The following is a 57,671-nucleotide window of genomic DNA, read 5'->3' on the forward strand; positions in this document are numbered from 1 at the left end:
TTCCCCCATTGTATTTTTTATATTTTTAATGTATCATTTAAGATAATATCTATTTTATCGAATCATTTATAGTGGAGGTGGGTTATGACTAAAAAGAGAAATCATCTTGCTGTTCCGCGCGACGTTTTCAGCACTACCGAGCTTTACAGGATGTATGTGCTTAAAGAGCTCACTTTAGGCAAATCCATATATGGAAAGCAGATATACGACACTGTCACAAGCCATTTTGAGGGCTACCCTTTTCCGGTTTCATACAGCACCATATACAACACGCTTCACAAGCTTGAAGAGGAAGGGCTTATTGAAAGCAGTTGGAAAGGCGGCACAGCATCTAAAAACAGGTCTACACGGCATTATAAGATAACAGATGAGGGAATAAGGTACTTCAAGCTTAAAATCGCAGATACACTTGATACTCTAAAGAAAAACAAGGGCCTTATAGACAGGTTCATGCAGCTTCTTTCATAGCAATTCATATTTCACTACCACGACTTTACTGTGAAGCTGTACGCTAGCATAGTATCTTATTAGATTTGAAATTAATATTTTTTCATTAAATATGGCACGAGGACAGGCACTATATAGTGCCTGTCCTCGTGCCATGAACAATTTTGCTCTGTAATAACATCAATACACTTGAAATTGGAGCTGGACTAAATATTTTGCTATTCCTCATCCCCCGTAAAATCAATACCTTTTTCCTGCATTTCTTCAAACTCCCATATAATGTCTACTGCTCTTTTTTTGTGTTCACTTTCAGCTGGGATTTCTCTTAGCATATGTATTATCTCAACAATCATATCGTCCCTTATTTCCAATCTTGTCCACCCTCTTCTTTGTAATGGGATATGTCGGCCTTTTCAACAACATTAAATCCATGATTCTCATCATACTCGACTATGCTCAGGCTTGCCGGATGTATGTAAGGCGGATCCCACAGCTGTTCTAGCTTAGTACCTTCAATGTGTGAAAGCAGAAGTTTTAGCACAACTCCATGGACAACTATTAGTATGTTCTCATCCTTTCCATAGTGCCTTTTTATTATGTTTTCAAGTTCCTCCGCTACCCTTTCTTTTACCTGGTCATAAGTCTCGCCACCAAACGGAGTGTATTTATGAGGGCTATTCCAGAAATTATGGAATTGAATAGGGTATTCCCTTTTAAGCTGCTCTTCATTCATACCCTCCCATAAACCAAAGTTCATCTCCTTAAGCCCATCTATATTTTCTATCTCTATGCCTCTATCCCCTATCAGTATTCCCGCTGTCCTATTTGCCCTTTTAATGGGGCTTGAATAGACCTTTTGTATTTTTAAATCTTTAAGCCTTTCTGAAAGCCAAAACGCCTGCCTCTTTCCCAGCGGTGTAAGTTCGGAGTCCTTGTGCCCTTGGAATCTTTTTTGGGTGTTCCACTCTGTCTGTCCATGCCTTGTTATATAAAGTCTTATCATTAGAAATATTTCCTTTCAGCATTTTATTTTTCTTATACTATAGATATTATCAAAACAACATATATTTTTAAACAGTATAATCTCCTATTAGATATTATGCACTATAAAAGATATTTCTGTAACCTTTTTCAATCCATTATTAAATTTAAATTTTATTTTTTGTTTGCTTCAAATTTAAACCCTTATATTCATTCACTTTTAGTATGATTTATTTTAAAATAAAAAACCAGTCCTTATTTTGTGAAAAATTTGTGTAAGAATATGCATAATTTGTATTTTTAAAATAATATATTTCATATTTCAAAACTATTTAGACTGTATAGATGATTTTGGCATTACTAAATATTCAGCATTTTCCGTTTTTTTATTCCACCTTATATAAATCCGTTTGTTAGTTAAAAAAATATCTATTTCGCATTCCTTTAATACTTTTTTATATAATATTAAATTTATTTTATTTTTAAATCCACTATGAACAAACCAATATTTCACATTTTATAAAGCCTGCATTCCGTGAACCATTATATTTCAACGGGGAAAACGTTTGTTAAAATATTAATTATGTGATTTTTCAGATAATTTTATGTTATTATATTAGTGAACTACGGAATACATAATCCATAATTTTTAAAATTTCCTAATATGCATTAAATTTATAAAGGGGGACTTTGTAATGAACAAACCTGTTTTATCTGCTCACTTTGAGTCAAGGAAAGCATCTGCAGTTCGTCTTGCTCAAATGAAATATGAAGAAAGAAAAGTAAAGCCGGAGGCTGTAATCAATGTCGGCATTGGAAACGTTTCTCTTCCTACAAATAAGGCAATGCAAAAGAGAATGTTTGCCTTAGATGCACCGGATAGTCCGTTTGCTAACGGAGTTATCAGATACACTACAACTGCCGGAACTGAGGAATGCCAAAATGCATTCAGAAACATCCTGGATAGCGAAGGCTTTGATACAAGCAAGCTTAAAATTCAGGTTACAGATGGTGGATCATCAGCAATGGAACTAATACTAATTGGCGTATGCGGTCCGGCTGGAGCAGATGAGAGCCCGCTGCTTATGATTGATCCTGCATATACAAATTATATTTCATTTGCTGAAAGAACTGGAAGGAAAACAGTTACTGTAAAGCGTAAACTTGAGGAAGATGGAAACTTCTCTCTTCCAGAGCTTGACAAAATTGAAGAAGTTATTAAAGCGAACAAGCCAGGAGCATTGCTAGTAATACCTTATGACAATCCAACTGGCCAGCTATATGACTATGACACTATGAAGGCGTTGGCTGAAATTTGTGTGAAGTACAACATGTGGATGATAAGTGACGAAGCATACCGTGAACTTTACTATAAAGAAGACCAGCCGCTTGTAAGTATCTGGGGAATAACTGATGAAGATGTTCCTGGAATTGAAGGCAGAAGAATTAGTATTGAGACTGCCTCAAAAGTATGGAATGCATGCGGTTTGAGAATTGGTGCGTTAATCACAGACAGCGATGAATTTAACAACCGTTCAATAGCTGAATATACAGCTAATCTTTGCGCAAACGCTATTGGCCAGTATATATTTGGTGCATTGGCTCATGAAAGCAAGGAAGATATCCTTGGATGGTGCAAAGATATCAAAGAATATTACAAGGATCAAATAGTAAAGGTTTACAATGGATTAAAAGAGCAGGAGCCTAAACTTATTGTTTCAAATCCAGCTGCATCTCTTTATACAGTTATAGATGTTAGAAATGTTGTAAAACCTGGTTTTAGCGCAATGGACTTTGTACTGTACTGTGCCGGTGAAGGTTCAGCTGATATTGATGGCGTTGAAACAACTCTACTAGTAGCGCCTATGACAGGATTCTACGATATTAAGGAAGGCGAAGAAAACCCAGGCCAAACACAATTCAGAATTTCTTTTGTTGAAACACCTGAAAAGATGGCGCAGATTCCTGAGCTGTTCGTAAAACTGCTTAGAAAATATGAAGAACAAAGATAATAGACAGTATTCTTAGAATGCAGTCTGGTCGAAATAAAACTTAATTATAAAATTTGGTAACAAATTATGTTGCAGCACCTGCCTTGCTTTGTAAATTAAAGCGAAACAGGTGCTGTAATCGTTTCTAGGCCTTGCAGTGCTTGCGGTGCTAGAATAAGTTTTCTTGCTATCAATAATAAGAACTTCATTGCACATATGCCAATGAAGACTTTGCGTTCCTACTCTAGCGCAGGTTATAGTCTGCTAAGCTTTACAAGGCTCCTGCTTCTTGTCTTTCATTTACATTTGAATCATTTCGAATATGTCTGCCTTAAATAGTAAAATATTATCTATAGGGTGATTCATTAATGTATTAGTGCTCCTAATCCATTCACAGCCTCTATAATGACTATTGTATCGATGTAGGCAGGAACTATATTCCCAATACGTAAAATTGCTTTAAAATGGATTTTAATGCGGTTTGAAGCCAATAGAAGCGTACTGTTTGAGCGCAGCGAGTTTCAAATGGTTCTTGGCGATATGTGGAATGAGATTCATGCAGCCTCAAAGCGCAAGACGCGCAGAAGGTTCTTACCTCACATGCTCGTTATATAATAATGCCCTATGTTAATTTCGCACAAAATAAAAAAGACCCTTTCGGGTCTTCTTTATTTTGCATATTCTATAGCTCTGCTTTCTCTTATTACGTTCACCTTTATCTGACCTGGATACTCCAGTTCGTTTTCTATTCTAGAAGTTACTTCTTTAGCCATCAAGTATATCTCTTCATCTGCAACAAATTCCGGCTTAACTATTATTCTTACTTCTCTTCCAGCCTGTATAGCAAATGACTTTTCAACTCCGTCAAATGAATTGCATATCTCTTCAAGCTTTTCAAGCCTCTTTATATAAGATTCAAGAGTCTCTCTTCTTGCTCCCGGTCTTGCCGCTGAAACCGCGTCTGCAGCTGTGACAAGTATAGCTTCAAGGGTCTCAGGTTCATAGTCCCCGTGGTGAGTACTCATGTTGTGTATAACTTCTTTTGATTCCTTGTACTTTCTCAAAAGTTCCATTCCTATTTCAACATGGGTTCCCTCAACTTCATGGTCTACAGCCTTTCCTATGTCATGAAGAAGTCCTGCTCTTTTGGCCATTTTAACGTCTGCTCCTATTTCAGAAGCCATTATTCCTGCCAAATGAGATACCTCTATGGCATGTTTTAATACATTCTGGCCGTAGCTTGTTCTGTACTTAAGCCTTCCTAGAAGTTTTACAAGTTCTGGATGCAGGCCGTGGACTCCTGTTTCAAATGTCGCCCTCTCGCCCTCTTCCTTTATGGTCTCTTCAACTTCCTTCTTAGCCTTTTCAATCATCTCTTCAATTCTTGCAGGGTGTATCCTTCCATCCGCTATAAGCTTTTCAAGGGCTATTCTTGCGACTTCTCTTCTTATAGGGTCAAATCCTGAAAGTATTACCGCCTCTGGAGTATCATCTATGATAAGATCTATACCTGTAAGAGTCTCGAGGGTTCTTATATTTCTTCCCTCTCTTCCTATTATTCTTCCCTTCATTTCATCGTTAGGCAGATTTACGACTGTTACAGTTGTCTCAGCAACATGATCTGCAGCACATCTTTGTATTGCCTGTGTTATTATTTCTTTAGACTTTTTGTCAGCCTCATCCTTTGCCTTGTTTTCTATGTCCTTTATCATTATGGACATTTCATGCCTTGTCTTCTTCTCCGCGTCTGAAAGTATTATCTCCTTTGCCTGCTCAGATGTAAGGCTTGATATGCTTTCAAGCTTTTCAATCTGCTGAGCCTTTATACCTTCAATTTCCGCATCTTTATTTTGGATCTCCTTGAGTTTAAGCTTTAGGTTTTCCTCTCTCTTTTCAAGGTTGTCCATTTTCTTATCAAGAGTCTCTTCCTTTTGTATTACCCTTCTTTCAAATCTTTGAAGCTCATTTCTTCTTTCTTTTACTTCTCTCTCATTTTCAGCTCTTGTCCTGTGTATTTCCTCTTTTGCCTCTAAAAGCTTTTCCTTTTTAATTGTAACCGCTTCCTGCTCTGAATCCTTAATCATCTTCTTTGCCAATTCTTCAGCAGAACCGATTTTCTTTTCAGCAATACTTTTTCTTATTATATATCCTGCAAATCCACCTACTCCACTGCCAGCTAAAACTATTGCTACTACATTTAAAAAGTTAATGGTGTTCACCTCCCGTATTGATTCGTTTTCTCCAATTTTCAATATCAAATATACTATTTTCACATGAAGCACATGCTACAGATATTGTATAATTTTTTTATTAAAGTGTCAAGTTATACAAAAAATGGAAATCGGCAGTACCGATAGTATACCAGTTCTGCCTCCACTAATTCCAATATTATTTTTCTTCAGGTTTTACACTTTTTTCATTTTTTTCAATTCCAGCCGCATTTTCCTCTGCATACTCGCCAAGACCAAAATGCTCCCTGATTTTTTCTTCTATCTCATCCGATATTTTACTGTTCTCCGCCAGAAAACCCTTTGCGTTTTCTCTTCCCTGTCCAAGCCTTACATCATTGTAGCTGTACCATGCTCCCGACTTTTTCACTATGTTAAGGTCGGCACCTATGTCTAGTATTTCTCCGAGCTTGGATATACCTTCTCCGTACATTATGTCAAATTCGCACATTCTGAAAGGAGGTGCCACTTTGTTCTTCGCAACCTTGACTCTTGTTCTGCTTCCAAGTATAGCGTCAGACTGTTTTATTATGTCCACTTTTCTAACGTCAAGTCTTAAAGACGAGTAGAATTTAAGAGCCCTTCCTCCAGTTGTAGTCTCAGGGTTTCCAAACATTATTCCAACCTTTTCTCTAAGCTGGTTTATGAATATAGTTGCACAGTTGGATTTTTTTATAGCTCCTGTAAGCTTTCTAAGAGCCTGAGACATAAGTCTGGCCTGAAGTCCAACATGAGAATCTCCCATGTCCCCTTCTATTTCCGCCCTGGGAACAAGTGCTGCAACAGAGTCTACAACAATTACATCTACAGCTCCACTTCTAACAAGCGCCTCTGTTATTTCAAGAGCCTGCTCACCAGTGTCCGGCTGTGATATCACAAGGTTTTCAATGTTGACTCCAAGCTTTTTAGCATAAATAGGGTCAAGCGCGTGCTCTGCATCTATGAAAGCTGCTATTCCACCTTTTTTTTGGGCTTCTGCTATTACGTGAAGAGCCACTGTAGTCTTACCTGAAGATTCCGGTCCATATATCTCAATTATTCTTCCCTTTGGCACTCCTCCTATTCCCACTGCAATATCAAGTCCTAATGAACCCGTGGAAATAGCCTCCACGTTCATTTTCATATCTTCTCCGAGTTTCATTATAGAACCTTTTCCAAACTCTTTTTCTATCTGAGAAAGAGCGACGTCTAGTGCCTTTCTTTTTTCATCCATCAGGGTCACCTCTTTTTAAATTATGTGAGAACAAGTGTTCTAAATACATTATATATTATATGTCTCACTTAGTCAACGCTATAATATCGACAAAAAAATACCTTCGCCAGGAAGGTATTTTTATCAGTTCTGTGAAAACATCTCCTTGTTGAGTTTCACATAGTCGTATCCAGAGTATATTGTAAGCGCTACGGCAACCCAAAGCATTAGCTGGGCTCCAGGCACTCCAAGCAGAAGCATCATTATTGCTACTATCTGCGAGACGGTCTTTGACTTACCCCACTTGCTTGCAGCGATAACTATTCCAGATGAGCCCGCTATAGCCCTTAGTATGCTTATTGAAAACTCCCTCGCTATTATTATTACAACAGCCCATGAAGATATCACTTGAATCTCCACAAGCGTTATAAGGGCTGCAGACACCAAAAGCTTGTCTGCAAGAGGGTCCATGAACTTGCCAAAATTGCTTACAAGATTATATTTTCTTGCTATATGCCCATCCAAAAAGTCTGTAACTGATGCTAAAGTAAATATAGCAGCTGCTATATACATTGAATTCTTGATTCCCGATAGCATTACAGCCATGAACAGTGGAACCAGTATTATCCTGAATATCGTGAGCTTGTTTGGCAGATTCATCTTCATGCCAACTCACCAACCAAATCGTATTCGGCCGCTCCAGTTATATGAACAGATGTAAAGCTGCCAATATCCAGCTTTGAATTGGAGTTTACATATACCGCCCCGTCTATTTCAGGCGCATCCGCACATGTTCTACCCAGATATACCCCCTCTTCAACCTCTTCTTCAATAAGCACACTTACAGTCTCACCTATTTTGGCCATGTTCTTGTCCATTGATATTCCCTGCTGAAGTATCATTATCTCATCTCTTCTGGCTTCCTTTATTTCGTCTTCAATGTGTCCTTCAAGATTTGCAGCGGCAGTGCCTTCCTCTTTCGAGTATGAGAAAGCCCCAAGCCTGTCAAATTGGGCCATGTCTACAAATTTCTTAAGCTCATTGAAATCCTCCTGCGTTTCTCCAGGAAAGCCTACTATCAGCGTAGTCCTTATAGTGGCATCGGGCATGTAGGCCCTTATCATTTGGATCTTTTCAAGTATGTTCTGCTGCGTGGTCTTCCTGTTCATAAGCTTTAGCACCCTGTCGCTCGCATGCTGAATAGGCATGTCGAAATAGCTGCATATGTTTTCTCTAGATGCCATGACCTTGACAAGATTTTCATCTATCTCCTCAGGATATGTGTACATTATTCTTATCCATTCAAAATCCATGTCCGAAAGCTTTTCCAAAAGATAAGGCAGCTTCTTCTCTTCATACAGGTCAATCCCATATCTTGATGTGTCCTGGGCTATTAGTATTAGCTCCTTTACTCCCTCTTTCAGCAGCTCTTTCGCTTCATTGAGTATGTCCTCGACTTTTCTGCTCCTGTATCTTCCCCTGAGCTTTGGAATTATGCAATATGTGCATTTGTTGTCGCACCCCTCGGCTATCTTCAAATAGGCCATGTGCTTTGGAGTCATCTTTTTCTTTGGAAGATTCTCATCTATGTCCTTGTCTATGTGCTCAATCAAGGTAAGCCTTTCTTCTATCTCAAGACCCTTTATTATATTCACTATCATAGGAAAACTCGTAGTCCCCACTATAGCATCTATCTCAGGTATTTCCTTTTCGAGCTCACCGCTGTATCTTTGGGCTAGGCATCCTGCAACCACAAGATATTTAAGCCTTCCAGCCTCTTTAAATGAAGCCATTTCCAGTATAGTGTTTATTGACTCTTCCTTTGCAGAATCTATAAATCCGCAAGTATTTACTATTATAATGTCGGCTTCTTCAAAATTTTCAGTAAGTACGTATCCACTGCTTTCAAGTATGCCAGCCATGATCTCCGAGTCGTTAAGATTTTTAGAACATCCAAGCGACTCTATAGCAACCTTATTCATTACATGCTCCTTTCAAATGTTCAACATATTCCCCAATACATTCCATAAGTTCTTCCATGTCGTCGGAATCGACTTTACAGTCGTATTTATATTTTTCTATGGAATATTTGTAAAGCGGGTCATAGTACTCAATTATAAGTTCTTTTGCAACGGCATCATAGTCCTTCTCTTCTACGCATTGAGATAAAAGAGCTATTTTTTCCTTACTCAGCCTCTTTTTAAGATAACTTATGCACTCAAGAAGTTTTGTATCGTCTTTAAGGCTAAGGCTCACATACTGGTTAACCAGCCTCTCTATTCTCGTCTGCTCACTTGCCTCTACCAGAATGTGGGCAGAATCGTCGCTCACTATCATCTCGTATATGGACTGTGGAACTATTACGCTTCCAACCCTCTTGCTCTCACTCTCTACAAATATATGCTTGTCATTTGAATTGTACAGCTTGTCGAATATAAGGCTTTCAAACAGTTTTTGGCTTGGAGGGTCTTCCTCATAGCATATGTGCCCAAATACAGAGCCGCAGTTTTTCGCAAGCCCTTCGAGATCTAGCACTGAAAATCCCTTGTCCGAAAGCTCGTCCAGTATTTCAGTCTTGCCAACCCCGGTAAGTCCGTGAAGCACTATGAATCTGGAATCGCTTTTCAAATCAGCAAAATAGTCCATTACATAGTTTCTATACGCCTTGTATCCACCTTTAAGCTGCTTTGCCTTTATTCCCACAGAATTCATAAGATCCACAACTGAGCGGCTTCTCATGCCGCCTCTTGCGCAGTATACTACGATGTTTTCGTGCTGCATCGCTACATCGCAAAACTCCTTGTAAAAGTCTTTGAGTTTTGCCGATACAAACTCAAGACCTCTTTCTATGGCGTTTTCTTTCCCCTCATTTTTGTATAGAGTCCCCACTATTTTTCTTTCATAATCATCAAACAGCGGAATGCTGACTGCACCTATTATTCTATTGTCGATGTATTCCTCTGGAGACCTCACATCTATGAACACCGTATTTTTCAGTTTAAAAGCTTCCTCTATTTCCACAATATTGTTTTTCAAATCAATCACCTTCTGAATATATATTATCTACTTACTGAGCATGAATTCATCATGCAGAGAATTAACAGCCTTTTTGAGGTCGTCTTTTTTGACAAGACATGATATTGTCATATGGGAGTCTGACGTCTGGAGTATTTCCACATTGGCCTTGTTGAGCGCTGCGACAACTTTTGACATTACACCAGGTATTCCCGTCATCCTCTCTCCTATCACTGTGACCTTGCAGCACTCTTCCACTATTTCATATTTCATTTCGTGCTGTCCAAACACAGACCTTGTCTTTTGAACGTTTTCAGAATCTATCGTAAACACCTTCTGGCTTACAAAAAAATTTATCATGTCTATGCTCACGCCGCTTTCCCTCAGCTGGTCAAGCACTTTTGAAAACTGGAGCATATCGCTGTTTTGTGCTACAACCTGCGTTATTCCTTCCTTATATGCAACTGCCGTTATAAGGCTCTTTTTCTGGGAATTGTATGTGTCCTTCCCTCTGCTGTAGCATATGCTCGTACCCTCGCTTTCTTTCAGGGTGTTTTTTATCTTAAGCAATATATTGCTGCTTTTAGCTATTTCAACGGCCCTTGGATGTATGACCTTAGCGCCTTTTTCAGCCATTTGAAAAACCTCGTCGTAATTGATGTTTTGTATGGTCTTTGCATTTGGCTGGATTTTCGGGTCTGCAGTCATTATTCCGTCAACGTCGGTATATATTTCAACCGTGTCAACGCAAAGCGCGTCTCCCACTATTACGGCAGATGTATCGCTTCCGCCTCTTCCCAGCGTCGTTATCTCTCCCTCTCTCGATATTCCCTGAAAGCCTGTTATTATTACAACCCTGCCATTTTCCAGTTCGGTCAGTATCCTTTTGGGATTGACCTCTACCACATTTGCGCTTCCGTAGTTGTCATCTGTAATTATGCCCGCCTGACCTCCTGTGAGAAGTGTAGCTTCTATATCCATTTCCTTTAATACGTGTACAAGCACTGATCCCGATACTATCTCTCCACATGACATTAAAATGTCCATTTCCCTGGGGCTTACACCCGCCTTGCAGGCCTGCTTGCACATATCTATAAGAGAATCGGTCGCATAGGGATTTCCCCTTCTGCCCATTGCAGAGACTACTGTGACTACTGATTTCCCATTGTCCAAGTCTCTTTTTATTAGGTCTGCCACCTTTTTCATTTTTTCTATGTCTGCAAGAGAAGTTCCTCCGAATTTTTTAACCAATATGTCCATAGCAAGCTATTCCTCCACATTGTTTGTATTTGTAAAGTAAAACTCTATATCCTATTATAATTTACATGTTTTTTATTATCAACTCAAATAAAAAATAAGCACTGAAGTGCTTATTTTTTTATAAGAGCCTTTATTGATAGGTTTATTCTTCCCTGCTCGTCTATTTCCATAAGTTTAACATCTACAGCATCTCCGACCTTTAATACGTCTTCGACCTTTTCTATTCTCTCATGCGCTATGTTTGATATGTGCACAAGACCTTCTTTTCCCGGAAGTATTTCTATAAAGGCTCCAAATTTCATTAGCCTTGTAACCTTACCCTTGTATACTTCTCCGACTTCAGGCTCTTTTACTATGTTCTCGACCATGGCCTTTGCCTTGTTCCCCGATTCAAGGTCTTCAGCCGTTATGAATACCCTTCCGTCGTTTTCTATATCCATTTTAACCCCGGTCTCTTCTATTATCTTAGTTATTACCTTTCCTCCAGGTCCTATTACATCTCTTATCTTGTCTGTGTCTATTATCATTTGTATTATTCTAGGAGCATATGGCGAAAGGTCTTCTTTCGGAGCAGTTATTGTCTCCTGCATTTTTCCCATTATGAACATTCTTCCGTCTTTTGCCTGGTTCAATGCTTTTTTGATTATATCCCTGTCTATTCCGTGTATTTTCATGTCCATTTGTATTGCAGTTATACCGTCTTTAGTTCCTGCAACCTTAAAGTCCATATCTCCAAGGAAGTCTTCCATTCCCTGTATGTCTGAAAGAACTGCAACGCTGTCGTCTTCCTTTATAAGACCCATTGCTATTCCTGATACCATTTTCTTTAGAGGAACTCCGGCATCCATAAGTGAAAGCGTACTTCCGCAGACACTTGCCATCGATGAAGATCCGTTTGAGCTTAGTATTTCAGAAACAAGTCTTATTGCATAAGGGAATTCTTCTTTTGAAGGTATCATAGGTTCAAGCGCTTTTTCTGCAAGTGCTCCGTGTCCAATTTCTCTTCTTCCCGGTCCTCTTAGGAATCTCGCCTCTCCTGTAGAGAATGGTGGGAAGTTGTAGTGGTGCATGTATCTTTTTTCTTCTTTTTCATCAAGTCCGTCAAGTATTTGAACGTCCCCAAGAGCTCCAAGAGTAGCTATTGTAAGAGCCTGAGTCTGCCCTCTGGTAAACAGCGCCGAGCCGTGAGTTCTTGGAAGAACAGCAATCTCGCTCCATATAGGTCTTATCTCTTCAAGCCCTCTGTTGTCAGGTCTTATGCCTTCCTTTGTGATCATCATTCTTACTTGCTTCTTTATTATCATGCCTACTGATTCTGAAACACCCTTTTTGATGCCTTCAAATTCTTCGCCATATTTTTCTTCGAAATGAGCAAGAACCTCTGCTTTTACCTTGTCAATGTTTTCTTGTCTTTCAAGCTTTTCAGGTGTCTTTATAGCCTGAAGCATTTTCTCTTCTGCAAACTCCCAAACCTGCTTTTCTATTTCTTCATCAACCTTGAAAAGAGTGTATTCCTGCTTTTCTTTTCCTTCTTTTTTTGCTATATCCTCTATGAAAGATACAATATTCTTTATCTCTTCATGAGCATACATTATAGCTTCAGTCATCACTTCTTCGCTTACTTCTTCTGCTGCAGCTTCAACCATCATTATGGCATCTTTAGTTCCCGATACAACAAGGTACATCTTGCTGTTTTCCCTCTGCTCACGATTTGGGTTAAGCACAAGCTCTCCATCGACAACTCCAACTGAAACAGAACCCGTAGGTCCCTGGAATGGTACAGAAGATATTGAAAGGGCTATTGAAGAACCTATCATTGCAACAATATCAGGATTGCAGTCCTGGTCCACAGATAGCACTTTTGTTATAACCTGTACATCATTTCTATATCCCTTTGGAAACAGCGGTCTTATAGGTCTGTCTATAAGTCTCGAAGTTAAAACAGCTCTTTCTGAAGGTCTTCCCTCTCTCTTTATGAATCCTCCAGGTATTTTACCCACTGCATAAGACTTCTCTTCATAGTCTACACTTAAAGGAAAAAAGTCTATTCCCTGTTTTGGCTCTTTTGAAGCACATACAGTTGCAAGAATGACTGTATCCCCATATCTTAGAATACAGCTTCCGTCAGCCAGCTCAGCCACCTTGCCGATTTCTACCGTAAGTGTTCTTCCTGCAAGATTCATTTCATAATTACTGTACATAAACTACCTCCTCTCGAAATAAAACAACATGCATTTGATATAATTAATATATCGATTTTATAGAAAAAGAGCAGGATTTACCCGCTCTCATAATTATTTTCTCAAGCCTAGTTTTTTGATTAGCTCCTGGTATCTTGTAAGATCTTTTTCTTTAAGGTATCTTAGTAGGTTTCTTCTCTTACCAACCATTTTTAGAAGACCTCTCTTTGAGTGGTGGTCTTTCTTGTGCTGCTTAAGGTGGTCGTTAAGTAGGTTTATTCTTGCTGTAAGTATAGCAACCTGTACCTCTGGTGAACCAGTGTCCTTTTCGTTAGTCTTGAAATTTTCAATTATTTGCTTTTTTTCCATGTTTTACTGCACCTCCATATTTTTTATCGCCTGCCCCCAAGTGCACGTCGGTGATTCGAACACTTAGCAACGGCTAATCACCAATTTTTATTGTATCATATTGCATATTGCAAGTAAACAAGTTTTTTATTTTTTCGACATCCTGCTTGAGCTGATTCTTAAGTCCCTCTATGGAACTGAATTTAACCTCGTCCCTGAGCCTGCTCAAAAAAATTATCTTGACGCTCTTACCGTATACGTCATTGCTATAGTCTATTACATGCGACTCAAGCGAAAGCCTGTCTCCGTTGACTGTTGGATTGAACCCTATATTCGTTGCCGCCTTGTATGTCTTGCCTTCTATTTCAACATTTGTATAGTAAACACCTGGTTTTGGAAGCAATATGTTTTCGTCTATCTCAAGGTTTAGTGTAGGAAAACCTATTGTCCTTCCAAACCTCTTGCCGTGAACTACCTTTCCACTGACATAATAAGGCCTTCCCAAAAGCTCGCTGGCGCCTTTCACATCACCTGTGCTTATTTTCTTTCTTATAAGCGAGCTGCTTATCTTCTCATTTTCCATTTCAACCGGATCAATTATATTTAGATTGAATCCATATTTTTCTGCCATATGTGAAAACTGATTTATATCGCCTTTTCTGTCTTTGCCGAATCTGAAATCATAGCCTACTACTACTTCCTTTGCATGAAGCTTTTTAATTAAGATTTCGCTTACAAATTCTTCAGGTTCAAGACTTGATATATATTCGTCAAAGGTAAGAGAGACAAACACCTTTATTCCCATGTCAGATACGACCTGGTGCTTATCTTTTCTCGTCATTATAAGCCTTATATTGTGTTTATTCAAAAATCCACAAGGATGGTTTTCAAAAGTCAAAAGAAGACTTTTATACCCCTTCTCTTTTTCTATATCTATTGCCTTTTCTATAAGCCTTTGATGTCCAAGATGAACACCGTCAAAATTTCCTATTGTCACGACGCTGTCTTCATTTAAGTTTATATCTTGAATATCATTGTAAATTTCCATCTAAACCATCTCCAGATTATGCAAGTAGTTTACAACATTTTAATGTGGTTCCATTTTCAATGCTTACTGCAGCAAGCCCGTAAAACTTTGAATCGCAATATACTCTTACAATCTCGCCTTCTGTCTGCAGCGCTTTCTTACTTATTATGCCTTTTGAATATATGATTGCTCCATTTACAAAAGACTTTAAGGCTCCCCTGTTTATTTCTACAGGTTGATATTCCATAAGAACGCTGTCCACTTCCATGACCATGGACTCTGAATTACCTTCCTCCACGGCTTTTTGAAGCTCCTCCAATGTAACGGTATTTTCAATATTAAAAGGCCCCGAAAACACTCTCAGCAGAAATGACATATACGCACCGCATCCAAGTTTTTCACCTATGTCACTGCATATGCTCCTTACATAGGTTCCCTTTGAACACTCCACGTCAAACATTACCCTGCTGCCTTCAATGCTTACTATATATATATCGTATATATGTATTTTCCTAGCCTTTATCTCGACATCCGAAACGCCTTTTCTGGCAAGCTCGTAAAGCTTTTTGCCGTTCACCTTGAGCGCCGAGTAGATCGGCGGAACCTGCATCTGCTCTCCTTCAAATGATTCGACTGCAGCTATTATATCCTCTTTTTTTATGCCTGACGGGTCGCCTTTCCCGGTTATCTGCCCAAACGAATCATACGTGTCCGTTTGGGTTCCGAGAGTAAGCTCCACCCTGTATTTTTTCCTGCTGCCAAGCAGAAATTCGGAAACCTTTGTTCCCTTGCCAAGGCATATTGGAAGCACTCCTGCGGCATTTGGATCAAGTGTTCCCGTATGCCCCACTTTCTTTTGGCCGAATATTCTTCTGACTCTGCTCACCACATCATGTGATGTCATGCCCGTAGGCTTTAATATATTAACTATTCCGTCCAAGATATCACCACTTTACTGGTAAAATGATTTTACAACTTCTTCTATAACTTTATTTTTTGCATTTTCAAGAGAATCGTGTATAGTACACCCAGCAGCCCTTATATGGCCTCCTCCTCCGAATTTGCGCGCAATTTCGTTAACATCTATTATTTCCTTCGACCGGAAGCTCACCTTTATCTCCCCGGGTGATTTTTCCTTGAACATTATGCCAACTTCTATGTTTTCAATATCCCTGGCATAGTTTATAAGTCCTTCAGTGTTGTTATTGTCTATGTTATTCCTTATGAGCATATTCTGAGTCACTTCTATATATGCTATTTTGCCCTCCACAATTTCAAGAGTCGCCAAAACATCGGCCAAAAGCTTTATCCTGTCAAGCGAATCGCTCTGGAACAGGCGTTTCACTATATACTGCTTATCTATGCCCTTTTGAAGAAGCTCATATGCCATTTTAAAACTTTCCGGATACACATTTGAATACATGAAATTGCCGGTGTCGGTTATAAGGCCTGTGTAAAGAGCCGTTCCTATATCCTTGCCTATTATGTCAATCTTTTGCTCATATTCCATTGTCTTTAGTATATAATATACTATCTCGCTTGTAGATGATGCTTTCTTGTCGACATAGTTTACATCTCCAAAGCAGTCATTGCTTATATGGTGGTCTATGTTTACAAACATGGACGCCCCTTTTTTTACGGTTTCACTACAGCACGGCCTGCTATAGTCTCCGCAGTCAAGTGCCACAAGCACATAAGGCCTTTCAGTGTCCACTTCATTTGATGACTTTATGTCTATACCTTCAACCACAAATTCGAGGTTTGAGGGTATTTTGTCATCAAGCACAAAATAAACTTCTTTGCCAAGCTTTTTAAGCGCTTTGCAAAGTCCCGCTGAAGATCCCAAGCTATCTCCGTCTGGTGAGCAATGGGAAGTGACATGAAAATTGTCACTTCCCAGCATTTTATCTATAAGATTATTCATCCGAGTCATCACTCTTCATTTTATCTATAAGCTTTGACATGTATATTCCTCTTTCTATGGAATCGTCAAGCTTGAATATTATCTCGGGAGTATATCTTAGCTTTATCTCTTTTCCGACTTCTTTTCTTATAAAGCCTCTTGCACTTTTAAGACCATCGAGTATATCATGTTTGTCACCTGCAAGCACGCTTACGTATGCATATGCATATTTGAGATCTTGAGTCACTTCAACCTCTGTGATGCTGACAAGAGAAGTTATCCTAGGGTCCTTTATGGCTCCCGATGCAATCATTGAGCTTATGACCTTCTTCATTTCCTCTCCTATCCTCTTGGTTCTCTTATAGCTCATACTCTCATGTCCCTTCTGTTATTTTCTTTTTCTTTCTACTTCTTTCATTGTGTACGCCTCTATGAAGTCTCCCTCTTTTATGTCATTGAAGTTTTCAATGCTCATACCGCATTCATAGCCTTTTGCAACTTCTTTCGCGTCGTCCTTGAATCTCTTAAGTGATGCAAGCTTTCCATCGTGTATAATTATGTTGTCTCTTACAAGTCTTATCTGGGCACTTCTCACCATCTTGCCTTCAGTGACATAACATCCTGCAATTGTTCCAACTCCTGAAACCTTGAAAGTGTTTCTAACCTCGGCTTTTCCAAGTTCTTCTTCCACAAATTCAGGCTCTAGCATTCCTGTCATTGCGTCTTTTACGTCTTCAATTGCATCGTATATTATTCTGTAAGTCCTAACGTCAACACTTTCTCTTTCAGCAAGAGATTTAGCTCCTGAAACCGGTCTTACGTTGAATCCTATTATTATGGCGTTTGAAGCTGATGCCAGCATTACATCCGATTCAGTTATAGCTCCAACTCCACCGTGTATTACCTTAACTGCAACTTCTTCATCGCTTAGTTTTTCAAAAGCCTGCTTTACAGCCTGAGCGGATCCTTGAACGTCCGCCTTTATTATGACGTTAAGCTCCTTAACCGCACCTTCTTGCATTTGCTGGAACAAATCATCAAGAGAAACCTTCTGGCTTGCCTTCATCTGAGCTGCTCTTATCTTGTCTTTTCTCTTTTCAGATACGCTTCTTGCTATCTTGTCGCTTCCAACTACTATGAACTGGTCTCCAGCCTGTGGAACATCTGAAAGCCCAAGTATCTCAACCGGAGTTGCAGGACCCGCCTTTTTAACATTTTTGCCCTTGTCGTCCAGCATAGCTCTGACCTTGCCGTATGTCGAACCTACAACTACAGGATCTCCAACCTTTAAAGTTCCGTTTTGAACTACAACTGTAGCAACAGGACCTCTTCCCTTGTCAAGCTCGCCTTCTATGACAATACCTGTAGCCTTTCTGTTAGGATTTGCCTTTAGCTCTTCCATTTCAGCGACAAGAAGTATCATTTCAAGAAGAGTGTCTATGTTCTCATTTTGCTTAGCCGAAACCGGAACGGATATTATGTCTCCTCCCCAGTCTTCAACTAAAAGCCCGTGCTCTGAAAGTTCCTGCTTGACTCTGTCAGGATTTGCAGCCGGCTTGTCTATCTTGTTTATCGCAACTATTATTGGCACCTGAGCAGCCTTGGCGTGGTTTATTGCCTCTACCGTCTGAGGCATTATTCCATCATCCGCCGCAACTATTAGTATTGCTATATCAGTAACCTGCGCTCCTCTTGCTCTCATTGACGTAAACGCCTCGTGTCCCGGAGTGTCAAGGAATGTGATTTTCTTTCCAGATATGTTGACTACAGATGCACCTATGTGCTGAGTTATTCCGCCTGCTTCTTTTTCTGTGACATTAGTGTTTCTTATAGAATCTAGAAGAGTCGTCTTTCCGTGGTCAACGTGTCCCATTACTGTTACTATAGGTGATCTATATACAAGGTCTTCTTCCTTGTCCTCTTCTATTTCCAAGCCTTCTATTTCTTCTTCTTCTTCAGCTTCAACCTCTATTTCACATCCACATTCAAATGCAATTTCATTTGCAGTGTCTATGTCCACTTCCTGGTTTATAGTCGCCATTATGCCCTTCTTTATAAGGCTTGTTATTATTTCCGCTGGCGTTTTTCCTAGAAGTTTTGCAAGCTCTGACACTGTAAGTATTCCAGCGAATTTTATAACTTCAAGGTCTGATTCATTTTCTTTACCAGCATTATTTTCACTGCTGCCTGATTTGCCTTCTCCGCCTAGAATTTCCATTATAAGCTCCGCCTCATCTGCTTCTATAGTGCTCATGTGGTTTGTAACATTAATGTCTAGCTCTTCCAGTTTTTCTATTAGTTCCTTGCTTGAAAGCCCTAGTTCCTGAGCTACTTTATATACTCTCGTCCTCGACAAAAGGAACACCCCCTAATAATTCTTTAATCTTTTTGGCAAAATCAACTTCCCTTATTGCTATTACCGTTCTGTTTTGTTTCCCTATTGCTCTGCTTAGTTCCTGTGAATTTGAAAATATTACAGACTCTATTCCATAACTGCTTGACTTGTCTGTGAATTTCTTTTTAGTGTTTTCCGATGCATCTCCCGCTATTATTACAAGATATACGTTGCCTTTTCTTATCTCATTCAGTACTGTGCTGTCTCCTGAAACCATGTTGCCACTCTTAGAAGCAAATCCTAACAGTGTAGCTAATTTATTTTCCATGCTTTTTTAAGTCCTCTCTGAGCTTTTCATATGTTTCATCTGAAATTTCAATACCAAACGCTCTTGAAAGAGCTTTTTTCTTTATCGCATCTTCAAGGCATTCAAGGCTGCATATGTACGCGCCTCTTCCATTAGCCTTGCCCGATGGGTCTAGAAATACTTCGCCCTCTTTTGTCTTTACAATTCTTACTAGAGTCTTTTTATCGCTTCTTTCCTGACAACTTACACATTTTCTCAAAGGTGTCTTTCTTTTTTTCAAAGCTACCACCCCCAAACAATCTATATTTCCTGTTCGCTGACAGTTTCGTCTATCTGCTCACTCACTGTCTCAACAGTTTCAACTGCCTCTTGCAGTTTTTCGCGCTCTTGGTCATCTACATTTTCAATTTGGCTTTCGCTTTTTATATCTATCTTCCAGTTTGTAAGCTTGGCGGCAAGCCTTGCATTTTGACCTTCTTTTCCTATCGCAAGTGAAAGCTGGTAATCTGGAACAACCACCTTCGCACTTTTTTCATTTTCATCGACATCAACCGATACAACTTTTGAAGGACTTAGTGAATTTGATATATACTCTCCCATGTCCTCATTGTATTTTATTATGTCAATCTTTTCGCCATCTAGTTCATCTACAATGTTTTTAACCCTTATTCCCTTTGGCCCAACACATGAGCCCACTGGATCGACGTTTTCGTCAAGCGATTCAACCGCTATTTTAGTTCTCGAACCTGCTTCCCTTGCCACAGAATTTATTCTGACTACGCCATCATATATTTCTGGTACTTCAAGTTCAAAGAGCCTTTTTACAAGTCCCGGATGGCTTCTGGAAAGGAATATCTGAGGTCCCTTTGTAGTCTTTTTAACTTCAAGTATATAAGCTTTTATCCTTTGCCCTATCTGATAGTCTTCCCCAGGTATTTGTTCTGCGATATTAAGCACGCCCTCCGTTTTTCCAAGAGCAACATATACAACTCCCTTAGTGACCCTTGCAACAACGCCTGTTATTATTTCACTTTCCCTGCTTGTGAACTCATTGAATATAACATCTCTTTCAGCTTCCTTTATTCTTTGAACTACAACCTGCTTTGCATTTTGAGCCGCTATCCTTCCAAAATCCTTTGGAGTAACCTCTTCCTCAACAATGTCGTCAACCTGCACATTAACTCCGTATTTATTCTGAGCTTCCTCTAAAGATACCTCAAGCACTCTGTCTTCAACCTGCTCAACTACCAATTTTTCAGCAAAAACTCTGACATCACCTGTCTCACGGTCTATCTTTATCTTTACATTCTGAGACGATCCAAAATTCTTCTTGTACGCAGATACAAGCGCCGCCTCTATAGTTTCTATAAGTATTTCCTTCGATACGCCTTTTTCCTTCTCTATCTGGTCCAGCGCATATATAAACTCCGCATTCATTTTTTATCCTCCTCGTTATCTAAAACTTTACAGCAAGTTTTATAAGAGCTATATTTTTTCTTTCTAGTTCAAGCTCCATTTCACCTTTTTTCACCTTGACTATGTCTCCGTCAAAAAGTCCTAAAAGTTCGCCTTCAAAATTCTTTTCTCCGTCCACAGCCTTGTACAGCCTGACTTCGACATCGCTTCCCTTAAATCTTTTAAAATCCTTGTCTTTCTTGAGTTTTCTGTCTATCCCCGGGGAAGATACTTCCAGAAAATAGTTTTCCTGTATCGGGTCAAGCTCGTCAAGCTTTTCACCTATGTATCCACTTACAAATTTGCAATCGTCAAGTGAAACTCCTTCAGGCTTGTCTATATATATTCTCAAGAATCGATTTTTGCCTTCTTTTACATATTCAACATCAACAAGTTCATATCCTTCTTTTTCTAAAAATGGTTCAATAAGTTCCTCAACTGTAGATTTTACATCCTTTGCCATATTATTACCTCCAAAGAATTTATAAAAGCAAAGAGTGGGTAATTTTTCCCCACTCTTCTCAAAAACATCTCTCGCTCTATTTTACACCAAAACTAGTATATCACATAATAAATCTATTTGCAAACCATTACAAAAGCGACAATTGATTCGTTTCAGGCATATCATAAAGGCATCCATTTTCCTTCAGCATCTCAAGCACGGTTTTTGAAAGCTTGGTCCTGCTCCTAAGATCCTCTATTGATAGGAATTCTCCCTTTTCCCTTTCGCTCACGACATTAAACGCGGCGTTCTCTCCAAGTCCCGGGAATGAGACAAGCGGAGGAAGAAGCTTTCCTGCAACTATTTTGAATTTCTTGGCATCCGAATTGTAAAGATCCACATTCATAACCTCTATTCCTCTTGAAAACATTTCATTTACAACCTCTATAAGGGTGTATATGTTCTTGTCCTTTGCCGTTGCGGTATTTCCCAGTGCGTCTATCTCTTTCATTTTTTCCAAAACGGCCCCTCTTCCCTTGGATATGAGGGTTATGTCAAAATCTTCCGCCTTTATTGTGAAGTACGTCGCATAAAACGCCCTCGGATAGTGCACCTTGAAATATGCTATCCTGAATGACATCATAACGTATGCAACCGCATGGGCCTTCGGGAACATGTACTTTATTTTGTTGCAAGAGTCTATGTACCACTGTGGCACATTATTTTCTTCCATTTCATCCTTGTCTTCTTCCCTTAGCCCTTTTCCCTTTCTTACGTTTTCCATTATCTTGAATGAATGCTTTGGCTGGACTCCCTTTTGTATTAGGTAGTTCATTATGTCGTCCCTTGTGCAGATTACTTCCTTAAGCTCCGCCGTTCCCGCCCTTACAAGCTCCTGAGCATTGTTGAGCCAGACGTCCGTTCCGTGTGAAAGTCCCGATATCCTGACAAGTTCTGCAAATGTATTAGGCTTTGTATCGACGAGCATCTGCCTTACGAATTTTGTTCCAAACTCAGGAACTGCAAATGTGGCCACCGGAGAATCAACATCTTCCTTTTCAACCCCTATCTCATGGGTGCTGCTGAATATTCCCATTGTCTCCGCATCGTCAAGAGCTATATGCGTGGCGTCTATTCCCGTAAACTCCTCAAGCATCTTTATTATTGTTGGGGTATCGTGGCCAAGTATGTCGAGTTTTAGGAGCCTTCCGCTTATGGAGTGGTAGTCAAAATGCGTCGTTATTACTCCGGAAGATGAATCGTTTGCCGGATACTGTATAGGGCAAAAATCAAAAATTTCCTTGTAATCAGGAACGACCATTATTCCTCCGGGGTGCTGCCCTGAAGTCCTCTTTATACCCGTGCATCCGCCTGAAAGCCTTTCTATTTCAACTGAAGGGCATATAATGCCCTTTTCCTCGATATATTTTTTGACAAACCCATACGCGGTCTTGTCAGCTATGGTGCCTATTGTGCCCGCCTTGTATACGTAGCCCTTTCCAAACAGCACCTCAGTATACTTGTGGGCCGTGGCCTGGTATTCCCCCGCAAAGTTAAGGTCTATGTCCGGCTCCTTGTCCCCTTCAAACCCCAGGAATACCTCAAATGGGATATCGTGGCCGTCCTTTATATATTCCACACCGCATTTTGGACATATCTTATCCGGAAGGTCCGCTCCCGATCCTATGCTTCCGTCCGTGGAAAACTCCGACGTCTTGCAGTTAGCGCATATATAATGTGGCGGCAGAGGGTTTACTTCAGTTATTGAGCTCATTGTTGCCGCAAACGACGAACCAACAGATCCCCTTGATCCAACAAGATAGCCATCGTCTACGGACTTTTTAACAAGTCTTTGGGCGATTATATACATTACCGCATATCCGTTACTTATAATCGAGTTGAGTTCCCTATCAAGCCTTTTTTGGACTATTTCCGGCATGGGATCCCCATATATTGAATTTGCCTTTTCATAGCACATCCTTCTGAGCTCCTCGTCTGAGCCTTCTATTATGGGGGGGAATGTCTCCTTTGGAACAGGCCTTATGTCTTCAATCATTTCTGCTATCTTGTTTGGGTTTTCTATTACAACCTCATTGGCAGTCTCGCTACCTAGATACGAAAAGTCCTCAAGCATCTCATCTGTGGTCTTGAAGTAAAGAGGTATGTCTTCGTCCGCATCCGAAAATCCCTGGCTGCATTTCAATATCTTCCTGTACACCCCGTCATGAGGATCTACAAAATGCACGTCTCCAGTTGCCACAACAGGCCTTTTGAGCTTTCTTCCTAGCTCTATTATCCTCTTGTTTATATCCTTCAGCTCATCATATCCGCTCACTATCCCCTTGTCTATCATGAACTTGTTGTTGCCAAGAGGCATCACTTCAAAATAGTCATAATAAAGTGCTATTTTTTCAAGCTCATCCTCATTGACATTCTTAATCACAGCCTGGTAAAGCTCTCCAGCTTCACACGCGCTTCCTATTACAAGCCCCTCCCTATATTCCGTAAGCAGGCTCTTTGGTATTCTCGGCCTCTTGTAGAAATAGTCTATATGAGCTTTTGATACAATCTTATACAGGTTCTTAAGGCCCGTATAGTTTTTTGCCAGTATCATTATGTGGAATGTATTCAGCTTAGTGTGGTCATTTTGCTTGAAATGGGTATTTATGTCACTCAGTTTCTCTATGCCTTCATTTTTGAATCTTTCAAGAAAGTTGATAAATATGTCAGCAGTGGCCTGCGCATCGTCCACAGCCCTGTGGTGGTTTTTAAGAGATACTCCAAGCGCCTTTGCCACAACATTGAGCTTATATCTTTTAAGCTCAGGCAGAAGCACCTTTGCCACGGCTATTGTGTCTATAGAGCTGTTTTCAAATTTAATGCCAAGCCTTTTGCAGCTCTCCCTTACAAAGCCCATGTCAAATTCGGCATTGTGCGCCACGAGCACGCTATCTTTTATAAATTCCATGAACTGCGGCATTATATCCTTTATTTCAGGTTCATTATCGATCATAGCATTGTTTATGCCCGTAAGCTCCTGTATTTTAAGAGGTATGCTCATTTTAGGATTGACTAAGCAGCTGAACCTGTCCACTATTTCAAAATCTCTGATCTTCACGGCGCCTATTTCTATTATTGTGTTATTTGCACTTGAAAGTCCCGTGGTCTCAAGGTCAAATACTACAAATTCCTGAGAAAGCGGCAGGTCATTTGGCCTGTCTATTATTGGTATATTGTCGTTTACAAGATATCCTTCCATTCCATATATGACTTTTATGCCATATTTTTCGGCGGCACTCATTGCATCAGGGTATGCCTGGACTATTCCATGATCTGTTATGGCTACAGCGCTATGGCCCCAACTTGCAGCCCTTTGCACTATATCCTTTGCAGATGCAACCGCGTCCATGGCCGACATATTGGTATGTGCATGAAGTTCCACCCTCTTTTGCTGAGCCTCGTCCATTCTCAAAACGGGTTTTGATTTTTTTATGTCGAAGACATTTATTACGACTTCCCTGCTGTAGCTGTCATACATGGATTCTCCCTGCACCTTTAAAAAAGCGCCCTTGCTTAGGACCTCATTTACTTCCTCTTGCTTTTTTTCATTTGCAAATATTTTGCAGCAAATAGAGCTTGTGTAATCGGTAATGGAAAATATGTAAAGAACTTTTCCATTTCTAAGCTCTCTGCTGTCCATATCAAAGACCTTGCCCTCTATTGATATCTTGCCGCTTTCCACTCCAACATCCACCATTTTAACAGATTCATACTTTACAGTCTTCCTGTAAGAGCTTCCCTGTTTGAAAGGCTCTGATTTTGGCGATTTTGAAGGCTTTGCCTCCTTGGGCTCGCTTGGCTTTGCCCTTTCCTCGGACAAAGCCGCTTCGATAGCCCTGCTTTTTACCATGTTTGCAGCTTCTATTTCCTTTTCCTTGAGATAACTTTTATAATTTCCAGAAAAAGTATCGCCCATCGATATGAAGTCAACTTCCACAAGAACTCCAAGTTCCTGCGCTATAGTGCTCTTAATTCCGTATTCAAGTTTTTTGTTTTTTATCATATTTATCAAAAAATCGCACGGCATTTCTATTGTCAGATTGTCATCTTCTAATCTCCAACTCATGTCTTTGACAAAATTCTTAATCGAAGGCATTGACAGTTCAATATATTTTATTATGTGTTTCCAGTAGCTCTTTATAAGCCCATTTTTGTCATCCACATCCAGATCCGTATATTTCATTTTGATTTTTACGTCTTTAAAATGGCAAAGGGCAATTTTAATTGCCCTTTCAAGTTTTAATATGAAATCAACATCCATTATACGCTTTGAATCCAAATGGATATTAACCACTTTATTTTCCCTGTAGTAAACTATCTTTTTGACATATAGATTTTCCATATGCTCTTTTTTGAATCCATCCGCTATTTTAATTTTGTTTAGATAAGCAGCTAAACTCTGCATGGCTCCACTCCCCACTAAGCTTTATACTCCTCAAGTTCTTTCATTAGTTCGTCAACAAGATGCTCATCCTTGACCTTCCTGACTATTTCTCCTTTTTTGAATATGAGCCCCTCGCCGCAGCCTCCTGCAATTCCAAGATCGGCCTCCCTGGCTTCCCCTGGACCGTTTACGGCACATCCCATTATTGCGATGGTTATATCCTTTTTTATGTTTTGCACCCTTTTTTCAACCTGGTCCACTATTTTTTCAATTCCTATTTTGGTTCTTGCACATGTAGGGCAGGATATGACCTTTACCTCTTCTTTTAAAAGCCCTATGGAACTGAGTATTTTTCTTGCCACAAATATCTCCTTGCACGGATCTCCTGTAAGAGAGACCCTTATTGTGTCGCCTATGCCTCTGAGAAGCAAATATCCTATTCCTATTGAAGATTTTATTGTTCCGCTTTTTATGCTTCCTGCCTCTGTTATTCCCACATGAAGAGGGTATTTCGTCATTTGGGATATCTTCTCGTATGCCTCTATACATGTGTTTATGTCGCTCGACTTAAGCGAGAGGACTATGTTTGAAAACCCCCTTTTTTCAAAATGGTCCACATGTCGCATGCAGCTTTCAACAAGCGCATCAGCAGTAGGCTTTTTGTATTTCATCAGTATGTCTTTTTCGAGTGATCCTCCGTTTACACCTATTCTTATCTTTACGTTCTTCTTTTTTGCAGCTTCTATTATCTCGTCAACCTTTTCCATGCTTCCTATATTGCCTGGATTTATCCTAACTCCGTCCGCGCCATTTTCTATGGCCATTACGGCAAGTTTATGGTCAAAATGTATGTCTGCTATAAGAGGAATTTCTATTGAATCCTTTATTTGCGGTATCGCTAGAGCGCTTTCTGCATCGGGAACCGCAACCCTAACTATTTCACATCCCGCATACTGAAGCCTTTTTATCTGCTCCACGGTATCCTTTATGTTCTTGGTGTCTGTATTCGTCATAGACTGCACTACCACTGGGTTTTGACCGCCTATGTTCACGTCCCCGCAGCTCACTACACTTGTATTTTCAATCAACTATATCACCTCTATTTGTCTTTTAAAAGCTGTATTACATCCTTGTATGTTATGAATATCATAAATGCAATTAATATTGCAAAGCCTATGAAATGTATGAACCCTTCCTTTTCTTGATCCAGCTTTTTGCCCCTTATAAGCTCAACTATTAAAAACAGTATCCTACTTCCATCCAGTGCTGGTATTGGCAGAAGGTTTAAAAGGCCTAGATTTATGCTTATTACGGCTGCAAGTGAAAGCACGTTGAGCAAACCTATCTTGGCAGCTTCTCCAACTACATTTATTATTCCAACCGGCCCAACAACTTCAGAAGATGCTGCTTTTCCTCCAATAAGGCTTACCAAAAAACCTATCATCTGCGAAAGTATCCACAGCGTCCTTTGTACACTATATTTAAGAGAATAAAAAATATTTTTTTCATTGCCCGGAACTATTCCTATCATTCCCCTGCCGTCTTCCTCTTCAGGGACAACCACCTTTTGAAGCAGATTTCCATCTCTTTCAATTGATATTTCAAGCTCCTCGCCTGCAGAAGGCCCTATGCGCGACGTGATGTCGCTCCACTCGCTGATTTTTTCCCCCTCTATTTCTACTATCTTGTCACCTTGCATTATGCCTGCCTGCTGCGCCGGATACCCTTCCATAGCCTCCTTCACTGTAGTTGAAGGCGTACCTGTACTCATGAAAATTACTGCAAAAATTATTACCGCAAGAATAAAATTCATGATAGGTCCTGCAGCGATTATAGAGATTCTTTTGAATATACTCTTGTTTCCAAAACTTCTTTCATCGTCGGACTCTTCATTTTCGCCAAGCATTTTTACATATCCCCCGATTGGAAGAATCCTTATGGAATAAAGCGTCTCTTTTCCCTGTATGGATGCAATCTTTGGCCCCATACCTATGGCAAATTCATGAACCTTCACTCCAGATGCCTTTGCTATTATGAAGTGACCAAATTCGTGAAACAGCACTATGACACCAAATACCAAAAGAGCTACAATTATAGTCATATATACACCTTCCTAAATATTAATTTTTATAATGGAATTCCTGCCAGTTCATTATGGATATAGTCCCTAACCCACCTGTCAGCCTCAAGTATGTCCTCCACGCCTGGATTAGACACCGGATTATGGCAGTCCATGGCCATTTGCACATATTTGGGTATGTCATAAAAACCGATCCTTCCATTTAAATACTCCTCCACCAAGACCTCGTTTGCACCATTTAATACAGCGGGATGCGTACCTCCAGACCTTAGGCTGTCATACGCAAGCTCAAGGCATGGGAATGTGTCCTTATCAGGCTTTTCAAATGTAAGCGAAGATATCTTGGTAAAATCAAGGCTCTCAAAATTACTTTTAAGCCGTTGCGGGTATGAAAACGCATACTGTATTGGAATCCTCATGTCCGGATTTCCCATTTGGGCTATTATGCTGCTGTCTTCAAATTCAACCATTGAGTGTATTATGCTCTGTGGATGAACAACCACGTCGATTTTTTCCATATCAACATCAAATAGCCATTTTGCCTCTATGACTTCAAGCCCCTTGTTCATTAGCGTGGCAGAGTCTATTGATATCTTTTGCCCCATGCTCCAGTTTGGATGCTTAAGCGCTGCTTCCTTTTTGACATGGACTAAATCTTCCCTATTTCTTCCTCTGAACGGCCCGCCCGAAGCTGTGAGTATAAGCCTTTTTATACTTTTCATATCCTCTCCATTAAGGCATTGGAATATAGCCGAATGCTCGCTGTCCACGGGTATTATGCTGCTGCCCTTTTCTTTTGCAAGCTTGTTTATTACATTTCCGGCTGTAACCATGGTTTCCTTGTTTGAAAGCGCGATGTCCTTTCCTTTGTTGATGGCTTCTATTGTTGGTATAAGTCCCGCTATTCCTACTACTGCTGTAAGTACGACCTGTGCAGATTCTATTGCCGCAACAGCATTTAGCCCTTTTTGCCCTGAGGCTATGTCTACTCCCTTTATGCCTCTTTGATTCACTATCTTTTGGAGTTGCGATGCACTTTTTTCATCCCCAATTGAAACCAGTTCCGGTCTAAACTCCTCAATTTGGTCTGCCAGCATGTCAATGCTTTTGTTTGCCGAAAGAGCCACGACTTTAAACTTTTCTCTGTTATATCTGACTACGTCTAGTGCCTGTTTTCCTATTGAACCCGTTGATCCCAATATTGAAATGTTTTTCATATGATATGATCCTTTCTGTATAAATTAATCCATATATTTATAATATCACAAGCGGATTATTTGTCATATAACCTAATTATACCTACAGCCTTGTTCACAAAATTACATTTTTTGAATTGTGGCCCAATTTTGGTTTCAATATATTATAAAACATAAAAAATGACTCCACAACAATATATGGAATCATTTTTTATGTATCCAAAACAGCTTCTTATAAATTATAGATCTACCATGTAAAGCTCTATGTCTATCTCATAAATATACTTATGTAGTAGTATACAAGAGGCGCTGAAAAAATTATGCTGTCAAAGCGATCCAACATTCCTCCATGGCCTGGAATCACGTTCCCATAATCCTTTATTCCTATATATCTTTTTATGGACGATGCAAAGAGGTCTCCCATTTGAGATACTATACTTCCCGTAAATCCAATCACTGCCATATGAATCAACGACATTTCAAATATAAATCCAAATACCATGCAAGACAGCACACTTCCGGCTATCCCCCCAACACTTCCCTCTATGGTTTTTTTAGGGCTCACACTTGGTATTAGCTTATGTTTCCCAAAAAAGCATCCCGCAAAATAGGCACATGTGTCTGTCGCCCATGCGGTTATGAATATTATCCATACCATATGGCTCGCAAATTCACTTCTTGCCATTCCAATGTGAAGCAGCGCATATGATATATATATTATTCCAAATATGGTCACAAGCATATCCATAAACTGTCTTTTCCCAAGCACAACCATACTCGCAAATATAAAAAAGAGCATGAAGGCAATCATTCCAACATAGCTCCACGAGGTACCAAACTGAACCGCCATGTAAAAAACCAATGTTGCAATATATCCAACGGATTTAATGGGTCTTAGCTTTGCATGCTTGAATGCCTCATATAATTCATATATTGCAAGTAGTGATATTATAAGTATGCTTGTGTTTAAAAAAAATCCCCCTTTTATAACTATAAAAAATAAAAGAGGCAAAAGCAGTATAGAAGACACTATTCTTTTTAACATAAAATCTCTCCTATTTTAGACCCCCGAATCTTCTTTCTCTGTTTTGATAATCCAATACAGCTTCATAGAGGCTCTCCTCTTTGAAGTCCGGCCAGAAAACATCAGTAAAATAAAATTCGGTATAGGCACTTTCCCAAAGTAGAAAGTTACTAAGTCTTTTTTCTCCGCCAGTTCTTATAAGGAGATCTGGATCTGGAATTTCATTTGTTGTAAGATATCGACCCAGAAAAAATTCGTCTATATCTGACTTTTTTATTTTCCCACTCTCATAGTCTCCTAAAATCCGAACTAATGCATCCTTAATATCATTCCTGCTTCCATAGCTGAGTGCAAGTGAAAGAACAAGCTCCTCATTGTCTTTTGTCTGTTCCATCGACTTGACAAGCTCCTTTCTTGCAAACTCTGGAAGTTTTGTAATATCCCCTAGTGCATTAAGCCTTATACCTTTTGAGTGAAGCCTTGAAGTCTCTTTTTTAAGATACTCCACAAGCAGTTTCATAAGTATTGTTACTTCTGTCTTCGGCCTTTTCCAGTTTTCAGTGGAAAAAGCATATACAGTCAAGTATTTTGTACCTATGTTTTTACATGCATTTATGGCGTTTTCTATCGCCTCGACTCCAGCTCTGTGCCCAAAGCTTCTCTCTTTCATCTGCTTTTTTGCCCATCTTCCATTGCCGTCCATTATTATTGCAATGTGCTCTGGAATTCGCGCCTTTGATATTTCTGATAAAGAGCTGCTCATATTTATCTATCCTTCTCTAAATATATTTTACAGCCGCCACTTAATCGCTTAGCAGCTACCGTATCTGCATATAGATAAAACTTATAAAAGCCACTGTATATCAATGGCTTTTTATAAGTTTTATACAATATACCAAATCCTCGTTAAATAGGACTTGCAAAGAAAGTCACTATCAAATCTATTTTGAGTGTATCTTTTGGGGATATTTTGATCACTCTAGGAACACTCAATATTTCCTTATCCTTATTTCCTTGAATAAATATTACATTTATATCGACATTTGAGTTTTCAGCCAAAATAGCTTTTTTAGCGGCATTAAGCTCCATTCCCAGTATCTGATCGCCTAAGCTCACCAGATTAAACCTCCATTATTTCCTTTTCTTTTTTAGACACAAGTTGATCAACTGTCTTTACATTTTCATCTGTGATCTTTTGAACTTCATCTTGTGCTTTTTTAGCTTCATCTTCAGCTATCTCACCGTTTTTTTCTAATTTCTTTATTGCCTCGTTTGCATTTCTTCTTTCATTTCTAAGCGCAACCTTAGCATTTTCTCCAGTCTTGCCCACAAGCTTAACTAGCTCTTTTCTTCTTTCTTCTGTAAGCTGTGGTATAACTATCCTTATTATTTTGCCGTCGTTCGACGGATTAAGTCCAAGGTCAGAAGTTGCTATGGCCTTTTCTATATCTCTAAGTGCACTTAAATCCCATGGCTGAACTACTATAGCTCTTGGCTCCGGACTTGAAACTCCAGCCATCTGCTTTAGAGGAGTGGGTGTTCCATAGTAATCAACAACCACTTTATCCAGCATTTTAGGGTTTGCTCTTCCAGCTCTTATTACTCCAAGTTCTTCTTTTAAAACTGAAAGAGTCTTTTCCATTTTTTCCTTTAACTGCTTGTGTACATCTAAGCTCATACTATTCCTCCTCTACATATGTTCCTATATCTTTTCCAAGCACCACATCAATTATATTGTCCGCATTGTCAAGGCCAAACACCCTTATAGGAATCTTGTTGTCCATACAAAGTGAAGTAGCCGTCGAATCCATAACCTTAAGTCCTTTTTGAAGAACATCGATATATGAAAGTTTCTTGAACATCTTGGCATCCTTGTTTACCATAGGATCGCTGTCATAAACCCCGTCAACCTTCTTTGCAAGCAATATCACATCAGCCTCTATCTCAGCAGATCTAAGTGCTGCAGTAGTGTCAGTTGAGAAATAAGGGTTGCCAGTGCCAGCTGCAAATATTACGGTTCTTCCCTTTTCAAGATGTCTCATTGCTCTTCTTCTTATATAAGGCTCTGCAATTTGTCTCATTTCAATAGCCGTTTGAACTCTTGTAGAAACTTCAATGTTTTCAAGCGCATCTTGGAGTGCCAATGAGTTTATAACAGTTGCAAGCATTCCCATATAATCTGCTGTAGTCCTGTCCATTCCTTCACTGGTTCTTCCTCTCCAGAAATTTCCACCGCCTACAACTACTGCAACTTCAACATCCATTTCGTGAAGCTTTTTTACGGCCTGTGCTATATTTGAAACAGTATCGTTGTCTATTCCAAATCCATTACTTCCGGCTAAAGCCTCTCCACTTAACTTTAACAATACCCTTTTATATATTGGTTTAACCAATTAAAGTCCTCCTAACTACGCTGTGTACATATTTATATTGTCTTTTAAAAAGGAGAACACATATGTGTTCTCCTTTTTAAATTATTCGTTTAATTGCTTATCTACCTATTTGCTTTGCAACTTCTTCAGCAAAGTTTTCTTCTTTCTTTTCTATTCCTTCTCCAACTGAGAATCTAACCTTGTCTGTAACCTTTATAGCTTTGCCTATCTTCTTAGCTTCAGCATCTATATATTTTGCAACTGTAAGGTCTCCGTCTTTAACAAATGCCTGGTCTAGAAGACAAACTTCCTTAAGCTGCTTTTGTAGTCTTCCTACAACCATTTTTTCAACTATTGCAGCTGGCTTTCCTTCATTAAGCGCCTGCTGCATAAGTATTTGCTTTTCATGCTCAACGTATTCTGGATCAACGTCGTCGCTTGATATATATTTTGGATTCATTGCCGCTATTTGCATAGCAACGTCTCTACCCATATCCATAACTTCATCTGCAGAAGCTTCAGTTTCAAGCTTAACTAGAACACCTATTTTTCCAGCTCCGTGTATGTATCCTACAGCTTTGCATCCTTCTTCTTCGAATCTTTCAAATCTTCTTATGTTCATGTTCTCGCCTATAGTAGCTATCTTAGCGTTTAAAACTTCTTGAACTGTCTCTTCTTGTCCAAGGTATTTTTCAGCTAGAAGCTCTTCTACAGTTGAAACGTTCGAGTTAAGAACTATGTCTGCAATGTCCTTTACAAATCCTTTGAACTCGTCGTTTTTAGCAACAAAGTCAGTCTCCGAGTTAACCTCTACCACTGCTGCCTTGCTTCCATCTTCCGATATGCTTATTTCTACTAGTCCTTCAGCAGCAACTCTTCCTGATTTCTTAGCCGCTTTTGCAAGTCCCTTTTCTCTTAAAAGGTCTACTGCTTTTTCCATATCTCCATCTACTTCAGTAAGCGCTTTTTTGCAGTCCATCATTCCTGCGCCTGTTTTTTCTCTAATTTCTTTTACCATTGACGCTGTAATTGCCATAGTATCGCCTCCATATATAGTATTAAAGGTAAGGGAAGAATATCCCTTACCCTATTTTATCGGTTACTGATTATTTTTCTTCTTCAGCAGCAACTTCTTCTGGAACTTCCTGCTTAGCTTCTATTATTGCATTTGCCATTGTAGATGTTATAAGCTTTACAGCTCTTATAGCATCGTCGTTTCCTGGTATAGGATAATCCATTTCGTCTGGATCGCAGTTTGTATCAACTATTCCTACAACTGGAATTCCAAGTTTTTGAGCTTCTTTTATAGCTATTTTCTCTTTTCTTGGATCTATTACAAATATAGCTCCTGGAAGTTCAGGCATATCTTTTATACCGTTAAGGTATTTTTCTAGCTTTTCTTTTTCGTGTCTAAGCTTTATTACTTCTTTCTTTGGTAGAAGCGCGAATGTTCCATCTTCTTCCATTTTTTCAAGAGTTCTAAGTCTTGCTATTCTGTTCTTGATAGTCTTGTAGTTTGTAAGCATTCCACCTAGCCATCTTTCGTTTACATAGTACATTTCAGCTCTTTCAGCTTCTTGCTTTATAGCTTCTTGAGCCTGCTTCTTAGTTCCTACGAAAAGTACTGGCTTTCCTTCTTCAGCAACTGACTTTACAAACTTGTAAGCCTCTTCAACCTTTTTAACTGTTTTTTGAAGATCTATTATGTAGATCCCATTTCTTTCTGTGAAGATGAACTTTGACATTTTAGGATTCCATCTTCTTGTTTGGTGTCCAAAGTGTACACCTGCTTCAAGTAATTGTTTCATGTTAATAACTGCCATTTCATTACCTCCTATGGTTTTTTCCTCCGCTTTGCTCATTTCCTTGAAAGGCCTTATGCGGCACCTTCTCAAGAATTACAAAACGTGTGTATTATTTTCACCTTTGTTAGTATAGCATATCAAAAGTCTTTTTACAATATTTTTGCAAAAACAAAAACCATGTTATGCGGTACATGGTTTTTATGATACACAACTATATATTTTTCAAAGCTACTTCATTGTTTTCCAAAACAATTCTACAAGGCTCAGTTTCATTTCTAATATATTTTACGCTATTTCCCATTGTGATTTTAACACCGGGATAAACCGTATTCCTAACATTAATGAACCCATTGCTTAAATGTGCAATTTGATTTTGAAGATTTTTTATCTCTAAATCAAGTATCTTAAGCTTTTCGACAAGCCCGTTGTATGTGTTTACACTTTTTTGTATAAGCTTTTTCTTTTCCGGATCCATATTAGATGAGTTTGCCGCCTTTTTAAACGCCTGAATACTGTCTCCAAGGCTTTTGATGTTCTTAATTACGAACTCCCTTTCGTCGTAATATGCCTGCAGTTTTATTCGCATGTTGTCATCTATGCCTACATTGATATCTGTCTTGGTCCCCATTACAGATCCCAAAAATCCCGTGTCTATATTTTTTCTGACAAATGTGGTTCCGCCCACTATCATGCTCTTTTTGCCCATTAGATTCAGACTTCCCTGACAGTGGATATTGCTGTGTATTATGAAATCAGTAGTGATGTCGCCTTCCGACTTTATGTCCTTGGAATTTTCGATATATCTGCAGACAATGCCCTTTTCGGCAAATATGTCAGCTTTGTCGTTTCCCTGTATTCCACCCTCTACCACTATAGTTCCCTTTGCCTTGACCGTAGCTCCTTCTATGACTCCATATACATGCACATTCCCCTCAGCTTGCAGCAAAAATCCAGTCTTTACGTCGCCTCTTATCTCCACATCTCCATTGAACCTTATATTTCCGGTAGCTGTGTCAATATCCCCATTTATATTCATGACATTATTTACACTTATTCTGCCTTCTGAAAACTCTACCTTTCCATCGGCTTCACTTATTACTTTCAGCCCATCTTCGCTAATTCTTACATTCTTGCCATATTTGAACTCAATATTCTTGCCTGAATTTGATTTTATGGCCGCTCCATATACATCAATTCCATCCTGCCCCTCTGTAGGAAGAGTCTTTTCTGCCAGTATCTGTTCTTTCTTGACATTGTTTATATTTCCAAGTTCTTTGAAATCCATCCTGCCTTTTTCATCTATTTTAGGCTTTCTATCCGGATTTATATCAAAATGCAGCTTTGCATGAGAATTTTCTCCGTCTGACTTTGACTTACCCTGGGCTATTTTAACCTCAACATTTAAAATTTCATCATCTGCAATTCTTTTTATTTGCTCAATGTCTATTCCATAATTTATTTTATTTTCTTCCAACACTTTCAATAAATTTTCTTCTTTTATCTTTTCCTGAGACTCTCCATCAATATCTTCATCTGCGCAAATTCTAATATACGCTTGCAGCCTGTCTTTTGATACTAAGAGTTCAATTGTATAATTGCCTGCTTTTGATTTTATAGTAAAAAAATCTTTCAACTTTTCAACCTCCCCCTGTCTTTTAGAGATGGTTTCTTATCTTGATTATTGACTTGCTATGGATTTGAGATATCCTCGACTCCGAAACATCCAATACCACGGCTATTTCCTTGTATGTAAGCTCTTTATTGTAATATAGATCTATTACAATCTGCTCTTTTTGATTCAGTTTTTCAATTCCTTTTTTTAGTCTGTCTATTGTATCTTTTTTTACAAGAGCCTCTTCTGGCGTATGATTTTTTTCATCTTTTATTTGGACCTTTACAGTGTCGTTTATCTCATCTTCCAAAGATACTATATTGAAAGTACCTATTTCTGAGATCATCTTATTTATTTCATCAGGTGTTTTTTGCAATCTCTCGCCAAGCTCTTCTACACTTGGCGAACGTCCTAATTCCAATTCCATTTTCGAATAAGTTTCTTTAAACAATTTGGATTTTTGTCTTATTGAACGAGGAATCCAATCCAAAGCCCTTATCTGATCGATTATAGATCCTCTTATCCTTATAGACGAGTACGTTTCAAACTTAATCTCTTTTGTATGATCATACTTTTCTATGGCATCAATTAGACCTATTACGCCGTAACTCACAAGATCTTCATATTCTATGTTGCTTGCATAGTAATTATACAGCCTTCCAGCAATTATTTTTACAAGTTCAACATAGTTGAGTATTATTTCCTCTTTTGCCCTTTTTTTTTCTTTTTCATTTTTACCACTTTTATACTTTTCCCAAAGCATATATTCATAAGCCATAAAAAAACCCCAATTAGTTTATTTTATTAATATCTCCGAAACTTATCTCATTAAATGAATTTTCGAATTTTTCATCGTTTTGTAACTTTATCGAGTCAGTTAAAATACTCTTTATTTCATCATCGTCTTCCAATTTGAAATCTACACTGCTGCCTAGCTCTTGTTTAACTTCATCTTCTTCCAGCGGTTTTTTTGAAATTTCATCTACAATTTTCAAAGCCAAAAATATTACAATATTAAAAGCACATGCTAGTACAAAATATTTTTTCACAAAAACCACAAACCTAATATCTTTATTTCCTAGCATTGAAATAACAAGATAAATAAGAATCAAAAAATAGTTTACTAATCCTATAGCAATAAATTTTTTACTCATTTGATACACCCTTTTATGAGCTATATAAATTTTATACCTTTTCCTATCGACTTGATTTTCAAATCCCCATTTGAGCAATTGAATTCAATTGTTCTCCCATAATTTCCAAGCACATCTTCCGATATTATTGGGATTCTAAGTTCATTTAATTTTTTCTTCACAGCGTCTACATTTCTCTTTCCAATATTGAGAGTTGATCCCCTCGAAGAAATATTAAACATCTGAGCTCCTCCTGCTATCTTTGCAGTAAGCCTTGTCCTCATTGCACCCATTTTCATTATATTTGCAAGCATTTCATCAAGTGCCGTATCTGCAAATTTAGCCTTGTTCGAATTATTCCTTATTTCCTTGCTTGAAGGAAGCATTATGTGGGCCATGCCCGCTATTTTTTTACTTCTATCATACAGGACTATTCCCACACATGATCCGAGTCCAAGCGTTATTAATAAATCTTCCCCACACGCAGTTTTATAATCAGCCATTCCAACCTTTATATAATCACCCATGTCTTCACACTCCTAGATTTTTAAATAGGAGTGTAAACGACTCAATATCTGGCATGAAAAATAATTTTCCAACTATCTCATTCAATCCTTCTAATATCTTATTTTCTATAAGTATTATCTTGTCACTTACTTCACTGTATTCAATAGCTGGTACGCTCAGTATGGATGCTGCCATATCAACACTTACCGATGGGACCGACATTTGTATGTTCAGATTTGAGAGCTTTGATATGGAATTTATATATGCGCTTGAGAGTATATTTCCGATTTCCTGAAGCGCCGAAAGTTCCATCTCTGTATAAAATTCCGATGTGCTCTTGCTTCCAAATAAAAATTCCATAAGATGGTCTGTAGACTCTTTGTCAAATACAAGCATTATATTCCCTGATATGTCTCCCCAAAAGCTTACATACACCCCGACTATCAGTTTTTCTGCGGCTTCTACAGCCTCTACGATTTTTTCCGTTTCAATAATCTCTATGACAGGTACTTCCATGTCAACCTTTTTGTTTATAAGTGTCGAAAGCGCCGTCAATGCATTTCCTGCACCAATATTTCCAATTTCCTTAAGTATGTCCATATAATAATTATTAATCTTAAAAGTCATATAAATGCCTCGAAGGGCTTTCAACTCCTTTTTATGCTCAATTTGTGACTCCGAGTATTTTGTTTACTTCTACGAGTATTATAACCCTGTTTTCATCTTTTGCTATTCCCTTTACAAATCCGCTGTCGAAATTTTCACTTACAACGTTTGTATCTATGTCTTCATTTAATATATCCTTAACTTCAGACGCCGAGTCAACTATAAATCCAACCATTATATCTTCAAGTCTGTTTATTATAATTCTCCTGTCATTAGAATCTTCTGGCTTGTCAATATTAAATCTTTCTCTAAGATCTATTACCGGAACAATCTCTCCCCTGAGATTTATAACTCCCTTTATATACTTTTCGGTCTTTGGAACCCTTGTAATGGGCATTATCTTCTCTATAGTCTCAACGTTTTCAATTCCTATACCATAAAATTCATTGTGCAGCTTAAATATTACATACTTGTTCGTAACATTCTTCAACTATACCACACCCTTTTCAGTTATTAAAATAGTGAATTAGTATCAATTATAAGCGCGACACTTCCATTTCCGAGTATTGTAGCGCCCGCCACGAAATTAATCCCCTTTAGGTATTTCCCTAATGATTTTATTACTATTTCCTGCTGTCCCAGAAGTTCATCAACTACTATTCCAAGGTCCTTGTCACCTTTTTTAACCACTATTACATTTATATCTCTTGAATCCATATTTCTTTCCTCTACATCCAAAACTTGCCCCAAATCCACAAGTGGAAGCGTCTTTCCTCTATAAAGGACTATATCCCTTCCCTCAACCACTCTGATTTGCTCTCTTTCAATATTTGTAATCTCTTTTATATTATTAAGCGGTATGGCATATTTTTCCTCTCCCACTATTACAAGTAGTGCCTGTATTATCGCAAGTGTAAGCGGAAGCCTTATTATAAACTTGCTGCCCACATTTTTTTCTGTCTCTATTTCAACTACTCCGCCAAGGGACTCTATTTTTGTCTTTACAACATCAAGCCCCACGCCTCTTCCAGAGACATCTGATATCTTGTCTGCTGTGCTAAATCCTGGCATGAATATAAGATTTGCAATTTCTTTTTCATCCATGAGATCTGCTTTTTCCGCAGGTATAAGCGCCTTCTTGAGCGCCTTGTTTTTTATCTTCTCCGTATCAAGCCCTGAACCGTCATCTACAACCTCTATGACAACATTGTTTCCATCAGGATATGCAAGCAGTTTTACAGTTCCCATTTCGCTCTTATTAAGACCCGCTCTTATTTCCGGAGTCTCTATTCCATGGTCTATAGAGTTTCTAAGAAGGTGTATAAGAGGATCTCCGATTTCATCTATGACTGTTCTGTCGACCTCTGTTTCCTCTCCCGACATAACAAGGTGGACTTCCTTGTTTAAGTTTTTCGAAAGGTCTCTTATCATTCTTGGGAATCTGTTGAACACTCTTTCTATAGGTACCATTCGCACCTTCATAACTGCATCGTGTAGATTTGTGGTTATAGTCTCCAAATATTCTACAGCATCATTTACATTTTGATTTTTCGATCCCATTTCTATGTCTTCCAGTCGCGTTTTCACTATTATAAGCTCACTTACAAGGTTCATAAGATTGTCAAGTCTGTTTATGTCGACCCTTACAGTTTTACCTACTTTCCCTTTCCTCTGGGATGACTGTTCTTCCGCTTCTGCCTTCTTGTCGTCAGTTACTTTTTTAACTTCTTTTTTCACATGTTCTACTTTTATCTCTTCATGCTTTTGTACTTCTTTTTTTACATTGCTCACCAAAATATCCACATCTTTAATTTCTTCATCAATATCTTTACTTTCTATATCCTCTATGAGTGTTCCCTTTACAGGTTCACTTGATTTCGCATCTTCACCTGAACTGTACTCTTTTATATGTACCTCTCTTATTTCAGATATACTCAAAATCTTCTCTTTTATTTCATTTGCATCCAAACTAGTTATAGTAACAACTTCAAATTCAAGCTCAAAATTTTCATCTTCTATGTCCTCAGTAGGAGGATTCGAGTATATTATCTCTCCATTTTCCTCGATTGCTTTAAATACCAAAAAAGCTCTTGCAGCTTTGAGCATACATTTTTCATCTAACGCAATATGTATGTCGTAACTCTTCAAATTATTTTCCTTTGCCGCCATTATAACACTATCTATATATACCTTGTCTCCACCTTCTATTTTCACATCTTCTTTCTGCTGGCTCACAGGTGTTTGGATCTCCCCTGTATTTTTAAGTCTTTCTATTAAATCATCTACATCTTGCGCCCCCTCATTTCCAGAAGCCTCAATATTCTTAATAAATGAATCCAGCTTGTCAAGTACCTCGAACAATGTGTCTATTATATTGGTGTTAATATCCATTTTCCCGCTTCTTATTTCATCTAATACGTTCTCCATATTATGAGTAAGCTCCGCAAGCTTCTCAAAACCCATAGTGGCTGACATACCCTTTAATGTGTGTGCAATCCTAAATATCTCGTTCACAATTTCTTTGTTTGAAGGATTATTTTCAAGTTCAAGCAAATTTGAATTTAGATTTTCCATATGTTCTTTTGATTCATCTAAAAAAATATCAATATACTGGTCTAATTCAAACAAATTCTACACCCCCACTAGCTTATTGATTTCATTTGCTATTTGATTTACATGCAAAACTTTATCTACAGCACCCAAATTTATTGCTGATTTTGGCATCCCAAATACTACACAGCTTTCCTCGTCTTCTGCTATTGAAAATACCTTCAAAGACTTTGACTGTTTAAGAATATCCATACCCTTGGCTCCATCATGACCCATTCCAGTCATTATTACAGGAATTATTTTCTTGCATTTGATACCAGTTAATGAATAAAACATTGCATCCACAGATGGCTTATGCCCTGATACGTTTGGTCCGTCATCAAGTACTATTTTTATATTCATTCCATCTTTTTCAAATTTGATATGCCTGTCTCCTGGCGCTATATATGCAACTCCATTTTCCAAGACATCTCCATGTTCAGCCTCTTTAACCTTTACCCTGGATATGTTGTTAATTCTTTCAGCCAAAGATTTTGTAAATCCTGCAGGCATATGTTGCACCACTACTATAGATGCATTTATATCTTCCTCTATGTTGGGAATTACATTTTGAAGCGCCTTTGGACCCCCTGTAGACGTTCCTATTGCAACTATATTTTCAACTTTACCTACTCTTGTTCTCGTTGCAGTTTTTCTGATTTCAGATACAGCCAAGCTGCTCCTCACTTCAGCTTTCCTTGACGATGGCCTTTTTCTCTTAACATCCACTCCCGCAGCCACTTTGACCTTTTCAACTATGTCAGTCTTAATTTTATCTTGATCTATTTTGAATATATTCGAAGGTTTTGTTATAAAGTCTACAGCACCCATTTCCAGTGCTTGTATAGTAAGATCCGCTCCTTGCTTTGTCAGTCCGCTAAGCATGACCACCGGCGTAGGCTTTATTTTCATTATTTCACTCAATGTTGTGATTCCATCCATTATAGGCATCTCAACATCCAGAGTTATAACATCAATATCATTATTCAAAAGCTTTTCAATTGCTTCTTTGCCATTTCGAGCCTTATCCACTATTTCGATTTCAGGGTCGGTACTTAAAATGTCAGATACTATTTTTCTTATAAAAGCCGAATCGTCAACTATTAAAGCTCTGACTTTTTTCATCTATATCAATCCCTTTTGTCTTAATATTCTCTGATGCTTAAAAATATATTTTACTATATTGTTTCTGTCTCCTTCATTTATATGTGTAAATTGGACAGCCACCTCATAATCATTCAAATCTTCACCAACTGGTATACGCCTTAATACAACACATTTTATCTGATACTGTTTGCCTTCTATTTCAACATTCACATATACTTCTTCATTGCTTTCAATTTTACCTGGGAGCGTAAATCTCATACCACCGCCGCTTATGTCTTTTGTATTTCCAGTTGAAATCAAATTTTTGTTTACATCAAACACTTCAACCGGAAGAAGCATATGTAGCCTAAAATAGTCCCGCCTTTGTATCTTTTGCGTCTTTCCCGTCTGTCTTATCCTAAGGTGTAGTACCGGGTCTCTTCCTCTGTCCACGACTACTGCTTTAAAACAATATACTCCTTTTCCATCCAATGAATAATATGCATAAATTTCCTTCCCTACGGAAAGAGGAATCATTTTTCCCTTTTCCATGGGAATAGATATATAATATTCATCAGATGCTTTATTCGAAACCTCAAGAAGCTGGCTTTTTAATAATTTTGCACTTTCATATTTTTGTTCTACTTCTATGTCTAGTTTGTCTCCTATGGAAAAATAGTTCTCATACTGCATATTGAATTATTACCTCCTCCCAGTTCTCGAGAAAAAACTCGAAAGCTTCTTGGCAAAGCCTTCTTTTTCTGTTTGTTTTTGAATCCCTGCTATTCTTAGAGAAATATCCTCTATATTTTTACTTGCTGTGCATGCAGAATATTTTATGTAGAAGGGTTCTTGCTGCTTTACAGCTTTTCTAATGTTTTTGTCACTTGAAATATATCCAAGATATTTTATATCTAAATCCAAAAATTTTTTAGATACAGCTTCCAGTTTTTTAAATGTTATAGCTGCCTCTTTAGAGTTGTCTACATTATTGACCACTACACTGAGATCCTTTGAAGATTCCTTACTCAAGACCTTTATAAGTGCATATGCATCCGCAATCGCCGTAGGTTCCGGAAGGGTTACAACTATGACTTCGCCTGCCGCAATTGCAAAGGATATCACCGAATTCGAAAGACCTGCTCCAGTATCTATAAGTATATAATCATAATCCTTTTCCAGCACCGATATAACGCTTAATATCCTATTTATCTTATATATAGGCAGATTTGCAGATTCACTTATCCCTGCTCCGCCTGAAATTATATTTATACCAAGAGGTCCCTCCACCATTATATCTGACAAGCCGACCTGAGTATCCTCTACTATATCCATAAAAGTATATCTCGGCTTTATGCCAAGTAGCACCTCTATATTCGCAAGACCTAAATCCGCATCAATTATAAGCGTCTTAAATCCCTTTTTTCTAAGCGCCAGTGCGGTGTTAAGTGTGAAATTTGACTTTCCCACGCCCCCCTTACCGCTGCTTACGCATATGACTCTGCTGCTTTTTTTTATTGAACTCTTAGATCTCAAAAGGCCACTGTTTTCTCCTTGAACATTTGAATATTCACCTTTTTTTATTATTGCACTTCTCAATTTAGAAGCCTGATCCATAACTAATTACCCCTCAATGCTTCATCTATAAATTCATCCAACCTAAACCTTCTTATATCATCCGGAACACTTTGTCCAAAAGTAGTATATGCTATCGGTATTTTTAGCCTGTGAATAATCTCTAAAATCGAAAAAGGCCTACTTGTTTCATCAAGTTTAGTGACTATTATACTGAAGTTTTCAGTAAATCCAAATTCATTAACGATATTTTCTATATCGACAATATTTACATTTGCACTCACTACAATAAAAACATCTTTATTTTCAAATTCATCCAAAAGCCTTTCCAGCTCTTTCATATGCATTTTATTTTTATGGCTTCTTCCAGCCGTGTCTACAAATATAATGTCTTCCTCTTTTATACTCTCAATACTGTCTTTTAATGACTGTGGGCTGTAGGCCACGTGCATAGGCATATTTAGTATCTCCGAATATACTTTCAGCTGTTCCGCAGCCGCTACCCTGTATGTGTCCAAAGTTAAAAACCCTATTGTCTTGCCACGATTGAGAACACAGTCTGAAGCCATCTTTGCAAGTGTAGTGGTCTTTCCCACGCCAGTCGGTCCTATGAATATATTGAATTTATTCCCGTTTTCAGATGGGCTATATTCAGATTCCGAAAATTCTTCTAATACAAACTCTTTAAATTCGTTTTGAAAATCTCTACCCTCTTTTATGATATCCTCATTTTGTTCAATGAAACTTTTAATCAAATATTCCGGCATTCCTTTTTGTTTTAACTTTTGTATATATGGATTTTGGGCAATTTCAGTTTCACATATATTCTGTTCAGTTTCACCCCATGCGGGCATTCCTTTTTCTATACTGCTTTTTATTTCATTCATAATTTCTTTAATACCGCTCACTTCAGATTTCAAGCTGCTGTACTCATTTTTAACCGAATTATCCATTTCTCTTTTTGGAGGAACTATTATATCTGGCTTATCTGTAAAACTCTTTTCTTCGGCCATAAAATCAGAAAACTCAAAACTCTGTTTAGCACTGGATTTTTTTTCTGCATTATCCCTTTTTAACATCTTATTTTCATTGTTATCCAGCGCAGCCAGAATTTCCACTTTTTCTTTTTTCCAGAAGCTAAGCAGTTTATTCCTTTTCACCTTCTTGGTATGGAGTATTATAGCTTCTTCACCAAGCTCGCTTCTGACCATATTCATTGCATCCATTACATTATCCGCCAAAAATTTTTTTATAAACATATTTTATATATTCACCATCCCAATGGATTGAATTTTGACCTTAGGGTCTATCTCATTATAGGAAAGAACACTTATATCTGAACTTATCTGTTCGACAAATCGCTTTACATAGAATCTCACTATTGGAGCCGTTAAAATAACAGGGTTTTCTCCGATTGAAAGCACTTTTTCAATCTCCTGACTTAATTTTGATACAAATTCGTTAGAAACTGCAGGGTCAAGAGCCAAATACGTTCCTGTCTCCGTGTTTTGAAGAGAGTCCATTATTATTTTTTCAAGCTTTTGGCTTATTGTAACAGCTCTCAAAGTGCTTTGCCCTGATACGAACTGCTGTGTTATAGCCCTATGTAGAGCTTGTCTTACATATTCCGTGAGCATGTCAGAATCCTTTGTCATACCGCCATAATCGGCAAGTGTTTCAAATATAGTCACCAGATCCCTTATGGACACCCCTTCTCTCAAAAGGTTTGCCAAAACCTTTTGTATCTCTCCTATCGTCAGTATGTGCGGTGTAAGCTCATCAACAAGTGCAGGATAATTTTCCTTGAGTGTTTCTATGAGAACCTTTGTCTCTTGTCTTCCCAAAAGCTCGTGTGAATGTCTTTTGATTACTTCTGTAAGATGTGTGGATATAATCGATGGAGGGTCTACTACCGTATAGCCCAGTATCTCTGCACGTTCTCTTTCTCTGTCGTCTATCCATTTTGCTTTAAGTCCAAATGCCGGCTCCACAGTATCTATACCCTTGATTTCGCCTTCCGCCCCTCCAGGATTCATTGCAAGGTAGTGGTCAAACAATATTTCCCCTCTTGCAACTTCTACTCCCTTTATCTTTACTATATATTCATTTGCCTCAAGCTGGATATTGTCCCTGAGCCGTATCATAGGAACTACTATCCCCTGTTCCAGCGCACACTGTCTTCTTATCATCACCAGCCTGTCAAACAGGTCTCCTCCCTGCGCCTTGTCCGCAAGAGGTATTATTCCATATCCAAATTCAAGTTCTATAGGATCGACCTGAAGAAGAGGTATTACATTTTCAGGTTTTCTTATCTCCTCAACTTCCGATTCGGCGTCTTCTTTTTGAGAATCTTCTTCCAACGAAAGTGTTCCTTCCTGTTTCCTAATTCCCATACCTATCATTAAAAACATTATAGATAATATGAAGTATGGAAAAAATGGAAGTTTTGTAAGAGACATTGAAAATAAAACTCCAGATAACGTAAACATCACCTTCGGATTTCTTATCATCTGATTCATCACATCTTCGCCCAGATTCGAATCCGATGCCGCTCTAGTAACAACTATACCTGTCGCGGTGGATATTAGAAGTGCTGGAATCTGGGATAAAAGTCCGTCTCCGACAGTCAAAAGGGTATATTTAGACATTGCCTCAACAAAAGAAAGCTTTTGGACAATCATTCCCATTACAAATCCGGCGCTCAGATTGATAAACGCTATTATGATACTTGCTATTGCATCTCCTTTTACAAACTTGGATGCTCCATCCATGGCCCCGTAAAAATCAGCCTCGAGTTGTATCTTCTTACGTCTTTCTCTGGCCTGCATCTCATCTATAAGTCCTGAGTTTAGATCTGCGTCTATGGCCATTTGTTTTCCCGGCATTGCGTCAAGAGTAAATCTTGCTCCGACTTCGGAAACTCTCTCGGCTCCCTTTGTTATGACCATAAACTGTATGACCACGATTATTGCAAACACTATAAATCCTACAAATGGATTTCCCTGCATTACAAAACTTCCAAAGGCTTCTATAACATCGCCTGCATATCCAGAAGTCAATATATATCTAGTTGTAGATATATTAAGTGCAAGCCTGAACATTGTAGTTATAAGGAGCACTGAAGGAAATATCGAAAATTCAAGAGCTTCCTTATTATACATTGAAATAAGCAAAATAAGCATTGCCACAGATATATTAAAGCTAAGGAGCATGTCCAAAAATATCATTGGCACAGGTATTATTATCATAAGGACTATGCCTATTACTCCTAAGGGTACCATAACATCAGAAGATTTCATTCTATCTCTCCAATCATATCTTGCCTACACTTTTCCTTTCTCTGTCTTTTGAATATACGTGTGCAAGTATTTCGGCAACAATTTCATAGAATTCAGCAGGTATTGAATCCCCGATTTCAAGAACTGCGTATAGCTTTCTTGCAAGGGGCTTGTTTTCCACTATTTCTATATTGTGCTCTCTTGCCTTTTCTCTTATTTTCAGAGCAACCATGTTTTTACCTTTCACAATAACATATGGTGCATCTGATACTCCATCATCATATTTAAGTCCTACGGCATAGTGTGTAGGGTTTGTTATTATGACATCCGCCTTTGCAACATCCTGCATCATACGTTTCATGGCCGACTGCCTTTGCTTTTCCTTGATTTTAGACTTTATTTCAGGGCTTCCTTCCATTTGCTTGTACTCTTCCTTTATTTCCTGCTTTGACATTTTAAGCTGTTTGTCATGTTGATACCATTGAAACAAATAGTCGAATATGGAAAGTACTAGCAGCACAGAAGCAAGCATTATCCCCATGTTAACAGCTGAGCTGAAAAGAATATATGAAAACTGAAATTTTTCAAGTTCAGCCGCCTTCATAAATTCTTTTATATGCGCTTTCATATAATTATATGATATAGTTGAAAGTATTAACAATTTCAAAAAAGATTTTAAAAATTCAAAAATTGATCTCATAGAAAAAAGTCGCTTGAATCCTTCTATGGGGTTTAACCTGTCGAATTTTGGTCTTAAAGTCTCTGTTGTAAAAAGGTTTCCCACCTGAGCCCAGCTGCTTATAAACGCAACCATAAAATTAGCCATGGCTATTATGAACGACCCCTTCAAAAGAAACATTATTCCAAATATAAACAGCCTATAGCCTAACTGTAAATCTATATCCTCATAAAAGTATCTTTCGAAAAAAATTAGCGGTTCATACATAAATCGAAAAATATATTTGCCTAAAACTTTTATAAAAACCATAGAAACCATGAGCGTCGCCGCTGAGTTTATCTCCCTGCTTTGAAAAACCTGCCCTTTTCTTCTTGCATCCTGCCTCTTTTTAGGGGTTGCTTTTTCAGTTTTTTCTCCTGCAAACAGCTGTAGATCAATATTTATATACATCATACACCTCTTAATATATGAAGTATTTCCAGGACAAATGCTATTCCTCCATTTATGATCCCTTTAACTGAACTGTCATATCTTAGTATTATAAAGTTCATAACTAGCATCCCCACAAATATCTTAAGAGGCATTCCCACTATGAAAACATTCATTTGGGGCATGGTTCTTGCAAGTATCCCCAGTACCATATTTACTATAAATATTGTTATTATGATAGGAACGGCGAGCTTTATAGAGTATATAAACACATCTCCTATAAGCCTTATTATTATTTCCATATAGGCCGGACCCAGATTCAAAGGAGCTTGCACCGGAAGAAGCTCAAAGCTTTTTACTATAAGTTTCAGCATCTGATGATGTCCATCAAGAATCAAAAATATCAGTGTTGCAAATATATATAGAAAATTACCTGTAACAGAGGTGTCTACTCCACCTTGGGGATCAATTATTCTGGCCACTGCAAATCCTATGTCCATGTCAATCATTCCCCCTGCTATTAAAAAAGCTGAAAAGAACAAATTAAATATATATCCTATTAGCAGTCCAATTAAAAATTCTTTTATCGAAAATAATACAACTATTCCAAAATCAAGTTGATTTATCTGCTCGCTCCACTCAAGTGTAGCTGGCAATACAACAATTGACATTGCAAGTGCAATCGCCAATTTAAAAATATTCGGAAGGTTATTCCTTCCGAATATTGGTGCGATTATAAGCATTCCTGTAAGTCTTGAAAAAATCAACACTAGGACATTCATATATAAACTTAACTCATTAATATAGCTTTGCATAAAATCAACTCATTACTTTATAAACTTATCCATATTTAAAAACAAGTTCTTGGTAAAGCTTACCGCCGTAGACATAAGCCAGGGCCCAAATACTACAACCGCACCAAGTACAGCAACAATTTTAGGTACAAATGCAAGAGTTGCCTCCTGTATTTGTGTCGTTGCCTGGAATATACTTACTGCCAAGCCTACAAGCAGTCCCAATATAAGCATTGGAGCCGAAAGAAGCAAAATCATCGTAAGTGTCTGCTGTCCAAGCCCTATCGCATCATTAACACTCATAGTATCTCTCCTATTTGAATCCCATAACGATTGACTTTATTACAAGATTCCAGCCATCTGCCAATATGAACAATAGCAGTTTAAACGGAAGTGAAATCATAACCGGAGGAAGCATCATCATACCCATGGACATAAGTGTACTTGCAACCACCATGTCTATTATGAGAAATGGTATAAACAGTATGAACCCCATTTGAAACCCTGATTTCAATTCACTTATCATAAATGCCGGAAGCAAAACCCTGTTTGGTATGTCGCCAACATTTTCCATTCCACTCATATCCATCTTTGCCATTTCGGCAAACAGCACTATGTCCTTTTCTCTGGTTTGCTTAAGCATGAAATCCCTCATCGGAACCATCGCTTTGGTAAAAGCCTCTTCTTGAGTAACCTCTTCTGCCATATATGGCTTGATTGAATCTTCATAAACTATTTCGCCCGTTGGCGCCATTATGAAGAATGTTATGAATAATGAAAGTCCAAGTACAATCTGTCCTGGAAGGTTTTGCTGTATCCCAACAGCACTTTTTAAAAAGGATAATATTATTATGACCCTGGTAAAAGCCGTTGTCATAATAATTATGGATGGCAATAGAGACAATATTGTAAATATAAGTATTATTTCTATTGAATTTGACAAAGCTCTTGGATCCTGCGTCCCTCCCACTTCAAGAGAGACGTTTGGATATGTGTTTTCAGCAAAACAATTTCCCAAGCCAAGGATCGCGCCAGCCAAAATGATTCCCATCAATACTTTATATCTTCTTTTCATCAATATCATCCTTATTTTCAAATGAATCAATCACATCGAATCTGCTTTGGCTAACTCCAATAAGATACTCCTTGTCCTTTAGAGAAACTACGACAAGCTCTTTGTCTTTATTTAAAAAGACCCGTTCTTTTACAGTTATTTCTCCACCGGACTTAGCTCCTATTTTTTTCATGGCAACAAATTTTGACGTGTAATGCGCCAAAAATAATATTATTGCAAATATAGCAAAATAACCCAAAATTTTAATTATTCCAGTTATAATATCCACTTCTATCCAATAACCTTTTTAACCGACTCCAATATCCTATCCGCCTGAAAAGGCTTCACTATGAAATCTCTGGCACCTGACTGTATAGCTTCTATAACCATGGCCTGCTGTCCCATAGCTGAACACATTATTATTTTCGCATCGCCATTTACTTCCCTTATAGCCTTAACAGCCTGTATTCCGTCCATCTCCGGCATTGTTATGTCCATTATAACCAAGTCTGGCGAAAGTTCCTTGAACTTTTCAATTGCTTTAAAACCATTTTCAGCTTCGCCTACCACGTCATATCCGTTCTTAGTAAGTATATCCTTTATCATCATTCGCATAAATGCAGCATCATCAACCAATAAAATCGCCTTTCCCATATCCTTATACTCCTCCTTTGAATTATTCCACAAATTTAATGTAATTGAGATTAAAGTGAACTTAATCTCTTGCTAGTTTTCAGTATATCAGTAATTCTTATGCCATAGTTTTCATCAATTACTACTACCTCTCCTTTAGCTATCTTTTTTCCATTTACAAGTATGTCTAATGCTTCTCCTACAAGTTTTTCTAGTTCAATTATAGTGCCCGGACCGAAAGACAGTATTTCATCTATGCTTCTGGTCGTTCGCCCAAGTTCAACTGTGACTTTTAAGAATACGTCTTTGATCAATTCTATATTTTCTGGCAGCTCTTGTTGAGCTGGAATCCCGCGATCAAATGATTCAAACTGAGCTGGGTTTATATTGAACTGCTGCTGCCTTTGAGCCGGCTGCTCCCTAACCTGAACATTCGGCATTGCACTCATTTGAGGAGGACTTGTATTTTGCATTGAGTAGTCGAGCTCATTCGGGCCTACTTCGTTTAAGCCCATGCTATCAGCATTCAACATGGCATAATCGTCACTTGTATCCATCACACTAGGAATCGCAGGTTCTTGAGCATTTCCATATAACATATTATTAACCAAACTCTTTGCAAAGTCAATAGGCATAAGCTGCATTATATTACTATCAATGAGGTTTTCTATTGTCATTCTGAACGAAACCCTTACTGCTCTATTTTGGGATTCAAATATCTCCGGATCAAAACCACCATTAGCAAAGTCCATCCTAAAGACTTCAGGCGGTAATATGTCAATTTTCTTTGAAATCATCTCTGAAAGCGACGTCGACGATGAACCCACCATCTGGTTCATAGCCTCACTTATAGCGCTAAGATGTATCTCGCTTAGTTCGTCTGGAATGTCTGTCTGTCCATCTCCCCCCATCATTAAAGAAGCTATCACCTTGACATCCACTTCTTTAAGTATGAGCATGTTCATGCCGTTTAACCCTTCTCTGTAGCCTACTTTAACCATTATATACGGAACCGGATGTTCGTCTGCTATTTCCGTCACATTAATAACATCAACAGTAGGGGTAGTTATATCAACCCTCTTTCCAAGTATGGTCGAAAGGGTTGTTGCCGAACTGCCCATGTTTATGTTTCCAATTTCCCCTATTGCATCCTTTTCCATACTATCCAGTTCTTCAACAATTTCATCTTCTTCTGCTGAAGAACCTCTAAGTAGAGCATCAATTTCTTCTTGCGAAAGCATATCATTCATCATATTCGTTATCACCTTCTTCAATGACTTGTGTTATTTTGACAGCCAGGTTCTTATTCATCTTTCCAGGCTTGCCTAAATATTTAGTCCTTTCTCCCACTCTGACCTCTAGAAAATCATCAGTATCTTTTTCAAGAGTCACCACATCACCCTCCTGTAGAAGTAAAAAATCCTCAACAGTTATAAATGTTTCTCCTATAATACACGCGACCTCTACTGCTGCTTTTTTCAAATTCCCCTTCAGTAGATTTTCTTCTTCAGAAGTAATTTTCTTTGTGTTATTTGAAAACCAAAATTTCGTACTAAGCTTCGGAAGAATCGGCTCCAAAAGCAAGTGAGGCATACAAATATTCACAAGCCCCTCCGTCTCTCCAATTTTCGCCTTTATTGTGATAAGAGCCACGGTTTCATTCGGAGAAATAATTTGAGCAAACTGAGAGTTCGTTTCTATCTTGTTCAGCTTGGGCTCAAGTTCAATTACATTTTCCCAAGGTTCTATAAAAAGTCCTGCAATCTGACTGACAAGCTTCTTTAATATGGTCACTTCTATTTCAGTAAACGACCTTGTCCCTACATCATAACCTCCATCTCCGCCGAGTATCCTGTCTATTATCGAAAAACATAGTCTATTTGAAATCTCCAGTATCATCTCGCCAGGAAGAGGTGCAAAATCAACTATAGCAAGCATAGCAGGGTTTGATATCGAATTGCTGAACTCATAATAAGAAAGCTCTTCAACCGAAAGTATGTCCATTTGCACATAGGTTCTCAAATATCCAGAAAAAAAAGTGTTGAGAAGTCTTGCAAAATTTTCATACATCATATGCAGGGTTCTCAGCTGATCCTTTGCAAGCTTTTTAGGAACTTTAAAGTCATATTTCTTAACTTTTTTTTCTGTTTCTTCCTTTATTTCTTTGACGTCGACTTCCCCTGCACTAAGCGCTTCTAACAGCGAGTCTATTTCGCCTTGCGATAAAATTTCAGACAACTGCTGCACCCCTTTTTATTGAACAATATAATCAGTAAAATATATCTCCTCTATAGACTGTATGTCAACATTTTCGCCTATATTTTTCTTTAATTCTTCCTTTATTGCATCCATTCCAGCTGCGCTTACCATGTCTTCCGGCTTTTGCTGAATAAGTATTGAAAGTATACCATCCCTAAGGGCAACTTTGCTTTCATCCAAAGTCTTAAGCTCCTTCTTGTTTGTTATCCCTATTGTTATCTTTCCTTTAAAAAAATGTCTTGTATCGCTCAAATTTGTAGAAAATTCTCCCACTTCATAATTTATGATCTCTTTCTTTTTTTCTGCTCCCTTTGAAAAAACCATAAAATACGCCACACCGCCAAACACAAGTGCGGATATTAAAACTCCTATTATTGAAAAAAACACTATCTTCTTCATTACAAAAAGCATCCTCCCAAAACATACATTTTTTCATAACACCTATTTTAAGATAAGTATATCAACTCTTCTGTTTTTAGCCTTGTTTTCAATCGTATCGTTTTGTGCTACCGGATGATACTCACTATAGCCTGCTGCAGAAAGTCTCCTTGAGTCTATTCCCATATCTTCTATTAAAAATCTCACCACATTGCACGCCCTGGAAACCGAAAGCTCCCAGTTTGTGGGATATTTTGAGCTGTATATAGGATCATTATCAGTATGTCCCTCTACCCTTATGCCTCTTGTTTTCACTTCATCCGAGTCAAGGAGTTCCGTTATATGAATAAGCATAGTCCTTGCCTCAGCCTTTAAATCTGCCTTTCCTGAATCAAATAGAATATTTTCATTAAACCTCAGTATAATTCCAACTTTTTCATTTAATACGTCGATACTATCCTCAAGTCCATTTTTTTCTATATAGTCTTCTATATTAGCTGCCATCTGCTCATATTTCAAATCCATTGGAATCTCTTCAGTGCTTCCTTCAGATGGGATTACCGGTATCTGATCTATGGTTTTTCCTCCTTCAAGAATTCCAAGAGATCCCTGCAGCGACTCCATTATGGTTTGAAATTTTTGAGCATCAGTAGTAGAAAATGCAAATAGAAGAACAAAAAAGCAAAGTAGCAGTGTTACAAGGTCTGAATATGTAGTCATCCATTCAGGTGCACCACCTGATGAAGATTCATTCTTCTTTCTTCTGCCCATTACGCCTCTCCTACTTTTGCAGCCATATCTGCTGAAGCAACAGCTTGTCTTTTAGACGGCGACAGGAATGCCTTAAGCTTTTCGTCAATTATCCTTGGGTTTTCTCCTGCCTGTATGGACAGCAATCCCTCAAGTATTATCTGCTTTTCAAGTATTTCCTCTCCACTTTTAAACTTCAGTTTTTTTGCAAGTGGAAGGAATATAAGATTTGCTAGAACCGAACCGTAAAACGTAGTTATAAGAGCTACCGCCATAGAAGGTCCTATGGTCGATGGATCATCAAGCGAGGCAAGCATATTTACAAGCCCTATGAGTGTTCCTATCATACCAAAAGCCGGCGCATATGCACCCATGGCCTCAAATACTTCCTGACCTATTCCATGTCTTTCTGCTATAAAATCGACTTCGGTTTCAAGCAGGGTTTTTACAAGTTCGGGGTCCGTTCCATCCACAACAAGCATTATACCTTTTTTCAAGAAATCATCATTTATATTCTCAGATGCCTCTTCAAGGGACAGCAGCCCCTCTTTTCTCGCCTTGTTGGCAAGATCGTTCACTTCATCTATTACTACGCTCATGTTCTTATTTTTGTATTGAAATGCCTTTTGAGCTATTTTCATTATTTCCAAAAACTTCGGGAGCGGGTATGCAACAAGTGTTCCTGCAATAGTTCCTCCTACTACGACCAGTATCGAAGGTATGTTTATAAAGCCCCCGATATCACCACTTGTAACTATCGAAAGGATTATTAGTATGAATCCCGATAGTATCCCCGCAACGCTTGCTATATCCAAACGCTACACCTCTTTCTCTATGTCTATTGCTGGCGAATATACTTTTTTTTTGAATCTCACCACTTTTTCTATGATTTCATCAACATTTTCCCTTGCTAGGAATTTATGGCCATTTGTAAGAGTTATCACCGTGTCAGGAGTTTCTTCCATCGTCTCTATCATATCGCAATTAACCACAAATTCCTCGCCGTTAAACCTTGTAATCTTAATCATGCCGTCTCCTTAAATATTATCTTTTTAGGTTTATGAGTTCTTCAAGCATCTGGTCAGTTGTGTTTATTATCCTCGAGTTAGCCTGAAAACCTCTTTGAGTCTGTATCATATTAGTAAACTCCCTACCAAGGTCTATATTCGACATCTCAAGCGCTCCCGCCTGGGTCTCTCCAAATCCATTGCTTCCAGCAAACCCCTGTATTGCTATTCCAGAGTTTGCTGTTTCAGTGTACATATTTGAAGATACCTTCTCAAGCCCTGAAGGGTTTTTGAATTTCGCCAGCACAAGCTTGCCAAGAACCGATTTTTGGCCGTTTGTAAAATTACCTTGTATCTCTCCATTTTTGCCTATAGAAAAATCGTCAAGAGCGCCCTGCTTGTATCCGCCGACCTCTTCAATCGAAAGCGAAGATTCTGTAACCGACTGCGTTATTGTTGAATTGCCCTTTTCATCCTTGAATGAAAGGTTGAAGTTGAAGTCCCCTGATCCATTAGGGAATTTAGTTCCAGCTCCCCCAGGTCCAGTAAGTACTATGTTAGTCATATCTCCACTCGAGACATTACCATCTTCATCGAATGTCAAGTCAAATTCCGTACTTCCCGTTCCAAGCTGTCCTCCATCGTCTCCTACAAGTTCAAGCTCGACCTTCCATTTGCTAGGCTCTATGACATTTCCTACCGATACCGGATCTGCAGTGAACAGATAATCGTCTCCATCCAGCGTAGGCTGCGGGTCTTTAAATGTCCTTTTAACGCTCATCTTGACTATGTGCTCTCCGCCCATTTCGTCATACACTGTAAATGTTGTCTGCCTTGCCACAAAGCTCGACTTGCTTATTCTCCATTCGTTAGGGCTTCCATCGCCAGTTGTATCCTTGGCATTGATTTTGGCGTCAAGCCCCGTATTGGCGTCTATGTTGCCCTCGAATTTGACATCCCTGGCGTTCGACTTTACAGTCGGGTCGGCAGTCGTATTTCCTTTTTCGCCGGTGCATTTTGCAGGGAATGTCATGGCCTTTGATATTGTAAGGCCTTCTATCTCATCGTTAAGCTGGGCATCCGGCCCTATGGTGCCGTCTTTCACCTTGTATCCCAAAACCTTCAAGCTTCCGCTCGAGAGAAGGTTTCCACTGTCATCTATGGAGAAATTTCCCGCCCTCGTGTAGTACCTGTTGTTGAAGCTCGGGTCGTCCGAAACCATAAAGAAGCCTTCGCCGTCTATCATTAAATCGGTTGGGATTTCAGTCCTTTCAATAGATCCTATGGTCTGGAAGTTGTCTATTGACGAAACATCTATTCCAAGCCCCACCTGCATAGGATTGCTTCCGCCCTTGCCGCCTTCTGCAGACGAAGCGCCTTTAAGCGTTTGGCTAAAGACCTCTTTGAACTGAACCCTCGAACCCTTGTATGCTATTGTATTTACATTTGCAATATTGTTGCCTATTACATCCATTTTAGTCTGGTGAGCTTTAAGCCCTGAAATTGCAGAATACATAGATCTCATCATAACGACTACCTCCTACATCTTATTGGATTTTCTCGCACTGGCTAAATTAATGTGCTTTATGCTACGCTTCGCTTTCATTTTCACTTTTGTCAATATCCAAGACTTCTGCCAATTCTTCCCTCAGCTTCTTAAGCTCTCCAAGCATTTGGTCTATTCCCAAAACAGACAGTTTCTGACTTTCGTTCATTTCGTTTATTTTGCCGGTCAAGCCCTTAAATCCTTCTTCAGTTACTTTGGACATATTCTGCATCTGCTCCAAAGAACTGAACTGCGCCATTTGCGCTATAAACTCCTTATCCTGCATAGGATTCATGGGGTCCTGGTTTTTAAGCTGTGTAACGAGCAAATTCAAAAACTCATCTTTTCCCATGGTGCTGTCGGTCAAAGCGTTCTTATTTGCGTTGCTTGCGTTTGTATTTGTTGTTCCTGTTGTTCCTATTCCACTCACACTCATCTTATCACCCCTACGCCAAATAATTAAACTCCTGTTTTGTATTATCATATGGATTTACAGCAACATTTAAATTTACATCTTCAAAATTCATTTCGTCCAAACCGAGTTCCGTGCCGATACTCGGTTTTCTTCCCGATTTGCCTCGGCCCTTGAATAAGCCTTCAAACCCTTCTCCCTTTCCCTCTGAATCCACGGAGACATCTATTGATTTTATGTCTATTCCCTGCTGGGCGAGAGTTTCTTTAACCTCTTCCATGTTCACATCGATTGCAGCCTTAACCTTTTCATTAGATGTTATAATCTTTGCGCTAAGCGTTCCGTTTTCAGACACAATTCTAAGAAGCACCTTTCCCAGACTTTCTGGTTCCAGATTTATCTCCAGAGATTTGAAGTTTTCAGCAGACTCGACCTTTATTCTGTCGCTTATCTGACTCATCACATCTCTTCGAAAGGCCTGTTCCACTGGCTTAATATGTACAGATTCAATTTTTGCCCCTTGACTCTTCAAATTTCCTGTAAAGCCTGAGCTATTGCTGTCTACCGTGTCCCCCAACTCAATATCTTCAACCTTTGCATCGTCTTTTTGTGTGTTGAGCTGGCTTTTGCTATCCATGTCATCTAAGAATCCAGATGCTTGTCCCTGTTCTTTTGGAATCTTTGTTTCAGGATTCAAATCAACTTGTGCAACATTCTCATCTAGATTATGCTCATTTTCATTTTGAGCCTTTACAGCCCCTTCATTTACAACAATCCTTTGGCTGTACATATCCTTTTTAAGAGCTTCCTTTGAAACAGTCTCCTCCGATTTTATTGATACTAAATTGAGGTCTAATAGTATTTTTTCAAGGTCTTCATCTTTGGGTACGTCGGTTTGAATGTTTTGCGTTGTGCTATCTTCATTTTGAATAGCGAGCGAATCTTTAGCTCTCAAGGCATTTACCAAATCTTGTATTGTGGCCTTTGGAACTTCAAGTTCTCCCTGATCTATATTCATCAGTCCCAGCAAAACTTCATCCTCGGTTTGAAGCGGTGTCTCATTAATTTCTTTATTTGTTTGCACTGGCTCGTTTACAACAATATGTTTTTCATCCATATTGTTTTCTGCTTCTGAACCAGTGTGATTTTTCCCCTCTTCAACTTTGTCATTTGGCTTTTCTTTTTTTTCAGTTTTCTTCTCTATTCTTGTTTCTTCAGGCTTTTTTCTTTCAGGTTTTCTTTCTTCCTCAGGTCGATTTTTTTCATTTATAATGTCTTTAAAACTTTTATCGTCGTCCTTCTTGTTAGAAAA

General features: G+C 38.6%; 59 protein-coding genes (1 of these 59 only partly in view). 2 read left to right on the forward strand and 57 right to left on the reverse strand.

Annotated features, from left to right (window positions below):
- The first annotated feature begins 84 nt into the window (after positions 1-84).
- Positions 85-468 carry a PadR family transcriptional regulator gene (locus tag BUQ87_RS01975; protein ID WP_038265338.1) on the forward strand — a complete coding sequence of 128 codons (384 nt, stop codon included), beginning with the start codon at positions 85-87 and terminating at the stop codon, positions 466-468.
- A 197-nt stretch (positions 469-665) separates the two neighbouring features.
- Here BUQ87_RS01975 and BUQ87_RS15105 read toward each other — a convergent pair whose 3' ends face one another.
- Together BUQ87_RS15105 and BUQ87_RS01980 are read right to left on the reverse strand one after the other, a co-directional pair.
- On the reverse strand, positions 666-818 hold the full coding sequence (locus BUQ87_RS15105) for a hypothetical protein (protein ID WP_159434253.1): 153 nt from the start codon (positions 816-818) through the stop codon (positions 666-668).
- The gene (locus BUQ87_RS01980; RefSeq protein WP_038265336.1) at positions 809-1,450 is read right to left on the reverse strand and encodes a histidine phosphatase family protein; all 642 of its coding nucleotides are present in this window, start codon (positions 1,448-1,450) and stop codon (positions 809-811) included. The genes BUQ87_RS15105 and BUQ87_RS01980 overlap by 10 nt, the downstream gene beginning before the upstream one ends.
- A 673-nt stretch (positions 1,451-2,123) precedes the next feature.
- Between BUQ87_RS01980 and BUQ87_RS01985 the strand changes: the two genes are divergently transcribed.
- Complete coding sequence (locus tag BUQ87_RS01985; protein WP_038265333.1) at positions 2,124-3,440, forward strand: pyridoxal phosphate-dependent aminotransferase; 1,317 nt, start codon at positions 2,124-2,126, stop codon at positions 3,438-3,440.
- Positions 3,441-4,087: 647 nt separating this feature from the next.
- Here the strand turns inward: BUQ87_RS01985 and rny are convergent.
- The 55 genes from rny to BUQ87_RS02260 all read right to left on the reverse strand — a co-directional run.
- Positions 4,088-5,629: a ribonuclease Y gene (gene rny, locus BUQ87_RS01990; RefSeq protein ID WP_038265574.1), complete on the reverse strand. Its 1,542-nt coding sequence runs from the start codon at positions 5,627-5,629 to the stop codon at positions 4,088-4,090.
- Positions 5,630-5,807: 178 nt separating this feature from the next.
- A complete protein-coding gene (gene recA, locus BUQ87_RS01995; RefSeq protein WP_143182375.1) occupies positions 5,808-6,860 on the reverse strand; it encodes a recombinase RecA in 1,053 nt (350 codons plus the stop codon).
- Positions 6,861-6,983: 123 nt separating this feature from the next.
- A complete protein-coding gene (gene pgsA, locus BUQ87_RS02000) occupies positions 6,984-7,499 on the reverse strand; it encodes a CDP-diacylglycerol--glycerol-3-phosphate 3-phosphatidyltransferase (protein ID WP_038265573.1) in 516 nt (171 codons plus the stop codon).
- 2 nt (positions 7,500-7,501) lie between these two features.
- Positions 7,502-8,821, reverse strand: coding sequence for a 30S ribosomal protein S12 methylthiotransferase RimO (gene rimO, locus BUQ87_RS02005; protein ID WP_038265326.1), 1,320 nt, complete (start codon positions 8,819-8,821; stop codon positions 7,502-7,504).
- Positions 8,814-9,875, reverse strand: coding sequence for a tRNA 2-selenouridine(34) synthase MnmH (gene mnmH / locus BUQ87_RS02010; RefSeq protein ID WP_038265323.1), 1,062 nt, complete (start codon positions 9,873-9,875; stop codon positions 8,814-8,816). The genes rimO and mnmH overlap by 8 nt, the downstream gene beginning before the upstream one ends.
- 27 nt (positions 9,876-9,902) lie before the next feature.
- Positions 9,903-11,114 (reverse strand): aspartate kinase, encoded by a 1,212-nt coding sequence (gene dapG / locus BUQ87_RS02015; protein ID WP_038265320.1) that lies wholly within the window; start codon positions 11,112-11,114, stop codon positions 9,903-9,905.
- Positions 11,115-11,224: 110 nt separating this feature from the next.
- On the reverse strand, positions 11,225-13,315 hold the full coding sequence (pnp, locus tag BUQ87_RS02020) for a polyribonucleotide nucleotidyltransferase (protein WP_038265317.1): 2,091 nt from the start codon (positions 13,313-13,315) through the stop codon (positions 11,225-11,227).
- A gap of 93 nt (positions 13,316-13,408) precedes the next feature.
- A complete protein-coding gene (rpsO, locus tag BUQ87_RS02025; protein ID WP_038265314.1) occupies positions 13,409-13,663 on the reverse strand; it encodes a 30S ribosomal protein S15 in 255 nt (84 codons plus the stop codon).
- Between the two features lie 73 nt (positions 13,664-13,736).
- Positions 13,737-14,690 (reverse strand): bifunctional riboflavin kinase/FAD synthetase, encoded by a 954-nt coding sequence (locus BUQ87_RS02030; protein ID WP_052636137.1) that lies wholly within the window; start codon positions 14,688-14,690, stop codon positions 13,737-13,739.
- Between the two features lie 16 nt (positions 14,691-14,706).
- Complete coding sequence (gene truB / locus BUQ87_RS02035; protein ID WP_038265313.1) at positions 14,707-15,609, reverse strand: tRNA pseudouridine(55) synthase TruB; 903 nt, start codon at positions 15,607-15,609, stop codon at positions 14,707-14,709.
- Between the two features lie 12 nt (positions 15,610-15,621).
- Positions 15,622-16,593 carry a DHH family phosphoesterase gene (locus tag BUQ87_RS02040; RefSeq protein ID WP_074210017.1) on the reverse strand — a complete coding sequence of 324 codons (972 nt, stop codon included), beginning with the start codon at positions 16,591-16,593 and terminating at the stop codon, positions 15,622-15,624.
- On the reverse strand, positions 16,586-16,942 hold the full coding sequence (gene rbfA / locus BUQ87_RS02045) for a 30S ribosome-binding factor RbfA (RefSeq protein WP_038265309.1): 357 nt from the start codon (positions 16,940-16,942) through the stop codon (positions 16,586-16,588). Before rbfA ends, BUQ87_RS02040 begins: the two co-directional genes overlap by 8 nt.
- 18 nt (positions 16,943-16,960) lie before the next feature.
- On the reverse strand, positions 16,961-18,928 hold the full coding sequence (gene infB / locus BUQ87_RS02050) for a translation initiation factor IF-2 (RefSeq protein ID WP_038265307.1): 1,968 nt from the start codon (positions 18,926-18,928) through the stop codon (positions 16,961-16,963).
- On the reverse strand, positions 18,906-19,235 hold the full coding sequence (locus BUQ87_RS02055; protein ID WP_038265305.1) for a L7Ae/L30e/S12e/Gadd45 family ribosomal protein: 330 nt from the start codon (positions 19,233-19,235) through the stop codon (positions 18,906-18,908). Before BUQ87_RS02055 ends, infB begins: the two co-directional genes overlap by 23 nt.
- Positions 19,225-19,494, reverse strand: coding sequence for an RNase P modulator RnpM (rnpM, locus tag BUQ87_RS02060; protein WP_038265302.1), 270 nt, complete (start codon positions 19,492-19,494; stop codon positions 19,225-19,227). The genes BUQ87_RS02055 and rnpM overlap by 11 nt, the downstream gene beginning before the upstream one ends.
- A gap of 20 nt (positions 19,495-19,514) precedes the next feature.
- The gene (nusA, locus tag BUQ87_RS02065; protein ID WP_038265299.1) at positions 19,515-20,651 is read right to left on the reverse strand and encodes a transcription termination factor NusA; all 1,137 of its coding nucleotides are present in this window, start codon (positions 20,649-20,651) and stop codon (positions 19,515-19,517) included.
- 19 nt (positions 20,652-20,670) lie between these two features.
- Positions 20,671-21,132, reverse strand: a complete 462-nt coding sequence (rimP, locus tag BUQ87_RS02070; RefSeq protein WP_038265297.1) for a ribosome maturation factor RimP — start codon at positions 21,130-21,132, stop codon at positions 20,671-20,673.
- Positions 21,133-21,259: 127 nt separating this feature from the next.
- Positions 21,260-25,576, reverse strand: a complete 4,317-nt coding sequence (locus tag BUQ87_RS02075; protein WP_038265569.1) for a PolC-type DNA polymerase III — start codon at positions 25,574-25,576, stop codon at positions 21,260-21,262.
- A gap of 14 nt (positions 25,577-25,590) precedes the next feature.
- Positions 25,591-26,643 carry a flavodoxin-dependent (E)-4-hydroxy-3-methylbut-2-enyl-diphosphate synthase gene (ispG, locus tag BUQ87_RS02080; protein ID WP_038265293.1) on the reverse strand — a complete coding sequence of 351 codons (1,053 nt, stop codon included), beginning with the start codon at positions 26,641-26,643 and terminating at the stop codon, positions 25,591-25,593.
- An 11-nt stretch (positions 26,644-26,654) separates the two neighbouring features.
- Positions 26,655-27,656 (reverse strand): RIP metalloprotease RseP, encoded by a 1,002-nt coding sequence (rseP, locus tag BUQ87_RS02085; protein ID WP_038265290.1) that lies wholly within the window; start codon positions 27,654-27,656, stop codon positions 26,655-26,657.
- 26 nt (positions 27,657-27,682) lie between these two features.
- Positions 27,683-28,852: a 1-deoxy-D-xylulose-5-phosphate reductoisomerase gene (locus tag BUQ87_RS02090; protein ID WP_038265287.1), complete on the reverse strand. Its 1,170-nt coding sequence runs from the start codon at positions 28,850-28,852 to the stop codon at positions 27,683-27,685.
- A 247-nt stretch (positions 28,853-29,099) separates the two neighbouring features.
- A complete protein-coding gene (locus tag BUQ87_RS02095) occupies positions 29,100-29,876 on the reverse strand; it encodes a phosphatidate cytidylyltransferase (protein ID WP_038265284.1) in 777 nt (258 codons plus the stop codon).
- Between the two features lie 10 nt (positions 29,877-29,886).
- On the reverse strand, positions 29,887-30,618 hold the full coding sequence (locus BUQ87_RS02100) for an isoprenyl transferase (RefSeq protein WP_038265281.1): 732 nt from the start codon (positions 30,616-30,618) through the stop codon (positions 29,887-29,889).
- A 143-nt stretch (positions 30,619-30,761) separates the two neighbouring features.
- Complete coding sequence (locus tag BUQ87_RS02105) at positions 30,762-30,971, reverse strand: hypothetical protein (RefSeq protein ID WP_038265278.1); 210 nt, start codon at positions 30,969-30,971, stop codon at positions 30,762-30,764.
- A 4-nt stretch (positions 30,972-30,975) separates the two neighbouring features.
- Positions 30,976-31,533 (reverse strand): ribosome recycling factor, encoded by a 558-nt coding sequence (gene frr / locus BUQ87_RS02110; protein WP_038265275.1) that lies wholly within the window; start codon positions 31,531-31,533, stop codon positions 30,976-30,978.
- A gap of 1 nt (position 31,534) precedes the next feature.
- Positions 31,535-32,248, reverse strand: coding sequence for a UMP kinase (gene pyrH / locus BUQ87_RS02115; protein ID WP_038265273.1), 714 nt, complete (start codon positions 32,246-32,248; stop codon positions 31,535-31,537).
- A gap of 97 nt (positions 32,249-32,345) precedes the next feature.
- The gene (gene tsf, locus BUQ87_RS02120) at positions 32,346-33,263 is read right to left on the reverse strand and encodes a translation elongation factor Ts (RefSeq protein WP_038265271.1); all 918 of its coding nucleotides are present in this window, start codon (positions 33,261-33,263) and stop codon (positions 32,346-32,348) included.
- Positions 33,264-33,333: 70 nt separating this feature from the next.
- The gene (rpsB, locus tag BUQ87_RS02125; RefSeq protein ID WP_038265268.1) at positions 33,334-34,050 is read right to left on the reverse strand and encodes a 30S ribosomal protein S2; all 717 of its coding nucleotides are present in this window, start codon (positions 34,048-34,050) and stop codon (positions 33,334-33,336) included.
- A 193-nt stretch (positions 34,051-34,243) separates the two neighbouring features.
- Positions 34,244-35,665 (reverse strand): DUF342 domain-containing protein, encoded by a 1,422-nt coding sequence (locus tag BUQ87_RS02130; RefSeq protein WP_038265265.1) that lies wholly within the window; start codon positions 35,663-35,665, stop codon positions 34,244-34,246.
- 22 nt (positions 35,666-35,687) lie between these two features.
- Positions 35,688-36,422, reverse strand: a complete 735-nt coding sequence (locus tag BUQ87_RS02135; protein ID WP_038265263.1) for a FliA/WhiG family RNA polymerase sigma factor — start codon at positions 36,420-36,422, stop codon at positions 35,688-35,690.
- A gap of 13 nt (positions 36,423-36,435) precedes the next feature.
- Positions 36,436-36,798 (reverse strand): hypothetical protein, encoded by a 363-nt coding sequence (locus BUQ87_RS02140; protein ID WP_038265256.1) that lies wholly within the window; start codon positions 36,796-36,798, stop codon positions 36,436-36,438.
- Between the two features lie 20 nt (positions 36,799-36,818).
- Positions 36,819-37,304, reverse strand: coding sequence for a chemotaxis protein CheD (locus BUQ87_RS02145; protein ID WP_038265253.1), 486 nt, complete (start codon positions 37,302-37,304; stop codon positions 36,819-36,821).
- Positions 37,305-37,308: 4 nt separating this feature from the next.
- The gene (locus BUQ87_RS02150) at positions 37,309-37,911 is read right to left on the reverse strand and encodes a chemotaxis protein CheC (RefSeq protein WP_038265250.1); all 603 of its coding nucleotides are present in this window, start codon (positions 37,909-37,911) and stop codon (positions 37,309-37,311) included.
- A 37-nt stretch (positions 37,912-37,948) separates the two neighbouring features.
- Positions 37,949-38,380, reverse strand: a complete 432-nt coding sequence (locus BUQ87_RS02155) for a chemotaxis protein CheW (RefSeq protein ID WP_038265247.1) — start codon at positions 38,378-38,380, stop codon at positions 37,949-37,951.
- A gap of 23 nt (positions 38,381-38,403) precedes the next feature.
- The gene (locus BUQ87_RS02160) at positions 38,404-40,518 is read right to left on the reverse strand and encodes a chemotaxis protein CheA (RefSeq protein WP_038265244.1); all 2,115 of its coding nucleotides are present in this window, start codon (positions 40,516-40,518) and stop codon (positions 38,404-38,406) included.
- A gap of 3 nt (positions 40,519-40,521) precedes the next feature.
- Entirely contained in the window at positions 40,522-41,604 is a 1,083-nt protein-coding gene (locus BUQ87_RS02165) for a protein-glutamate methylesterase/protein-glutamine glutaminase (protein WP_038265238.1), read from the reverse strand.
- Positions 41,605-42,258, reverse strand: a complete 654-nt coding sequence (locus BUQ87_RS02170) for a flagellar brake protein (RefSeq protein ID WP_038265235.1) — start codon at positions 42,256-42,258, stop codon at positions 41,605-41,607.
- 9 nt (positions 42,259-42,267) lie between these two features.
- Positions 42,268-43,182 (reverse strand): MinD/ParA family protein, encoded by a 915-nt coding sequence (locus tag BUQ87_RS02175; RefSeq protein ID WP_038265228.1) that lies wholly within the window; start codon positions 43,180-43,182, stop codon positions 42,268-42,270.
- A gap of 2 nt (positions 43,183-43,184) precedes the next feature.
- Positions 43,185-44,399, reverse strand: a complete 1,215-nt coding sequence (gene flhF, locus BUQ87_RS02180) for a flagellar biosynthesis GTPase FlhF (protein ID WP_038265224.1) — start codon at positions 44,397-44,399, stop codon at positions 43,185-43,187.
- 3 nt (positions 44,400-44,402) lie between these two features.
- The gene (flhA, locus tag BUQ87_RS02185; RefSeq protein ID WP_038265223.1) at positions 44,403-46,439 is read right to left on the reverse strand and encodes a flagellar biosynthesis protein FlhA; all 2,037 of its coding nucleotides are present in this window, start codon (positions 46,437-46,439) and stop codon (positions 44,403-44,405) included.
- 13 nt (positions 46,440-46,452) lie between these two features.
- A complete protein-coding gene (gene flhB, locus BUQ87_RS02190) occupies positions 46,453-47,547 on the reverse strand; it encodes a flagellar biosynthesis protein FlhB (RefSeq protein WP_242943760.1) in 1,095 nt (364 codons plus the stop codon).
- Positions 47,547-48,308, reverse strand: a complete 762-nt coding sequence (gene fliR, locus BUQ87_RS02195) for a flagellar biosynthetic protein FliR (protein ID WP_074210018.1) — start codon at positions 48,306-48,308, stop codon at positions 47,547-47,549. The genes flhB and fliR overlap by 1 nt, the downstream gene beginning before the upstream one ends.
- 45 nt (positions 48,309-48,353) lie before the next feature.
- Positions 48,354-48,623 carry a flagellar biosynthesis protein FliQ gene (gene fliQ / locus BUQ87_RS02200; protein WP_038265219.1) on the reverse strand — a complete coding sequence of 90 codons (270 nt, stop codon included), beginning with the start codon at positions 48,621-48,623 and terminating at the stop codon, positions 48,354-48,356.
- A 10-nt stretch (positions 48,624-48,633) separates the two neighbouring features.
- Positions 48,634-49,359 carry a flagellar type III secretion system pore protein FliP gene (fliP, locus tag BUQ87_RS02205; protein ID WP_242943761.1) on the reverse strand — a complete coding sequence of 242 codons (726 nt, stop codon included), beginning with the start codon at positions 49,357-49,359 and terminating at the stop codon, positions 48,634-48,636.
- A gap of 19 nt (positions 49,360-49,378) precedes the next feature.
- Positions 49,379-49,663, reverse strand: a complete 285-nt coding sequence (locus BUQ87_RS02210; RefSeq protein WP_038265217.1) for a flagellar biosynthetic protein FliO — start codon at positions 49,661-49,663, stop codon at positions 49,379-49,381.
- A gap of 2 nt (positions 49,664-49,665) precedes the next feature.
- On the reverse strand, positions 49,666-50,028 hold the full coding sequence (locus tag BUQ87_RS02215; RefSeq protein ID WP_038265214.1) for a response regulator: 363 nt from the start codon (positions 50,026-50,028) through the stop codon (positions 49,666-49,668).
- Between the two features lie 50 nt (positions 50,029-50,078).
- Positions 50,079-51,260 carry a flagellar motor switch phosphatase FliY gene (gene fliY, locus BUQ87_RS02220; protein ID WP_242943762.1) on the reverse strand — a complete coding sequence of 394 codons (1,182 nt, stop codon included), beginning with the start codon at positions 51,258-51,260 and terminating at the stop codon, positions 50,079-50,081.
- Positions 51,250-52,245: a flagellar motor switch protein FliM gene (gene fliM / locus BUQ87_RS02225; protein ID WP_038265210.1), complete on the reverse strand. Its 996-nt coding sequence runs from the start codon at positions 52,243-52,245 to the stop codon at positions 51,250-51,252. The genes fliY and fliM overlap by 11 nt, the downstream gene beginning before the upstream one ends.
- A 15-nt stretch (positions 52,246-52,260) precedes the next feature.
- Positions 52,261-52,665 carry a flagellar basal body-associated FliL family protein gene (locus tag BUQ87_RS02230; protein WP_038265207.1) on the reverse strand — a complete coding sequence of 135 codons (405 nt, stop codon included), beginning with the start codon at positions 52,663-52,665 and terminating at the stop codon, positions 52,261-52,263.
- Positions 52,666-52,707: 42 nt separating this feature from the next.
- Positions 52,708-53,415 (reverse strand): flagellar motor protein MotB, encoded by a 708-nt coding sequence (locus BUQ87_RS02235; protein WP_038265205.1) that lies wholly within the window; start codon positions 53,413-53,415, stop codon positions 52,708-52,710.
- Positions 53,415-54,209: a motility protein A gene (locus tag BUQ87_RS02240; RefSeq protein ID WP_038265199.1), complete on the reverse strand. Its 795-nt coding sequence runs from the start codon at positions 54,207-54,209 to the stop codon at positions 53,415-53,417. The genes BUQ87_RS02235 and BUQ87_RS02240 overlap by 1 nt, the downstream gene beginning before the upstream one ends.
- A 3-nt stretch (positions 54,210-54,212) precedes the next feature.
- Positions 54,213-54,422 (reverse strand): flagellar FlbD family protein, encoded by a 210-nt coding sequence (locus BUQ87_RS02245; RefSeq protein ID WP_038265197.1) that lies wholly within the window; start codon positions 54,420-54,422, stop codon positions 54,213-54,215.
- A gap of 16 nt (positions 54,423-54,438) precedes the next feature.
- Positions 54,439-55,929: a flagellar hook protein FlgE gene (locus tag BUQ87_RS02250; RefSeq protein ID WP_038265196.1), complete on the reverse strand. Its 1,491-nt coding sequence runs from the start codon at positions 55,927-55,929 to the stop codon at positions 54,439-54,441.
- Between the two features lie 61 nt (positions 55,930-55,990).
- Positions 55,991-56,383, reverse strand: coding sequence for a flagellar hook assembly protein FlgD (locus BUQ87_RS02255; protein ID WP_052636135.1), 393 nt, complete (start codon positions 56,381-56,383; stop codon positions 55,991-55,993).
- Between the two features lie 10 nt (positions 56,384-56,393).
- On the reverse strand, positions 56,394-57,671 hold the 3' portion of the coding sequence (locus tag BUQ87_RS02260; RefSeq protein WP_038265194.1) for a flagellar hook-length control protein FliK. Its footprint extends 72 nt past the window's final position; only the last 1,278 of its 1,350 coding nucleotides appear in the window; its start codon lies off the right edge, out of view — the gene reads right to left on this strand; it ends in the stop codon at positions 56,394-56,396.

It is taken from the genome of Peptoclostridium litorale DSM 5388 (assembly GCF_900141635.1).
Lineage (GTDB): Bacteria > Bacillota > Clostridia > Peptostreptococcales > Peptostreptococcaceae > Peptoclostridium > Peptoclostridium litorale.

Excerpts from the sequence above, each read along its gene's own strand:
- BUQ87_RS01975 (WP_038265338.1), top strand. The coding sequence starts at position 85 with ATGACTAAAAAGAGAAATCATCTTGCTGTTCCGCGCGACGTTTTCAGC.
- BUQ87_RS01980 (WP_038265336.1), bottom strand. The coding sequence starts at position 1,450 with ATGATAAGACTTTATATAACAAGGCATGGACAGACAGAGTGGAACACC.
- BUQ87_RS01985 (WP_038265333.1), top strand. The coding sequence starts at position 2,124 with ATGAACAAACCTGTTTTATCTGCTCACTTTGAGTCAAGGAAAGCATCT.
- recA (WP_143182375.1), bottom strand. The coding sequence starts at position 6,860 with ATGGATGAAAAAAGAAAGGCACTAGACGTCGCTCTTTCTCAGATAGAA.
- pgsA (WP_038265573.1), bottom strand. The coding sequence starts at position 7,499 with ATGAATCTGCCAAACAAGCTCACGATATTCAGGATAATACTGGTTCCA.
- rimO (WP_038265326.1), bottom strand. The coding sequence starts at position 8,821 with ATGAATAAGGTTGCTATAGAGTCGCTTGGATGTTCTAAAAATCTTAAC.
- dapG (WP_038265320.1), bottom strand. The coding sequence starts at position 11,114 with ATGGACATATTGGTTAAAAAATTCGGAGGAACTTCTCTTGCAGACATA.
- pnp (WP_038265317.1), bottom strand. The coding sequence starts at position 13,315 with ATGTACAGTAATTATGAAATGAATCTTGCAGGAAGAACACTTACGGTA.
- rpsO (WP_038265314.1), bottom strand. The coding sequence starts at position 13,663 with ATGGAAAAAAAGCAAATAATTGAAAATTTCAAGACTAACGAAAAGGAC.
- BUQ87_RS02030 (WP_052636137.1), bottom strand. The coding sequence starts at position 14,690 with ATGGAAATTTACAATGATATTCAAGATATAAACTTAAATGAAGACAGC.
- BUQ87_RS02040 (WP_074210017.1), bottom strand. The coding sequence starts at position 16,593 with ATGAATAATCTTATAGATAAAATGCTGGGAAGTGACAATTTTCATGTC.
- rbfA (WP_038265309.1), bottom strand. The coding sequence starts at position 16,942 with ATGAGCTATAAGAGAACCAAGAGGATAGGAGAGGAAATGAAGAAGGTC.
- BUQ87_RS02055 (WP_038265305.1), bottom strand. The coding sequence starts at position 19,235 with ATGGAAAATAAATTAGCTACACTGTTAGGATTTGCTTCTAAGAGTGGC.
- nusA (WP_038265299.1), bottom strand. The coding sequence starts at position 20,651 with ATGAATGCGGAGTTTATATATGCGCTGGACCAGATAGAGAAGGAAAAA.
- rimP (WP_038265297.1), bottom strand. The coding sequence starts at position 21,132 with ATGGCAAAGGATGTAAAATCTACAGTTGAGGAACTTATTGAACCATTT.
- BUQ87_RS02075 (WP_038265569.1), bottom strand. The coding sequence starts at position 25,576 with ATGCAGAGTTTAGCTGCTTATCTAAACAAAATTAAAATAGCGGATGGA.
- rseP (WP_038265290.1), bottom strand. The coding sequence starts at position 27,656 with ATGACTATAATTGTAGCTCTTTTGGTATTTGGTGTCATAGTGCTGTTT.
- BUQ87_RS02090 (WP_038265287.1), bottom strand. The coding sequence starts at position 28,852 with ATGAAAAACATTTCAATATTGGGATCAACGGGTTCAATAGGAAAACAG.
- BUQ87_RS02095 (WP_038265284.1), bottom strand. The coding sequence starts at position 29,876 with ATGTTAAAAAGAATAGTGTCTTCTATACTGCTTTTGCCTCTTTTATTT.
- BUQ87_RS02100 (WP_038265281.1), bottom strand. The coding sequence starts at position 30,618 with ATGAGCAGCTCTTTATCAGAAATATCAAAGGCGCGAATTCCAGAGCAC.
- frr (WP_038265275.1), bottom strand. The coding sequence starts at position 31,533 with ATGAGCTTAGATGTACACAAGCAGTTAAAGGAAAAAATGGAAAAGACT.
- tsf (WP_038265271.1), bottom strand. The coding sequence starts at position 33,263 with ATGGCAATTACAGCGTCAATGGTAAAAGAAATTAGAGAAAAAACAGGC.
- rpsB (WP_038265268.1), bottom strand. The coding sequence starts at position 34,050 with ATGGCAGTTATTAACATGAAACAATTACTTGAAGCAGGTGTACACTTT.
- BUQ87_RS02135 (WP_038265263.1), bottom strand. The coding sequence starts at position 36,422 with ATGGCTTATGAATATATGCTTTGGGAAAAGTATAAAAGTGGTAAAAAT.
- BUQ87_RS02140 (WP_038265256.1), bottom strand. The coding sequence starts at position 36,798 with ATGAGTAAAAAATTTATTGCTATAGGATTAGTAAACTATTTTTTGATT.
- BUQ87_RS02145 (WP_038265253.1), bottom strand. The coding sequence starts at position 37,304 with ATGGGTGATTATATAAAGGTTGGAATGGCTGATTATAAAACTGCGTGT.
- BUQ87_RS02150 (WP_038265250.1), bottom strand. The coding sequence starts at position 37,911 with ATGACTTTTAAGATTAATAATTATTATATGGACATACTTAAGGAAATT.
- BUQ87_RS02165 (WP_038265238.1), bottom strand. The coding sequence starts at position 41,604 with ATGAAAAAAGTCAGAGCTTTAATAGTTGACGATTCGGCTTTTATAAGA.
- BUQ87_RS02170 (WP_038265235.1), bottom strand. The coding sequence starts at position 42,258 with ATGCAGTATGAGAACTATTTTTCCATAGGAGACAAACTAGACATAGAA.
- BUQ87_RS02175 (WP_038265228.1), bottom strand. The coding sequence starts at position 43,182 with ATGGATCAGGCTTCTAAATTGAGAAGTGCAATAATAAAAAAAGGTGAA.
- flhF (WP_038265224.1), bottom strand. The coding sequence starts at position 44,399 with ATGTTTATAAAAAAATTTTTGGCGGATAATGTAATGGATGCAATGAAT.
- flhA (WP_038265223.1), bottom strand. The coding sequence starts at position 46,439 with ATGAAATCTTCTGATGTTATGGTACCCTTAGGAGTAATAGGCATAGTC.
- flhB (WP_242943760.1), bottom strand. The coding sequence starts at position 47,547 with ATGTATATAAATATTGATCTACAGCTGTTTGCAGGAGAAAAAACTGAA.
- fliR (WP_074210018.1), bottom strand. The coding sequence starts at position 48,308 with ATGAATGTCCTAGTGTTGATTTTTTCAAGACTTACAGGAATGCTTATA.
- fliQ (WP_038265219.1), bottom strand. The coding sequence starts at position 48,623 with ATGAGTGTTAATGATGCGATAGGGCTTGGACAGCAGACACTTACGATG.
- BUQ87_RS02215 (WP_038265214.1), bottom strand. The coding sequence starts at position 50,028 with ATGGGAAAGGCGATTTTATTGGTTGATGATGCTGCATTTATGCGAATG.
- fliY (WP_242943762.1), bottom strand. The coding sequence starts at position 51,260 with ATGATGAATGATATGCTTTCGCAAGAAGAAATTGATGCTCTACTTAGA.
- BUQ87_RS02230 (WP_038265207.1), bottom strand. The coding sequence starts at position 52,665 with ATGAAGAAGATAGTGTTTTTTTCAATAATAGGAGTTTTAATATCCGCA.
- BUQ87_RS02235 (WP_038265205.1), bottom strand. The coding sequence starts at position 53,415 with ATGGGCAGAAGAAAGAAGAATGAATCTTCATCAGGTGGTGCACCTGAA.
- BUQ87_RS02245 (WP_038265197.1), bottom strand. The coding sequence starts at position 54,422 with ATGATTAAGATTACAAGGTTTAACGGCGAGGAATTTGTGGTTAATTGC.
- BUQ87_RS02250 (WP_038265196.1), bottom strand. The coding sequence starts at position 55,929 with ATGATGAGATCTATGTATTCTGCAATTTCAGGGCTTAAAGCTCACCAG.
- BUQ87_RS02255 (WP_052636135.1), bottom strand. The coding sequence starts at position 56,383 with ATGAGTGTGAGTGGAATAGGAACAACAGGAACAACAAATACAAACGCA.